Raw genomic sequence first — 45135 nt, 5'->3', positions numbered from 1 at the left:
CGAAGGAGCGTACCGAACCTATCCGTGGATTGCCGCCGATGCGACGCTCAAGGCTGGACGCGGAACGCATGCGGAGTTGATTGTTGGGAAGGTTGGTGCTAATCCCATTGATCAAACTCTTTATACACTCATCAAACCCGGTGACATTCTTTATACCTTGAATGATGAAAACGAAGGTCGGCACATCGCGATTGTGCAAGACGTGAAGCGGAATGTGGATGGGTCTGTAGGCCCAGGGGATATTCGGTTGATTGAGGCGTATTACAAGGGAACGATTGCATTTGTAAGCGATCCAAATTCCGAAGGTTCTTCACAGACGCTTGCTAACTACGAAAATGACACCTGGCGGATCGTTCGGCTGAAGACAACGGGGGTAAATTAATGAAAAGGGTCTTTTCGGGTGTTGTTCTGTTTTTCATGGTAGTAAGCCAGATTCTTGCGATTGATCCGGTGCGGTTTGAAGTGTTGATACGCATTCCAAACGGATCAGGATCAGGGCAGCTTCAATACAGTAGTTTTGAGGGAATGGGTCCAAATCCGTCAACGCCCAGAGGGTTTCTGGAACTGAACGGTGTATTCTATGTTGCCGACTATTGGGCGGGTCGATTGATGCATTTTACAATTCCTGGACCAGTCTGGGGAACACTTGAAGAAGGTGTTTCAGTAGGTGAGCAATTGCTTACCAATGGGAAAATGTTACTTATGCTGGAGACTGGCGGCAATTTTCGACTCTATGGTTTGGACAATTACGATGTGTTGAGTCTGGGGAACTTTCGGACTGGCTATTTCACGACTGACTATTCGACTTACTATCGGAGCATGATTTTTGCGGGAGATTTGATCCTTTCCCAGTTTCCCGATTCTGGCGGTCGTCCTCAATACCACAGTTTCTACACTGGTAAAAATTTCGCTGGTCGGTTCGAATATCGAAACCCCGATCAGACGATCCGATTCCTGAAAGAAGACTATGATGGCACTGAAGAGTTTACCGTCGATGAGGATGGCTACATATTCTGGAACGGAAGGCTTGTGGCTCCGTATGGGGACAGTTTTTCGCTGTATCATTGGAATACACGCAGTCCAGCAGAAATATGGCAAAAAAGAGCTGACCAAGGATCGTTTATTGGCTGGGATGCTGATGATAATTCATATTGGAATTATTCTAACTCAATCGTTGTATTAACATCCGGGGGTGAATTAGTTTCCGAAATGTTGGCAGAAAATGTAGCTGAAACCGCACGGTCCCAATTCACCGTAACCCCTGAAGGGACCCTGTATGTCCTATCCTACAATCGGGATCGGGACGAATTCGAACTGATGAAACTTGATCGCTTCTGGTAGCTCGTTACTGGCTGCCAGCGATTTATCCCGACTGCAACCACCCCGCAGAATGCCCCCGCTTAACTTGTGAGCGCTTTAGGCGCGAATCAAGTTCAAGCGGCTATTCTGCGATTTCCAAATCTTCGAGTACAGCCCGCCGAACCCAAGCCCAGCCCTCCGCCATCGTGGCTGCGGGCTTAAACCGAAAATGCGGTATACGCAGCCGGCATCCGTGCCGGCGGTGCGTTCGGGCTTTCCGGCCCTCACCGTATACCGTATTTTCGGTTCACTTGGGATGCGGCGGGCCACGGAGTAGCGACCCGATGGAGCGGTTTGCGCAGTAATCTCGGATGTATGGGCAAGCAGGTTGTGTAGTGGCAAGCCGCCGGGAAAGGTCTGCCCGGCAGCCAAGTATCATGGTACCGGGCGGGATCCCATGGGGCGGTATTGCCCTGCATGGGGTGTCCGCAGGGGATGGGTCACATCCCGCATTCTTATTCCGAGAAGGCTCTCATGGGCCAAACTGGAGCTGTTACGGTTTTTTGTGGATTTACCTCACCGTTGAACTTATCAAAACGAACCGCATCCCCCAGAGTCTGGCTGAATTGGGATGAAGCCCAGTAGTAATCGCTGGATCCCCCCAGGTTTAGGGAACTCCTGTACGTGTATAGGAGCTGTAGTTCCTGATAGGATGGTAGGAACCAATCCGAAAAGCCACCGGTGCTATGGTTATCCGCCGCCTTGGCCGCATAGCTTGAAAGGCCTGCTTTGTCATCATCCTGGGTTTCTATGATAATGGTGGTGTTGGCCTGTCCCGAGCCGATACCGTCGTCCAGCCCACTGGTACTGATTTGTGCACCCCAGGGATATTCGTCATCCAGAGCAGCCGGGGCGGCTTCCAAATAATCGAAGTCATAGTCGTTCGATGTATCAACAAATACTATTATTCCGCCAGCCGGTCCGGTATCGCCGGCGCTGTAGGTATTTGGAGCAGAGCCGCCAAGGCCGAGAATGTCGCAGCCTGTCAGCCCGATTACTATACATGCCGTTACGATACCAAAACCTAGTTTCCGTCTGATCATTACTACCTCCAAAGAAATTATTAAGAACTAATCCTAAGATCGATGGTTAGGAAAATCAAACTAAATAAGTCAGGTTATTGCGTAAACAGCCTATTCCTATGGAGATGTAGCACATCCCAGCGGGGATGGAGCCGCTGCATCTAGAGAGGAAAGCATGCCGGGTAAGGGGTTGTACGGGCAGTGGAATCCCCTTAAAAAGTTGACTATTTTTATGATAAAACGGATCTTGTAGTAAGATTCGTCGAGTGCGCAGAATTGCGGCAGCCTGTTTTCTGGAAACACTATCCGGATAGATACGGAACGACCCCGGTGTATTCGGGATGCTTATCATTTAGTTGCGCATTTTGGAAGAACGTTATGAGGCAGGCTCATGCTGGCCCAGGCTTCCCGTCAATTTGGGGAGGGTAACATACCTGAGCGGATGCGCTGCCGGGAGGAACCTATGAAACAGAACGAAGTGGCGCCCCTTGCAGTGGGGGGGATACACCATATTACGGCGATTGCCGGAGATCCCCAGGAGAATTTGGATTTTTATGTGGGGGTTATGGGGCTGCGGTTGGTTAAGCGGTCGATCAATCAGGACGTGCCTGATACCTACCACTTCTTTTTTGCCGACGGCGGGGGGAACCCTGGTACGGATCTGACTTTTTTTCCGTGGCCCTCCATGGCTCCTCGACGGGAGGGGGCGTCGGTTTGGGGGGAGGTCAGTTTTGTTGTGCCCCCGGGGAGTCTGGAGTGGTGGACGAATCACCTTACCCGCTCCCGAGTGAGGGTTGATGAGATCCAGGAGCGGTTCGGTGAGAAGGTGCTACCCTTCCGGGATCCCCATGGCTTGAACCTTTCTCTGACGGAGACCGAGACCTATCCGGATTTTGTCTTTGATTCCTGGGGTGAATCACCGGTGCCCGGGGAGCACCAGATTCGGGCTCTTGGGTCGGTTTCCCTGACGGTGCGGGATGAAGAGGCTTCCCGGGAGTTTTTATCCCGGGCCCTAGGGTTCCGCTCCCTGGGCCGCCAGGGTAACCGGCACCGGCTCGGGGTGGGCGAGGCCGCGGGTGGCCAGCGTATCGATCTGGTTCTGGATCCCCAAGCCCCCCGGGGAACCTGGGGGACCGGGGCGGTACACCATGTGGCCTTCAGGGTTCCTGATGATCAAACCGAGCTCTTGGTAGAGCAGCAGATTCACCGGGCCGGAGGACAGAGTTCCGGAGTCATCGACCGGTTCTGGTTCAAATCCGTGTATGTACGGGAACCCTCAGGTGCCTTATGCGAGGTCGCCACCGATGGGCCGGGCTTCGGGGTGGATGAGGACATGGAGCATCTGGGAGAAACGCTGATTCTTCCCCCCTGGTATGAGGATCAACGTGGGGCTATAGAGCAGGCCTTGCCCGCCATAGACCTTGAGCAGGCTCGAACAGCCGGCAGCCGCACATAATCAGGAGGTTCCTATGAGGGATGAAGTCACCCAAGAGTCCCGGGAACTAGCAGGGTTCACCTATGTCATCCGCGAACCCGGGACCGGAATTGCAGGTCAGCGAGAATCCCCGGGGCAAAATCCCCCGTATTCCCCGCGGGAAGCCCGAGCCGGCAACGCCCGAACCAGCGAGGTCGGAAGTAACGAGGACCGATCAAGAAATGCCCGTACCAACGAAGCCCGAGCCGGCACGAACCGGAAGCCCCCGGCCCTGGTTCTGCTTCATGGTACCGGAGGAGATGAGTACGATCTCCTGGATTTAGGGGGCTTCGTTGCTCCCGGGAGCACCCTGGTGAGTCCCCGGGGACGAGCCCCCGAGGGGGCTTTGAACCGCTGGTTCGCCCGGCATGCCGAGGGGGTACTGGACCAGGAGGATATTCGGCGCCGGGCAGGGGAGTTGGCTGATTTCCTGGTACAACTGAGAGAGGTGCACGGTATTGAACCGGGCTCTTTGTTCGCCCTGGGGTTTTCCAACGGGGCGAATATGGCAGCGGCCATGCTGCTCCTATACCCGGGGTTGTTGGCCGGGGCGGTGCTGCTGCGGCCCATGCTTCCCCTGGAACCGGAGACCCGTCCCGATCTGGGGGGCAAGCCGGTCTACATTGCCGCGGGTACCCGGGACACCATGATCCCTCCCGAATCTACCAGGAGCCTTATTGCCCGGTTGGAAGAAGCCGGTGCCGATCTTCAGGTCCGGTGGGCTGAGGCCGGCCACCGGTTCTCTATGACAGAGGTGGGTCAGGCCGGTGCCTGGTTTCGGAGCCTAGGGGCCGGTGAGTAAGGGTGCTTGGTGCGTAAAGGCGTGTAACGTCGCATCCCGGAGACACCTAGTCCCGGGGTAAGATCCGGGTTAACAGGCGCTGGATGGTCTGAAGCCTGTCCTGGTCCTGACGGATGCGTTGGGTAAAAAAATCTCGGCGGGATTCAAGCTCCCTGCTGAATTCCGGGCAAAGCCGGCCCTGGGCCTCCAGGGTCTCCCGGGCCCGGCGGATCTGATCCAGGGAAAATCCCAGGTCCTTCGCCTGCCGGATGAACCGTATCTCGTCAATGATGGCATGGGTATAGTTGCGGAATCCCGATGTATTGCGCGGCGGCGGGCTTATGAGCCCCTCCCGTTCATAGTACCGGAGGGTGTCCCGGCTAACCCCTGTCTGCTGTTCTACCTCTGAAACCTTCACATTTTTTTCCTTTCGGGCTTGCCTGTGGAGTTACTCCATAGTGTAGCGTTTTTCTTAGGGTGATTTATAGTGCGCAAACAGTTGTACCGTTGCATCCCGGCGACACCACCAAAGGGTAGGTTTCTCGGTTGCGGCGCTGTATCCGGTGTAGGTTACAACCGTTTGCACACAAAGAGAGTAATTCTACCCTAAGGAGGACGTATGACTATTCATCAGATCCGTAATGCCACCCTGGTTATCCAGGGGGGTGATCAGCATATTCTCGTAGATCCCATGCTCGCATCCCCGGGGACCCTTCCCCGGTTCCTCTATGGGAAGGATTCCCAGGGCCGGGGAACCGGGATTCCCCGGAAGAACCCCCTGGTGCCCGTGCCTGGGGCGTTTGAATCCCTTAAACCCCGGATCAGCGCAGCCCTGATAACCCATTGCCGCAAAGGACATGTGGATCATTTGGACTCCCGGGGAACCGCCTTTCTGCGTGCCGGGAACCTGCCGGTGTACTGCTCCCCCCGGGACGCAGGTTTTCTGGCAAAGAGGGGGCTGGACTGCCGGATGGTGGGTCCCAAGACCATGGAGGACCAGGCCTGGTTCGGAGGGCGGATCCGGACGGTACCCGCCCTGCATGCCCGGGGCTTCATGAGATTCCTCATGGAGCACGGTGTGGGGTATTTTATCTCCATGCCAGGGGAACCGAGTCTGTATCTCATGGGAGATTCGGTGTTAACCCCCCGGATCCGGGATTTTATCAGAGAGGTTCAGCCCGATATCATCGTGGCGGCAACGGGGGTGGCGCGTTTTGATGTCGGATCCCCGGTGCTCATGGATGAGCAGGAGATTGTAGACCTGGTGCGGATTTCCCGGGGAACGGTGGTGGCAAATCACATGGACGCCATCGATCACTGCAGGCTGAGCCGTTCGGGACTGCGGCGGCTCCTGGAAGACCAGGGGCTGGAGCAGCGGGTAAGGATTCCCGAGGACGGAGAGGCTCTGGCGTTCTGACGGACCGGGACGTCGTATGGCATGAAATGCCGCCTGCCCTGAGGTTTGTACGATTTTCCAACAAAAACTTTGACAAGTAGAAAGTTGCTTGATACAACTAAGTAAGGGGCTCTGATGTTTCCCGGGAACGGTTCCTCCCAGGCGGGGCTCCCAAGGAGATTTTCATGAGTACAATTCAGTCACCGGTTCGTTTGGGCCTCTTGGGCTGCGGCATAGCCGCCAGGGATCTGCACTGGCCGGCAATCAAGGCGTTAAAAGACGAGTTCCGAGTTACCCGGGTCTGTAATCACACCCCCGGGAAGGCCGAGTCCATGGCGGCTCTGCTTGAGTCCGAATACGGCAGCCCCGTGGGGGTGCATACCGATACCCGGGAGTTCGTCAATCAGCGGGATGTTGATGTGGTGGTGGTCATGCTGCCCGTAGAGCGGAACGAAGAGGCCGCCGGTTTGGTGCTTGGAGCGGGGAAACACCTGTTTTTGGAAAAGCCCCTGGCCCACACCCTGGACTCGGCCCGGAACATCTTAGAACTGGCGGGGAACCATCCCGGGCAGGTCGCCATGGTCGCGGAGAATTTCCGCTACCGCCGGGTGTACCGCGAGCTGGCAGCCTTGGTGGAGAGCGGTGTCATTGGAACCCCCTTCCATGTGGAATGGCGGGCCTGGCAGAAAATCATCATCAAAGAAAATAAATACGCCCAAACCAGCTGGCGCATCAATCATCAGTACGAGGGCGGTTTTGTGACCGATGCAGGGGTGCATAATATTGCCGCTCTGCGGGATGTTTTTGGTGATTTAGATGTCCGCGGCGCGGTGACCACCCGGGTTAACCCGGCCATCGGTCGGACTGACGGTCTGTCGGCCCTGTTTACCTCCCGGGGGCGGGGCGGAATTCCGCCCCTTTCGGGGTACCTGCATATGGCCTTCAGTGCCGGGGGCGAGAACCGGAATGAGCTCCGGGTTTTGGGAGACGGGGGTTCGGTGCTTGTGAAAGACGGCGTTCTCCATCACAACGGACAGATCTTCGATTACAGCGACGGCGGGGGGTATGAGGATGAGTACCGGGCCCTGTATCGTGCCCTCCAGGGGAGGTCCGACGGCGCTACCAGTCTTGAGCGGGCCTACGGCGATCTGGAAACCATGCTCCGGGCCGTAACGGGGTCGGTGTTGCCCTAGGGGGTCCCCGGACTCCGGTGCTAACGACCCTTCTTGTAGCGTGGCCCCCTTCAATGGGGGCTATACCTAGCGTTCTTTACATTCTTTTGCGCACCAACACCAGGTTCCGTTTTTCTTGTAGAGTGCGCAAAAGGTTGTACCATTGCACCCCGGCGACACCACCCCTGGGTGGAATTATCGGTGGCTCCGCTATATGTGGTGTCGTTTACAACCATTTGCGCACTACGTTTTTCTTGTGGTTATAAACCGGTTCGCAACAGTGGACCGGGAAATGTAAGGAGGTAGAACGATGATTCAATCGGCAACACGGTCCCCCCGGGGGATCGGTCTGGGATTGGTTCTGGTACTGGCGGTGCTTCTGGGGGGATGCGCCACCGCGGCTGGGGGAGGAGAGGGCTCTTCGGGGGTGCAGATAGCCGGCGCCCAGGAGGCTCCCTTCGGGCAGCTCCAGATAATCGGGACCCAGCTTAGCGGCCAGGACGGCCAGGCGGTACAACTCAAGGGCATGAGTACCATGGGCCTGCAGTGGTATGGCGGGGTTGTAAATCCCCATGCCTTTGACGCCCTGGTCTACGACTGGCAAAGCAACGTGCTCAGGCTTGCCCTGTACGTGGGAGAGGGCGGATACAGCGAACATCCCGAGCTCAAGGATCTGGTCCGCCAGGGGATAGAATTGGCGATCCAGCGGGGCGTGTACATCATTGTAGACTGGCATGTTCTGACCCCGGGCAATCCCAACGATCCCATATATGCCGGGGCTGAGGATTTCTTCGATGAAATCTCCCGGGACTACGGGGCTTACCCCCATGTCATCTACGAGATCATGAACGAACCCAACGGCGATCTGAGCTGGTCCGAGGATCTCAAACCCTATGCTGAAAAGATGGTAGATGTCATCCGGGCGAACGATCCGGATAATATCATCCTTATCGGTTCGGGAACCTGGAGCCAGGATGTGGATATTGCTGCAGCCGATCCGGTTGAGGGTGAAAATCTGATGTATGCCATCCATTTTTACTCTGGAACCCACGGCCAGGAGCTCCGAGATAAGGTTGATAAGGCCCTGGAACTGGGCGCTCCGGTATTCAGCTCCGAGTGGGGTACAAGTCAGGCCAGCGGCACCGGCGGACCCTACATAACCAAGGCCCAGGAATGGCTGGACTTCTTCGATCAGCGGGGAATCAGCTGGGTTAACTGGTCCCTGGCAAATAAAAACGAAACCAGTGCGGCCTTTAAAGCCCTGATTCAGGTGTACGACGAGGAACAAGGCGAATCGGTAATCCTCCAGGAGGAGACTCCCTTGGTACCCGAGGCCGTCCATCCCGACGGCTACCGCTACTGGCCGGAGGATCAGCTCTCGGTGAGCGGAGCCTTTGTCCGGTCCCGGATCCGGGGAGAAGAACCCCCGGTCTATCGCCAGGCGATCCATTCCTGGGACTTCGAATCCGGTGAGCTGGAGGGCTGGCACATTGCCGAAGACAGTCCGGTAAAACCGGAGCTGGGAGTTCTGAACGCCGGGGAAGCCCAAGGCGCAGGGTACCAGTACGCCTGGAGTACCCAGGCCGTGTCGGATGCCTGGTCAACAGCGCCGCGGCTGCGCATCGGCGATACAAACAAGATCATCGACCAGGGAGATTCCGTTGGTGTCCGGCTGCTCCTGGAGAAGGGCAAGACCGTCCAGGCACCACTGGAGCTGAACGTAATCATGCAGTATCCCCCGTCATGGTGGACCCAGCTCCCTGCGGTAAAGATCAATTACGGAGAGGGAGAAGACCTGGGTAACGGCTACCTGGCCTACCAGATTGACGTACCCTATTCCGCTGAAGAAGGAACGGAACTGAAGCATCTCCAGCTCATCCTCGTCGGCACCGGCAGCGGCTACGAAGGCCGGGTGATCGTTGATTCCGTAGCTGTTCAGACCACCTCCACCGGAGACGGCGGCGTGGCCCTGGCAAAAACTCAGGGCGGTGGAGAGTCTGCTCCGGCCCAGGAACCTCCGGCGCCCCTGGGCGAATTCTCCGGCCTGCCCTGGACCTTCGACGACCAGACCCGCCAAGGCTGGACGGTAACCGAGGATAGTCCCGCCCAGGTAATCCCCCGGATCTACCCCGCTGAAACACCTGCCCTGGGATACTCATACGCCTGGTCCATTCCTGGCCCCGAGGATCCCTGGAACGCCGCCCCGCGGATCAGTTCCTCCTGGGTGAATCTCCCTGCAGCCGAGTATTCCAGCCTGAGTCTGGACATCTACATCGAAGATCAGGACGCCCAGGGAACCCTCCAGGTTCAACCGGTCATTCAATCGCCCCAACACGGCTACTGGTTCCAGCTGAGTCCCCAAATCCTGGATGATCAGACCTGGACCCCCGCCGGCCAGGGGCTGCGAAAGTACAGCCTGACCTTCGACCTGACGGCCAATACCGGGGCAAGCTTCGCTCCGGATGCCGTAATGCGGAACCTCATTCTGATTACCATCGGATTGGAGAGCGACTACCGCGGCAAGGTGCTCTACGACAATGTGACCTTTCGCTAACAGCCTTTGAGGGGATTCTGGGGTGATTTTCATGCCCCGCCCACCCAAAGGCCTCGGCCTAACCAGGCCCCCGGCCCCGGGATCCAACCCCGGGGCCGTTTTTATGCAAAATCCAATCCCCGGATATTGTGAATACCCCCCTAGTGCTATACCATACCCCCCATGGCGTCATTACTCGAGTACATCCGCGAAGACCGCCGGCGCAGCAGCGCTGCCCTCATGCTGGCAATCCTTACCGTAAACAGTCTGCTGTTATTCTTTTTGAACATCCCCTACCTGGGGATCAGCGGCTTCCCCGCCTTTGCCCTCCTGGGAATAAGCCTCTTCTTTCCCTGGATGGTAGTCCTGGGTAAGTACCGGGGAGTTACCATCCTGATAAACACCCTCCTAACCCTGGCCATTATCGCCTACTACCTGCTCCATGGATCGATAGCCGTGGGGCTGGGCGAACAGCTGGGAGGATTCCGGTTCACCCTGATCTCCATCCAATTGTATCTGGCAATGATTCTTCTCCTGGCCATCAAATGGCATACCAGCCGGCCGAAGACCCTCGAATCCCTGGGAATGATCGCCGAAGACGAGTATGTAAAATCCCTGAAACACCCCATCGCCCGGTTCGGAGCCCGAGCCTTTTCCTGGCTTGATGCTCTCCTGGACGCCGGGGTTATGGTGATTTTTATCAATATTTTCATCTTCCAGCTTTACATGGTTCCTACTGAATCCATGGTGCCCACCTTCTTGGTCAATGACCGGCCCTTCGTCATTAAAATTACCGAGGGGCCGAAACTTCCGGTCACTAATTTCGGTCTGCCCCGACTGCGTCAGCCGAAACGGGGGGATATCGTCGTCGTCCGGAACCCCCGGTACGACCAGAGCCCCGCCGCAGAGGCGAAAAAGCTCCTCAGCGATGTGGTCTACATGCTGACCTTTACCGGGGTGCTCATCGATAAATACGATGACTCAGGCCAGATTAAATCCGACCCCCTGGTAAAACGCCTCATCGGGGTACCCGGGGAGAGCCTGGAAATGGCAAACCAGGTGGTGTACCGCAAGGTTCCAGGGGGGCAGTGGCAGCCCCTGGAGAACTTCAATGCCCAGGACCTGCCGGATCTCTATGAGTTACCCGAGGATGTCCAGGAGCGGATTCAGGATTTCCCCATGGATGCCCAGACCCGCCGGCTCTTAACCCGCCTGGACCAGAGACTCGAAGGACTGTGGGTCGATGAGGAATACCAAGCCCAGCTTCGGGAAACCTACCTGTTAGCCGACCGGATCCGTACCCTGGCGGAACGGATCCAGAATCTGCGGATACACCATGGCTTCGCCGAACAGGTGGCTCCCGTCGCCCGTACCATTGTGCAGGCCGGACCCGGGTACTTCAGCGATCTGAATGTATTCTCCCAGGATTTAGACATCGCCATGGCCATGGCTTCGGACAGCGGGGCCCTGGATACCTTCCTGCAGTTCCTTGAACAGCCCAGTACCTACGCCGGGGACTCCCGGTTTTACCGTACCTCCCGGGCGTTGAATCTTCTGATCAAAACCGATCTGGCCCGGCTGCTTTCGGCAAACCTGGCTGCCCTGACCGGAGAAAACGAGGTAAGCAGCCTGCGTAGGGAGGTCATCGCCAGTCTCAACGAGTACCTGCGATACCTGTCCTATTTCTACCTGCGGAACTTCCCCCCCTTCCCCGGGGAACAGGAGGTGCTGGCTCAGGGACAATACTTCTACATGGGTGATAACCGCCTCAACTCCATAGACGCCCGGCACGGTACCTACCACGACGCACCCGTGGATGAATTCGATCCCTACTCCATGACCTACACCACCCTTATTGGACCGCGGTCGGTTCCCACGGAAAACCTGGTGGGTTGGTCGGGGTTCCGGGTGTTCCCCTTCGACCGGTTCGGCGTCATCAAAGCGCCCTAGACCCGGATGCCCTGGATTAGTGTCCGGGAATCCACGTCCTCGGCTTCCTTTTTCCGGTCCTGGAAGGGCAAGCCGAGGGATACCCCGGAACTTAATCAAACCCGCGGCAGCTTGTTCGGGCACTACTAACTGAAAGGATGAATCAGCTATGGCATATTTTGACCTACCCCTAGACGAACTTCGGGTGTACAAACCCAGCATTCCCAAACCCGGCAATTTTGACAGCTTCTGGAAGAATACCATCGCCGAATCCCGGTCCCTTGCCCGGGATCCCCAATTCGAACCCCAGGAGTGGGGCTTCCCCCTCCTGGATGTATACGACGTGTCCTTCTCCGGCTTCGCCGGCCAGAGCATCAAGGCCTGGTACATCCGGCCGAAGAACCGGGAGAACCTGCCGGTGGTGGTGAGTTACGTGGGCTACGGGGGCGGGCGCTCCCTGCCGGTGGACCATCTGCGCTATCCCGCAGCCGGCTACGGGGTCTTTGTGATGGATACCCGTGGACAAGGGTCGGTGTGGAGCCAGGGCGACACCCCCGATCTTGACGGCGGGAGCGGGAGTCCTCAAATTCCCGGATTTATGACCCGGGGCATTCTGAACCCGGCTGACTACTACTACCGCCGGGTATTCACCGATGCGCTGCTGGCTCTGGAAGCCGCCGCCCGGGCTCCTGGGGCGGATTCCCGGCGTCTTGTGGTAGGAGGAGGAAGCCAGGGCGGGGGAATCGCCATCGCTGCCGCGGGCCTCGCCGCCCTCTGCGGGCTGCCGCGAGATGTTGACCAGCCCCGGGGAGCTATGCCGGATGTACCCTTTCTCTGTAATTTCCAGCGTGCTGTGGGGCTGGTGGATACCGATCCCTACGGGGAGATCCGGCGGTTCTGCGTTACCCACCGCAACCGGATTGACCAGGCCTTTGAAACCCTGTCGTATTTCGATGGACTGCATTTCGCCGCCCAGGCAGCCGTGCCGGCCCTCTTTTCCGTCGGTCTCATGGATACCATCTGTCCTCCCTCCACGGTGTTCGCTGCCTTCAATACATGGGCCGGGTCGAAGCAGATGGTCGAGTATCCCTACAACGACCATGAAGGTGGCGGCAGCCATCACTTCAGTGCCCAGTTGCAATTTCTCAGTTCTGTGGTAGGGTGATTCTAACGTCCCTGCAAGGTGCTCTTCTTGGAGAATACCTGTCCCGGGCCGTCGCACCATCGCTGCCGCTGTAAGGGGTTGTTCCAGCACCGGCCGGTGGAACCCGAGGTTCAGGGAACGCTCAGTTTGCCGGCACCATGTGCGGGACCAATGTAAGTAAATCATTTCCACGAAATGAGTTACTTTTTCCTCATTCTTACCCATGCCAATTGCAGATGAATTTTGTAATAGGCTCATCGGTATTACCGATTTTCTACTTGACCAAGGGGCGCCACCGGAAATATTGTTGCCTTCCCGAGGCTGGGTGTTTCCCCTTCGGTACACTAATGACTGGGAGGGTTGGATGCATAGTACCGACCTCGACATTTCTGATTACTACGATTCACAAACCTTCAGCCGCATAAAGGCCTATGCGGATACCCTGGAGACCCCCTGCCTCGTGGTGGATACTTCTACAGTACTCCGCCAATTAGATGACCTCATGGCAGGGTTTCCCTATGCCAAGGTGTATTATGCGGTAAAGGCGAATCCTGCCCCGGAGATTCTCACCCTGCTCCGGGACCGGGGCTGCAACTTCGATATTGCATCCCGGTACGAGTTGGACAAGGTTCTGGCCCTGGGGGTCTCTCCCGATCGGATCAGCTTCGGGAATACCATTAAAAAGGCCAAGGATATCCGCTACTTCTACGAGCAGGGAATCCGTATGTTCGCCACCGATAGCGAGGCGGATCTGCGGAACCTGGCTCAAGCGGCTCCGGGCTCCAAGGTATACGTACGGATTCTTACCGAGGGAATAGCCACCGCCGACTGGCCCCTCTCCCGGAAATTCGGCTGCCAGAGCGATATGGCCATGGATCTGGTCATTCTGGCCCGGGACCTCGGCCTGGATCCCTACGGAATCAGCTTTCATGTGGGCAGCCAGCAGCGGGATATCGGCGCCTGGGACGCTGCCATTGGTAAGGTAGCCTACATCTTTGAGCGCCTCCGGGATGAGGACGGCATCAATCTGAGAATGATCAACATGGGAGGCGGCTTTCCTGCGAACTACATCACCAAGACGAATGAACTCTCAACCTATGCATCAGAGATTACCCGGTTTCTCCGGGAGGATTTTGGTGATGATCTGCCGGAGATTATCCTCGAACCCGGGCGTTCCCTTATCTCCAATGCCGGGGTTCTGGTTAGTGAAGTGGTTCTCATCAGCCGCAAGGGCCGTACCGCCCTTAACCGCTGGGTGTACACCGATATCGGCAAGTTCGGCGGACTCATTGAGACCATGGATGAGGCTATTAAGTTTCCCATCTACACCGATAAGACTGGGGAGACCGAGGAGGTGATCCTCGCCGGCCCTACCTGCGACAGTGCTGATATACTCTATGAAAACTATAAATACAGCCTCCCCCTTAATCTTGCAGCCGGTGACCGGTTGTACTGGCTCTCCGCAGGGGCCTACACCACCACCTACAGTGCCATAGAGTTTAACGGATTTCCGCCCTTGAAAGCCTACTACCTCTAGGGTATGGCTGCTCCGTCGCGGCACGGTCCCGTTCCCGTCACGGGAAATACCCAGAACCCGGAGATTGTCCTAACCGCCGTCAATGCGGGCTACATTCATGCCTCCCTGGGACTTCGCAGCCTCTATGCGAACCTGGGTGATTTGCGTGGCCGAAGCTGCATCGCCGAGGGTACCCGGCGGCTGGGTATTCCCGAATTAGCTCGGTTTATCGCAGGGTTGAATCCCAGCATTGTGGGGGTGTCGGTAAGCATCTGGAATCACCGGGAGAGCCGGGAGCTCCTGGAACGCCTGGCACAGGATCTGCCCCAGGCGTGGCTTGTGGTGGGCGGCCCCGAGGCGAGTTACCTTCCCGATGACCATCCCCTGTTTACCCGGGCCCATGTGCTGGTTCGGGGAGAGGGGGAGGAGGTGTTTCCCCGGCTCTGCCGGGAGCTCCTTGGGATACCCGGACCTCATGGTTCGCCAGATCCGGGACTGGTGTCGGGATCGGAATCCGTTCCCCGACGGACCGGGCATCTGAGGGTTATCCAGGCCCGGCAGCCCGATCCGGCTCACCTGGAGCTTCCCTACGGGTTTTTGGAGGATCGGGACCTTTCTAACCGGCTCATGTATATCGAAACCAGCCGGGGCTGCCCGTTTTCCTGCGAGTTTTGCCTCTCGAGTGTCCAGGGCAGGGTCCGAGAGTTTCCCTTGAAACCGGTGTTAGATCAGGTTACCCGCTTATATGAGCGGGGCGGCCGGTATTTTAAGGTGATCGACCGCACCTTTAATCTGGATCTGGACCGGGCACGCCGGACCCTGACGTTTTTCAGGGAGCTCTTCCTCGGTAATCCCCGGGAGGGGGCCTACGTGCAGTTTGAGGTGGTCCCTGATCGGCTGCCCCAGGAACTCCGGGAGCCCATCGCAGCCTTTCCCCCCGGTACCCTTCGTCTGGAGGTCGGTATTCAGACCCTGAATAATGCGGTAGCTGCCCGGATTAACCGGAAACAGGATCAGCCCCGGACCCTGGATAATCTGGCCTTCCTATCCGAGCAAACCGGTGCGGTGATCCATGCAGATTTGATTATCGGGTTACCCGGGGAGGATCTGGAAAGTTTCGCCAGGGGATTCGACCGCCTCTGGCAGCTCCAGCCCGGAGAGATCCAACTGGGGGTACTAAAGGCCCTGCCGGGTACGACCCTGCACCGTCATGACGGCCCCTGGGGAATGGTCTTTAACCCCGATCCGCCCTATGAGATTATGCAGACAGGGGCCATGAACCGGGATACAATGGATAAAATGAAGGTTGCTGCGAAATTCTGGGAATTAGTGGTCAACCGGGGGCGGTACCCCGAAGAGGTCGGGCGTTTGAATCCCCCTAAAGAAGGAGCCTTTTACCGGTTTCTGGCTCTAAGCGAGTATCTATACAACCGGTTGGGCCGCACCTGGGGCATTGATGCATCGGAGCTCCGGGCATTACTGGCAACATACCCCGGGTGATGGGGACGGAGGGCAGGAAAGGAGAGAGCCTATGATGTTGGAAGGAAAGAATGTTTTGGTAACCGGAGCAAGTCGAGGGATCGGCCGGGCAGTGGTGCAGGTGATGGCCGAGGGTGGCGCCAATCTAATCCTGTGGTCCCGAAGCGGCGGCGAGCTAACGGTTCTGGCCGAGGATTTACAGGTTCGCTTGGGCTGCCGGGTCTGGACCAAACAGGTGGATATGCAGCGCCACGACCAGGTTAAGGAGGCATCCCGGGAGGTCGGCGAAATCCTATCTGCCGAGGGTCTGTCCCTGGATATTCTGGTGAACAATGCAGGACTTGCCAGGGGTCTGGATGCGGTTCATGAGGGCGATGTGGATGACTGGGATCAGATGATTGATACCAATCTCAAGGGGCTCTTATGGGCCACCCGGTATCTGGTGCCCTTCATGCTGGCCGATTCACCTGCGCCCCTCGTCATCGCCCTGGGGAGTACGGCGGGTATGGCTGCCTACGCCAAGGGCGGGGTGTACTGCGCCACAAAGGCCGGGGTGCGGATGGTCCAGGATGGGCTTCGCATCGATACGGTGAATACCCGTTTGCGGGTGTGTACCATTCAGCCTGGGCTGGTGGAGACCGATTTCTCCAAGGTCCGGTTCCATGGGGATGAGGCCCGGGCCAAAAAGGTGTATGAGCAGCTCGTGCCCCTTTCGCCCGGAGATGTGGCCGACGCGGTCCTCTACGTGGCAACCCGGCCGGAACACGTCCAGATTTCGGAACTGACGATTATGCCCGCGTGTCAGGCATCGGGGTCGGTGGTGCATCGGGGGGTTCTGGAGTAGCGGTCGACCCGGAGACGGCCGGCGGGTCTTGACGGTTGCCGGGGTGGTCGGGCGTCCGGTGCGGTTTACAAACGCTTGCGCACTAAGGAAAGAACTGCGAAAACTGCTGGCACTGGCATTACAGGGCCAAAGGCTCGGGTATCGGCGGAACCCTCGGCAGTATCTCCCCATTCTTGCTGCCTACTCCATCCCGAAGCAGGTCCCCGCTGCCTTGGCGGAGCGGATGGCTAACTCCTCTACGGGGACGTACTTTGTCTTTCCGGCTGTTTCGGCCAGGGGAATGGCGGTAATGTCCTGGCCCTGGAGGGCCACCATCTTACCGTAATCACCCCGGGCCAGGAGTTCGGCTCCCTTGGTGCCGAACTGGGTTGCCAGTACCCGGTCGTAGGGAACCGGGGATCCTCCCCTCTGGAGGTACCCGAGAATACTGACTCGGGCCTCCACCCCCTCTCGCTCGTTGAGGGCCGCAGCCAGCTGAACACCGGAGCTCAGGCCCTGGGCTCTGAGTTTTTTTACATCTTTTTTAGAAAGATCCTTCTGATCCCGGCTTCGTGCGCCCTCGGCGATGGCGATCACCGAGAATCCGCCGGGTTTTGAGAGTCTGCGGTTTATGTGGTTCCGGATGATATCGATGTCGTAGAATAGTTCCGGTATGAGGATGACATCTGCGCCGCCGGCAATACCGGAGTAGAGGGTGAGCCAGCCTGCCTCGTTACCCATGATCTCCGCAATGAGGACCCGACGGTGGCTCTGGGCGGTGGTGTGCAGCCGGTCTACAGCATCGGTTGCCACATCCAGGGCGCTGTGAAACCCGAAGGTCATATCGGTTCCCACTACATCATTGTCGATGGTTTTGGGAAGGCCGATAACATTCAGTCCCTGTTCGGCGAGCCAATGGGCACGTTTCTGGCTGCCGTTTCCCCCCAATACGACCAGGCAGTCCAGATTCCATTTCCGGTAGTTGTCGATCATCATATCGACCTTCACGGGGTCTTTGAAGGGACGCTCTCTGCTGGTTCCCAGGATTGTACCCCCCTTATGAATGATACCCGAGAAGTCCCTGGGCTGGAGCAGTCTGCCACGGCCTTCCACCAAACCACGGTACCCCTCTTCAATCCCGATAATTTCCATACCGTATTCCAGGTGGGCGGCTTTGCAGATACCCCGGATCGCGGGGTTCAATCCCGGGCAATCCCCTCCGGCGGTGAGGATGCCGAACCTCTTGGTAACTGATTCTGCCATGGCTGGTGCTCCTTTGCTTAGGCTTCAGGGGTAGTGTAGCATAGCTGAGTGAACCAAGACACAAAGTCTTGTAATCCCCGGGAACATTCTAAAACCGGGTAGTCTTCCAGGGTTTCTGAGGCCCGTCCCTCGTTAATTGCCCTGAAAAAGGCAATAAAATTATCGATCAAATCTTGAGGGGTAGATTGGGTGGCCATGAAGTCCCGGGCGGCTTGGTACCCCAGGTTGGTCCAGGTGAGGTGGGGTTTATTCAGGGCGGCTGCCAGGGCCTGGCCGATTTCCTCGAAGCTGTAGACCTGGGGATGGTAGACTGAGTAAATTTCCGGAGTGCCCGGAGTGCCCGGGGAAGCCGGGTAAGCCGGGTAAGCCGGGTAAGCCGGGGAAGCAGGGGAAGCCGGGGTACTCTGAGCTTCCGGTGATTTCTGAGTGCCCGGGGTGCCCGGGGGATCCGCCGGGGAGTTTTCTTGGAGCAATGCGGCGGCATGAGCCCCGATATCCCGGGTGTCGGCAAAGTACAGCCTGGTTTGGGCCTCCAAGGGGTAGCCCCCTAAAAAGTTCCGTTCCATCACACCCTGGACATTGGATCTGAAGTTCTGCCAGAAGTAACCGGGCCGGAGAATACGGACCCGCTGTGCGCAGCCGGCGAGATTCTGTTCTGCCTGAAATAGGCCCTCCAGGACTCCGGAATTCCTGGGCAGGTGGGCTCCGAAACTACTCAGCTGAACCACCTGATCCAGGTTCTGCTTCCTGGCGGCCCAGGCGAAGTTCTTGGAGTAGGAATCCCGGAATGCAAACAGGCTGCCGTCTTTCAGACCCACAGGGCACATGAAGTAGGCAGATCTGGCGCCGTCCAGGGCTGCCAGGAAGTCCTCGGGTTTTTCTGGGTTCCAAATACATACTTCCACCGAACCCGGGGCACCATCCCTTGGGGTAGCTGCAGCCGGGGTTTCCCTCTTCGGTGAGCCCTCCCCGGGGGGGTGTTCCACCGGGGAGGTTAGGCTTTGTTGCAAGGCCTGGGCCTTCCCGGCGTCGCGGCTTACGATTCGTATTGAATGGCCTGCCCGGCTCAGATGCCTGGCGACCTCTGAGCCGGTATTGCCCGTGGCTCCGAAAATGCTAATCATGGTATTCCTCCTGTGTCCCGTCTAAGGACTCAGCGATAGTTTGTAGTGTTTGTTCTAGGGTGTTCCATTCCTGGTCAGACAGCGGGTTCCGGAGTTTTTCTATCCATTGCCTGGCGATAGTCTCCACAACCCCTCGGGTTCGTATTCCCTGCTCTGTAAGGGTGATGTTCCAGGCCCGTCGGTCGGTGTGTGAGCGGGATCGGGAGATGAAGCCGGCGGATTCCAAGGCCTGAACCGCGCGGGTGACATTTCCCCTGTCCACCCGGAGCCGTTTCGCCAACTCCTCCTGTACAATGGTTTCTCCAGGCATCAGAGATAGGAGGTAGGCCTGTTGTCCCGGTCCGATGCCGAGGCCTTTGAGGCGGTGGTAGAAGAAGCTCTGGGCCGCCCGGTTGATGACGGAAATGTACAGTCCGAACCGGCCTTCAGCAATGTCCTTCACGTAATACCTCCCAGGATGTGCTTGTGGTCCTGGATAAAATCCTCCAGGCTGCGCGGCGCGCGATCAAGAAGCTCTCGGGTGGTGGCGGTCGTAATATTACCCCTGCCGCTCCTGACTACCGAGTATAGGGCATACATAACGAATATCATAGCAAGCTTCCGCCGTTTTTTGAGATGGTAGAATAGGAACTCCAGGGGATTCGGATGGGTAAAGGTAACAGGCACGCCCAGGCCCGCAGTGAGATGGTCCGCAATCTCCCCGTAGGAATAGCTGGTATCTCCCGTGACGTTGTACCCCTGACCGATATGCCGGGGATGGCTGAACAGCCGGGCAACGAGTTCTCCGATGTCCCGGGCATCAATAAAACTCGTTTTACCCGTACCTGCGGGGACGAAAATCCGTCTCTCATCCCGGATCTCCGGCAGGTGGGTGGTAGTCAGATTCTGCATAAAAAAACTGGGTCTCACAAAGGTGTAGGGAATCCCCAATTTCTGGATGTATTGTTCCACGGTATGGTGGGGAACGAAGGGATTATTCTCAGCACCCTGGACGGACAGGAAAATCACTTGGGAAATAGCCCGGGACTGGATACACCGGATGAAGGGATACATATCACGCGTAATATTCGAGATGTGGGGCGGTCGCATGAGGAATACCCGGTCAACCCCCTCGAGGCAGGCCTCCCAGGTGCTGGCATCGGTAAAATCGAATCGCCGGTAGATGAGATTCTCCTGATCCGGGGAAGGACCGCTCCTGCCGTGGGCGGCAATAACCGTCTCACCACGCTTTTGAAGGTGGGCTACAACCTCCCTGCCGACGGTACCCGTGGCACCGGTTACTAACACTCGTCCGTTCATAGTACCCTCGTTGTTTGCGGCCTTCCCTGGGGATGTTATTACCCGGGAGGCCGGTAGTCTAAATTATTGCGTACGCAACAAAATAGTATATCGGGATGATGCTGTCAAGGGATGATGTGGTCCAAGCCCGGCTGAGGGTACCCGTTTCAAGGTCAAACGGGCCCGAGGGCCGAGGGCGTGCGGTTCGGGTCAGCCGTCTTCCGGGGTAAAAACCTGGGGAAGCCGGGCAAAGCGGGTCCAGCTATCCCAGGTTGCTCCAGCCTCGGGGGGTATGAGGTCGTCCATGAGGATCATGACCCATCCGTGGAGATTGGCGAAGAGGCTGACGGCCAGGCTCCGGGGATCCGCCCTCTGGGGTTCGAGCTGGGCGGCCATCCGGAGAACCACGGAAAAGGCCCGCTGGGCGTTGAGTTTGCATCGTTCGGAATGCAGGCTGTTTCCCAAGCGGGAAAACATCAACCGGTAGAGTTCCGGTTGCCCCTGGGCAAAGTGGCCGTAGGCGGTGTAGAGCCCCTCCAGCAAGCTGTTGGCGTTCTCTCCGGAAAGCCGGCGTTCCTGTTCTTCCAGCATATCGGCGAAGCGCTGGTAGCCCTCGGCAGCCAGGGCGGTAAGCAGATCGTGCTTGGTCTTAAAGTGGCGGTAGGGGGCGGTTTTTGAGACCCCAATCTGATCCGCCAAGCCGCGGAGGCTCAAGGAGTCCAAGCCGTGTTCTTCAAGTTGCTCCAGACCCCGGTTGATGAGGGCTTCGCCGAGATTGCCATGGTGGTAGGGCTGATTCATGGTCTGATTGTATCAGAAGATGTTGACGCTGCCTACATTGAGGGGTATACTTCAGTAAAGTTGGCAGTGCCAACATTAATGAGTGGACGGGAGCGATGTGCCGGGGAGGGTGACGGCAGGGGCTGCCGGAGGAAGAGACGTTGGAATCACCCTAAACAAAGGAGTAAATGAAATGGAACTTCATACAATATTCGGTACGGGACCCTTGGGACTGTTTACAGCCCGGGCGTTGTTGGAAGACGGCAAGAGGGTGCGGGTGGTGAACCGGACCGGGACTTTGGACGCCCCTCGGGCTCTGGTTATGGCTCCTTGGACGGCTGCAGATGTGGAGGTTGTCCAGGGGGATGCCCTGGATCCCGGGCAGGTTCGGGCTGCCGCTCAGGGGGCGAGCCATATCTACCACTGTGCAAACCCGTTGTATCACCAATGGGCGGAACTGCTCCCCCCCATGCAGACCAATGTAATTGCCGCAGCCCTGGAGCAGAAGGCTGTCCTTGGGCTGACGGAGAACCTATACATGTATGCCCGGGGTGTTTCGCCCATCACCCTCCAGACCCCGGTGGATCCCCCGACCCGAAAGGGCCGGATACGTCAGGAGCTGCATGAGCAGCTGCTCCGGGCCCAGGCCGAAGACGGGCTGGTGTGGACGAGTATCAGGGGATCGGATTACTACGGTCCCGGGGCTACCGGCCAGAGCGTGTTTGGCACCGATTATTTTCTGAATCCCCTGATTCAGTCTAAGCGGGTTTCCCTCATGGGCGACCCCGATGCCCTGCATAGCTACACCTATGCCGGAGATTTCGGGCGGGCCCTGGTTTTAGCAGTCCGGTCGCCCAGGGCCCACGGGAAGGCCTGGATTGTGGCTCATCGGGAGAAGACCACCACCAGGGATGTAGCCCTGGAGTTTCGGAAGCAGGCCGGGAGCCGGTCTACCATTGGTAGGCTTCCCACAGGGATGCTGAGGTTGTTGGGGCTTGTAAATCCCCAGGTCCGGGAGCTCCTGGAGATGATGTACCAGAAGCAGGAGGCGTACCTGGTGTCCGGGGAGGATTTCGAAAGGGAGTTCGGGTTTGTTCCCGTGAGTCTGCAGGAAGGGGTAGCTAGTACCCTGGAGTGGTACCGGATGTGGCGGGCCCAGCGGGGCGATTAACCTGCTACCCAGTGCGCACTGGGAAATGGATAATTAATAGACGAAAGAACAATTCCCGGGGTAGAATTGAGGGCAGGCTTTTAGGGTGTACGCGATCAGACGGATTCTGGCGCCGGGGGTTCTATTCCCGGGTAGAACCTCTACTCCCGGGGTAAAAATGAACGGGCTCCGCGCCGGTCCTGCTAAACCGGTTTGCTTCAGAGCATTTTTGTGCAGCAACGAGTACCCGAGTGCACAAAAAGTTGCACCGGTTCCACCCTCTGACGCTACCCCGGCGTCTGATATCGGAAGGTGATGCTGGAGCGTTACCCCGCTGCTCCAAACCAGGCGCGGCCAAGGATCGAAGGAGGATCCATTGAAATACCAGTTCAGCTTTTACAACCCCGCAGATTATCCCGAGCTCAAGGAATTAGTCCTGGCTTCCTACCGTTGGGATCCGGCACCGAGCTTCGGCCTCAGCCGCCTGGAGTTCTCCGCCGGGCTGCATCCGGGCTTTACCGGCCACCGCCACGCCTGGGAACAGAGTATCGGCCTCTACCGCCACAATGGGGCTATTGTGGCCGCAATTTGTAACGAGGGGGTTCACAGCGGAGAGACCTTCTTTTTCTTCGATTCTCCCCAGAGGGCAGAGGATGCTGAGTTGGTCCAGGAGATGATACGGTTCGCCAAGACCTACGGAGCCGGGGTAAAGTCCGATGGCCGCACGAGGTATGTGGATTTGCATATCCCCCCCTGGAACTGGACCCTGGCGGACATGGCGAATTCGACCGGGTTTTCAAAAAACGATTGGGGCTGCCGCTCTTTGGTTCTGCCCTTCGATGTTATTCCGCCATCGGATCTTCAAAAACCGCCCCAGCTACCTCCCGGCTACAGCTTTGCCGACGGCAGGAACACCACGGCGGCTGATCTTGCTCTGGTTCACCGTCATTCCTTCGGGTATCAGGGTGATTCACATGCCTGTAAGTTCGGAGGACAGGCCTTTGAGGACCTGCGGCGGATGGCCCATTACCGACCCGATCTAGATATCTGCATCCTTGATGAGTACCGCCGTCCGGTTGCCATGGCAACAATTTGGTACGATTCCCGGCTTCCCTATTGCGAGCTGGAACCCATGGGGGTTACCTGGTGGAACCGCCGCCGAGGACTTGGCTCGGCCCTCATCCGGGAGGCGTCCCGGCGGGTACTGGCTCTTGATCCCCGGTGCCGGGGAATGCTCGGGGGTGATCAGGCATTTTACAGCAGCCTGGGGTTCGCCTGTGCCCAGGAAACGCCCACCTACCATTGGGAGCTGGAGGTCATCATTTCATGGGAAGCCGAATCCCTAAACCAAGACTACGCCAGCCGGATCTGATGGCGTAAGTAGTGCGTAAACGGTTGTAAACGACACTATATGGCAGGACAACCTATAAGTCCGCCTATGGATGGTGTCGCCGGGGTGCAACGGTACAACCTTTCGCGCACAATCGATGGCTTATCGGGGCTCTCCGCCCTTGCCGCGCTTACGCCGGTACATCCGGAAATCTGCGGCCTCAAGAAGTTCGGATATCTGCTCACCGTCCCGGGGAAACCTACTGGCGCCAAAACTGGTGGACAGTCCCAGTTCGAGGTCTTGCCAGATAACCGGCGGCTCAAGAACCCTCCGAAGGTCCCCAAGTACCGCCATCATATCACGGGGCGAACCCAGGGGGCTTAGGAGGAAGGCGAACTCATCACCCCCCAGCCGAGCGAGGGTATCGGATTTACTCAGCACGCTCTGACAGCGGTGGGCAAACTCCCGGATCAGTGCATCTCCTGCCAAGTGGCCGTGGGTATCGTTCACCTGCTTGAGGCCATCCATATCTGCAATAATGATCCCAAAATCGCGGTGTTTCCCCTTGGGTTTTGTCTGATTTAGGGTGATTTCACGGCGCAGCCGGTCCATGAACTCTGAGCGGTTAAACACCCCGGTCAGATAATCGTGGGTCGCCTTGTACAGTAGATCCTGGTGATCCTGGGAGGTGGCAAAATGGATGATTGAACCGACCATCTCGGAGATGAGGGTGAGTACCTCCACATCCGAATCTGAAAAACGGTGGGGCCTAGCCGAATAGGCTTTGAGTACCCCCACGGGCTTACTGCCGTGCAGCAGGGGAATGAGGATCATGGACCGTAATCCCACCAGGCGGCACGCCTCCCGGTCTACCCGGGGATCGACCTCCGAATCCTGACAGATCGCCGGCACCCCTTCGTCCATAGTGCGCCCCGAAAGACTGCCTATCCGGGGAATTCGTAGCCCCAGGGAGCGGTTAGCGGTGCCTGCGACGGCCCGGTAAATCATGCTGGTATCATCAGCCAGTTCAATGACAGCCCCCTCGGCGTTCACCAGGCCCAGGACGCCCTGTACCGCTGTATCCATAACCTCGGTCAGATCGAAGCCCCGGCGGACTATGGCGCTTTGAAGGTGGATAATATCTAATAGGGTCTGTTCGGAATGCACGGAACCTCCTTCTGTAAGTGTAGTAGTAGATCGGTCAGGAAAGCCATAGGCAGGATGCGAAACAGGGTTGCGGGCCGGGAAGAATCCCGTACCGCAGGGGGTTGCGCTCCTTCCCAAGAATTACCGGAGACTCGTAAATAACCGTCGGGTTTTCGGCAAATAAAAAGCGTCCGGCATTATGCCGGACGCTGGGAAAGCCATCATCGGTACCTGATCTTAGTCGTACAGGTAAATCTCGAAGGGAAGATCTCCCGTCGGGGTGGTGGTTCTCCGGATGGTCAGGTAGTAGATCCCGGCATCCAAGTTTGTTGCTTCGGTAGTGGAATACTTAGGAATCGTACTGTCCTTCTCGTAGCTGTAAGGACTGGTATAGGGTGCAATCTCGTAATCCAGACCGTGGGTATCGCCGTCGTAGGCTATATTCACGCTGCCTGTTTCGGTCATGGCAAAAACGTAGGTGGTCCGGTCGTTCCACCCCAGGGTTATGTCATTGGTGGTTGAGTCGGAGGAGTAAACGGAGACTGGATACTCATCCGAGGGGCAGACATACACCTTGGCGGTGGCGGTCTTTCCTCCGTCAGCCGTGGTAACAGTAATATTCGCGATGCCTGCTGCCTTTGCAACGGGTTTTCCGCCTTCGATGGCTACCACACTGGTCTTGTCGCTGGTATAGGTGACGTCACGGTTTGAGGCGGTAATGGGATTTACGATAACATTCAGCCTGACGGTGTCCCCGATTTCCGCCACAACGTAGGGATCTGCATAAACAGCGTCAACGGAAACCTCAGTCACCTGAACAGTTACCTCTCCGCTGTCGGATTCCTTTCCCTCGGTGGTAGTTAATCGGGCTTTTACCTTGAAGCTTCCTGCTTCATCGAACTTCACAGACCACTGGGAAATATCGAACTCGCCTTCAACTTCCCGGGTTGCTAACACGGTTTCATCGGCGAGAATTTCCAGGGTTCCCGCGCCGTCGCCGGAAATACTGCCCCGGACGTTAAAGGCCTGGCTCTTTCCTAAGCCCACTTTAACCGTTACTCCGTAGGTGTATCCGTCTGCCTCGAATTTATTGATTACCGGCTCGGGGCCGAAGAGTCCGTCGCAGCCAACCAGGCTGACCAGGGACAATATAACCAATCCAATAATAACAGTTAATTTGAATCGTTTCATAGAATCTCCTTATAGCGTTTTTTTCAGGATAGGCCGGCCAATCTTAAGGTAACCTTAAAATTCTTGTTTTTTTTGTATCAATCCATGGGGCTGGTCTTTACCTGATTTCCGACCGTGGGTCTCTTGGAATCTCCCGGACAGGCGTAGTACAGTTGCCCGGTGAATACTGATTTTGATTGCATTGTTATCGGCGGGGGGCCTGCGGGCATGATGGCAGCTGCCCGGGCCGGGGAGCTGGGAGGCCGGGTGCTCTTGCTGGAGAAAAACCGCAGTCTCGGACGCAAGCTGCTGCTCACCGGGGGCGGACGGTGTAATGTCACCAACCTTCAACCCGATCTGCATTCTCTGGTGGGGAGTTACGGCCGGCAGGGACGGCGGCTGTACTCGGTTTTTGCAGGCTTCGGTCCCCAGGATATGCTCGGCTTTTTAAGGGATTCGAACGTGCCGACCAAGGTGGAAGCTGAGGGGCGGGCCTTTCCGGCAGACGACCGTGCGGATTCGGTGCTGAATGCCCTGGTAGAATACATGAAACGCAGCGGCGTGCAGGTTATGACCTCCACCCCTGTTCAGGGATTACAGCCTCCCGCCAAGGGTTCCGGTCTGGTGGTACAGTGCTCCGGGGAGCGGCAGTTTTACGCCCCCTGGGTTGTTCTTGCTACCGGGGGATTCGCCCGCCCTGAAACCGGATCCACCGGGGATGCCATCCCATGGCTGGAGCATCTGGGGCACCGTATCCATCATCCCGAACCTATTCTCGTGCCGGTAACCACCCGGGAGTCCTGGACCGCAGATCTCATGGGCATATCCTTTCCGGATGCGGGGCTTACGGTGCGGGGGCCCGACGGCAGGGGGCTGCATACCGCCAGAGGCAAGCTGCTGTTTACGCATTTCGGGCTTTCCGGGCCGCTTATTCTCAACGCCAGTGCCGAGATAAAGGAATTAGCGGCTCAGGTCCGCGAGGCCGCGCCGCTCCCAAAATCTCTCAAAGCAGGAGGCCGGGAAGCAGTCGAATCACCCCAGAATGGAAAAACCCTGTATCTAGAACTGGATCTCCTGCCCGGTGAGGATTGGAGCCGGACCGACGCCACCCTTCGGCAGGGGTGTGAGCAGGGTGGAAAGCGGCTGGTGGCCACGGTCATGGCAGAGCTGCTGCCGCCCAAGGTGGCGAACAGGGTTTGTCTGCAGGCCGGGCTGCCCAAGGATCGGCGGTGTAGCGAGCTTTCCCGGGAGGAGCGTCGCCGTCTGGCCCAGGGGTGTCATGGTCTTCGATTGACCTACCGAGGACATTTGGGCGCCGATAAGGCTATTGTGTCCCGGGGCGGGGTCGATCTGGAGCAGGTGGATTTTAAAACCATGGAGAGCAGCGTGGTGCCGGGATTGTTGCTTGCCGGGGATATTCTGGATTTCGACCGGCCCAGCGGGGGATTCAGCCTGCAGATCTGCTGGTCCACGGGATGGCGGGCCGGGGAGCGGGCAGCTGGGATGGCCTGAAGCATCCCGAAGAGTCGACGGCGGTGACGGATGGAGGGGCTGGAGGAGGAGTGTCTTGGGGTTTGAATCCATTGGACAGCCGGTCCGACCGGGCATATACTGGCTCGGGGAGGAGTCTATGAACCACCAGCACTACACAATTACCGCCAAGGACGGGGCTACCATCCATGGAACCATGTGGGCTCCCCTGGAGCAGCCAAAGGCTTTGGTGCAGATAAGCCACGGTATGGCGGAACACTCCGCCCGTTACGAGGATTTTGCCCGGTTCCTGGTGGATCACGGCTATGCTGTCTTTGCCCATGACCACCGCGGTCACGGCCGAACCGCCCAGACGGAGAAGGATTTGGGATTCTTCGCCCCACGCCAGGGATGGTCTTTGGTGGTGGATGATATGCTGAGGGTAACCAGGGATGCTCAAAGCCGCTACCCCGGGGTTCCCTTGATTCTATTCGGCCATTCCATGGGTTCATTCATAGCCAGGACCTACATCATGGACTACGCTCACCATCTGGCGGGCTGTATTCTCTCCGGAACCGCAGGCAATCCGGGGGTTGGCGGCTGGGTGGGCCGAAGGATTGCCTCTGCAGAAATCCGCCGCAAGGGACCCCGGCATATCAGTACCCTCATGGATCGTCTGAGCTTCGGAAGCTACAACAAGCCCTTTGAGCCGGCACGGACCAAGTTTGATTGGCTTACCCGGGATTCCGGACAGGTGGACCGCTACATCAATGATCCCCGTTGCGGCTTTGTCTGCACATCCCAGTTTTTCTCTGACCTCCTGGGAGGGCTCAGCCTGGTGAACTCCCGGCAGTTTTTCGATTCTGTGCCCAAGAATCTGCCCCTGTACTTCATCGCCGGAAGGATGGATCCCGTGGGCGCCCGGGGGAAGGGGGTTCTCCAAGTGGCTTCCCGGCTGCGTGCCCGGGGAGTCCATGATGTTGAGGTGACCCTCTACGATCAGGCCCGCCACGAGGTGCTCAACGAGACCAACAATCAAGAGGTGTATGCGGATGTGCTTCTCTGGCTGGAAAAACACCTGACCGGCCCGGGAGCTGATTAATGGCTCCAGATGAACAGGAAGGGCCGTTATTCATCTATCGACCGGCATATCCTGTTTCTCAATTCGTTCAGAGCATCTGGACCTATGATGGCTATAACCCCCCGCACGCTTCCGAGCGGATTCTTTCGAATACGTACTCCGAGATTAATATAGACTATTCTGAAAATCCCTATGAGGTTCGGTATCAAGGTCAGAAAAGGTTCACGAACATGTCTCCCGGCATGGTAAGCGGCCTGAACAGCCGTCCCTTCTCCATCAATACAGCCCGCAGCTCAAAACTCTTGACAGTAGTATTCTGGCCTGGGGCCCTATATACCCTTTTTCGGATACCGGCTGATCATTTTACTGACAGGCATACCCCGATGTCCGATGTTTCAGTCCATGGTTTCGATGTTCTGCAAGAGAAGATCAGTTGTGGGAGAACGGCATTTGATAAGATGCGGATTGTCGAACTGTTTCTCCTCGGAGCAATACGGAAGATTGAGTACACCAATGAGATGATCTTTCATGCACTCAAGGAAATTCATAAGGGTCAATCCATCGGTAGTATTGTTGAACATCTACCTATCAGCCATCCGGCTTTTATTTCCCGGTTTAAAACAGTGGTCGGAGTGGCCCCAAAGCTTTATGCCCGGCTATTTAGATTTACCAAAACCATTGAGGGTCTGGGGGCTGCCGGCAGTACCCGCTTTGTGGGTATGGATGGGGTGGATTACTTTGATCAGGCCCACTTTATCAAGGAGTTTACCCAGTTTTCCGGGATTTTGCCCTCCGCCTACTCAGCCCAGGATCCAAGGCATGGTTTTAATCTGCCTGAGCTGTAGGTTCCAGAGGGTATTCGGATATTACGGAATGATTAGATAGTGCGCAAAAGGTTGTAAAGATTCCCTAGACCGGAACACCGGGGATATTGTACCATCCGGTGTTATTCGGGGCTCCGTAAATCAGCCAGGTTAAATTTTTTACAATACATCCCCAGGATTCCCGGTCATAGTACTCCTAAAACAAAGGAGTATGCCATGAGGAAACTTGATTACTATATTGCGGTGTCGGTGGATAATTTCATAGCAAAGCCGGATGGTTCGGTTGACGGTTTTTTAGGAGAGGGAGATCATATTCAGCCCTACATTGATTCCCTGAGAAACTATGATACCGTGCTGATGGGCCGGTCCACCTATGAATTCGCGTATCAATTCGGCCTGAGGAAGGGCCAGCCGGTGCCCATGTACGGGCATATGAAACAATATGTCATATCAAGCACCATAGGAGCCTTCGATCACCCTCAAATCGAGGTGGTGTCCCAGGATGTAAGTACCTTCCTAGCCAACCTGAAGGATCAAGAGGGGTTAGACATCTACCTCTGCGGAGGCGGTACGCTGGCAGCCTATCTCTTAGAACACGGCCTCATAGACCGCCTGATACTGAAGAGGAACCCCGTCTTATTTGGAGATGGGATCCCGCTGTTCCACACCCTGGGCAAAGAACAGCCTGCGAACCTTGAAAACTGTACCGTCTACGGTTCCGGGGTGATCTTCGAGTATTATTCAGTGACCTAGGATGAGACGGATCTATGGATGGTCCATGACGTTTACAGGTACTGCCTAGGAAGGTCCCGGGGTTCCCCAATTGCTTTTGCGCACTACAGATACCTTTAGAGAAAATAAAAATACCGGAAAGTTAAGGAAGTTTTAAGGTTCAGTGAATCACCATGAAACCAGAACGTTTCTTGGAGGTTACAATGAGAATTCTTAAAACTTTGGGACAAGGGGCTGTGACAGTACTCCTTGTACTGGCGATGGTGGGATGCGGACTCTTCGGTTCGGATCCCGATCCTATTACCGGTGTTAAGGCGGTAGCGAACAGTGTTGATTTTATTACCGTCTCCTGGGATGCCATGGAAGATGCCGATGAATACACGGTGTTTGTCTCCGAATCGGCAAGCGAGAGCGGTAGAGAGAGTATTGGATCTACCAGCGGTACTACCATGGTGTACAGCGAGGGCACTCCGGGTACAACCTACTACTTCCATGTAGAGTATAAGCTGACCGGGGAGAGCTACTACGCCGATGTTCCTTCCTTTGAGTTTGCATCAGCGGTGTTCCCCGAGCCGTCACCCGGAATCGATTCTGTTTCCATCAGTTTACCCGATGGACTTCCCACATCAACCGCATGGAACGGTGTCGAGGTAACCTGGGATCTGAAGGGGGATGCAACAGCGGTATCGAAGTTCCAGGTCTCTCTGAAATATGAAGGTCAGAGCGAGTTCGTCAAGTTCAATGCCGGGGGAACCTTCGGTGACGGACCCATTGACGAAACCTATACCTACCTGGCGAAAAATGATGATGGTTCCTTTACCCTGACCTATAATCTCGGTCTCACCTATGTGGATGACAACGGGGTAACCTATAACAAGGATGGCCGGACAACTTCCATCAAGGTGGAGGCTCTGGATGCCGCCGGAACCGTACTGAACTCTGTTACCGAAACCAAAACCATGGAGCTCTTCGATAGGATTCGAGCCCTGGGACACTCCCGATCAGGTGATACCCTGACCCTTGCCTTTACGGCTCCGAGCCTGGCCTAATGGTTTAAAATCACTTCGGATAACTCCAACGAAGCCTTGGAGTATCGCAGGTCCGACCTGAGTACCGCGACCATGGCTGAAATCGGAAACCCGAGTACAACCTACGAGAATATCTATAAGATTTCATTCACCCTGACCGATTGGCCCTCGGGCTGGAGCACCTTCACCGTAACCCCGGGGAAGACCAGCAGTACCTACGACTCGAATGCCAGCGGCATACGGCAGGTATTCTGGTAGGAAGCCTGGGTATAACTCAAACAAGACCCGGTCCTGGGGGGGCAGCTATACAGCGCCCCTCACGGGGCCGGTTTTTTTTGAATAGTGCGCAAAAGGTTGTAAGAAATCCCCCATTCACCACTATATCTGTGAGGTGTGTCCGAGAATTACGCTACACCTAGGGTAGGTTATAAGCTTTTGCACACTATAAAACCAACGGATGGAACCCAGGAATTCTGGTCTAGGGGATCTCTGCCGCTGCCGAATCCACCTCCACATGCAGCCAGCGGCGGCGCAGATAGCCCGCTACCATGAGCAGGGCGTGGCTGAGCTGGTAGAGCCCGAAACTGAGCCAGGCCAGGTGTATCTGTCCGGGGAAGAAATGCCGGGCCAGCAGGGTTGCACCGAGGATGAACACCAGGTTGGTCGTGGCTTCGCTGAAGAGCACCCAACGGCCGTACCCGTTGGCGGTGAAGATCATCTCGAAGGTATAGCCGATGGATTCGGCGAAGTAAAATCCGGAGAAGAACAGCACGGCCTGGGTGATGGCCGCCTGGGTTGCTGGATCATTGGTGAAAAACTTGGCAATGAATCCCCGGCAGAGAAGGGCCAGGCCTGCCACCCCCAGGGCGATGAGGGTACCCAGCAGCCCGGCCTGCCGGCCGAGATGGGCTGCCTCGGCCTTATCGTTCCGGCCCAAGGCGTTACCCACCAGGATGGAGGCTGACCGGGCGAAGCCGCCGATGACGGTTTTGTTCAGGCGCATGAAGGAAAAGAGGGAATGGGTGGCGGCCAGATAGACCGTGGAGTAGTCCTCGATGATGGTCTGGTAAACCATGAAAATCCCCAGGGCGATGATATTTTGGATTCCCGGGGGAAGGGCGACGGCGATGATATCCCGCTGGAGTTTGGGGGTCAGATGCCGGAATGTGAAGAGCCGGTAACTGCGGTTGTAGCCCCGGCGCATGAGAATCACCCCCAAAAACACCATACTCACCAGGTTGGCAAGGACGGTTCCCAGGGCAGCCCCGCGGATGCCCATGGCCGGAAGCCCAAGATTGCCGAAGATGAAGATCCAGTTCAGGAGAATGTTCAGGGTATTGCTGAGGATGCCCGAGTACATGACGTACCGGGTACGGTTAATGGCGCTGAAGAACCCCTGAAGCACGAAAAACAGCCCCGAGGGCAGGAGCGAAAGGCGCATAATAGCGATGTACTGGAGGGTGAGTTCCAGAATACGGGGATCGCGGATCAGGGGGGTAAGGATGGGCCGGGCGGAGAAGCTTACCACCAGGGCCAGGGCAGCCGAATACAGGGCGGTGATGATGCCGTTGTCCAGGGCTTCCCCGGTGTGGTGCTGGCTGCCGGGGTTTTGAAGGTCCTGGCGGCCGAACCGCCGGGCCGTAATGGCCTGAACCCCCGAAGAGAGGGGCCAAAGAAAGGTGTTCAGAATCCAGGTGAATAACCCGGCGATCCCCACTGCACCCAGCTCCAGGCTGCCTTGACCGTAGTGGCCGAGCATGGCGCTGTCGGCGATTTGGTGCATGTAGAAGGTCAGCTGGCCGAAGAGCAGGGGAAGTCCTAAACGGAATATTCGTTTCATCCGCCAGAGTATACCCGGCGGCGACCCCAGAGTATACCCGGGGCGGGTGCCCGTTCCGGGGGCTCGGGAGGTTTCATCCACGACACTTGCCGCCTAGAGACCCTGGTTTTTTGGATCCCGACAGGTTTATACGGACATTCAGGCTCACTCAGTTCCATCCAGAGGGTCCGGCTGCCCCCGGAATGCTCTCACTCCTCCGGGGCGGCATCGTCCAGGATAATGTCCACGTCCAGCCGGTGGATGCCGGGAGCGATTTCATACTCGGGCAGCACATCCGGCCCGCAGGTGGCGGTTCCTAATCCCCGGTGGGCCGCATCCAGAATCAGGTGGACCGGTGCGTCCGGTCCCAGGGCAGGGAGATCCCAGGTATGCCGCGCCTCGGTGAGGTCCCTCAGGGAAAACAAGCTGATGTTTGCCGAGAAACCTTCCTGGGAATTTTCGGAATTCTGGGGTGATTCCCATGCCCGGGAAACCAGAATCCTCCTGCCCGACCCCGAACGGGCCGGAGTTTCCCCCTCTGCCCTTCCGGCGGAACCGAAAGAACCGCCGGGTCCGGAAGAACCGACAGAACCGGTCGAATCCAGGGAACCGCCGGGTCGGGTAGGCCCGAAAGAACCGGCGGGATCAGCGGAGCCCAGGGAACCGGCGGGTCCGGAAGAACCGAAAGAACCGGTCGAACCCAGGGAACCGCCGGGTCCGGCGGAAGACGGCGTCCCGGGCCCGGTACTCAGTTCCAGCCAGCGCAGGTCTTGGAGGTGGCCGTGTTCCTGGGGAACAATGTAGGGTTGGTACATGTCCTGGACCGAGCTGCGGTAAACCCCCAAGAGGGTGGATTGCCGACGGTCCGGGTAGCCCTCGCCAGGGCCGCGACCGTACCAGGTGGCATGGCGAAATTCCGGGGATAGGAGGAGGTGTATTCCCAGGCGTGGCAGCCGGGGCCGGTCCGGGGGAACGGTAAACACAGCATGCAGCCGGAATCCCCGGGACAACGGTTGGGTTGTCAACACCACGTCCACCCCGGCGACGGTGGTTTGGTAGTTCCAAGGGCCGGAACCCAGGTGCTCGGGGGAGGGCTCCTGGGGCGGAGCGGATTCTGCCAGGGCGGTATCTAGGCCCCAGGCCAGCCAGTCCGCCAGGGCTGCGGGTTGACCGTCAGGAATGGCCTTAAAGGTATCGTTCTCCGTGGGAGCCCGCCAGATAACCGGGCAGGGCAGTCCCAGCAGGGGCCAGACCGGCGGTAAGGTGGTGCCGGGGGCGTCCGGGCTGTTTACACCGGGGGCTCCGGCGGGGATGCGGCTTGGAGCATCCCCGGGAGGGGCGGAATACCGGGCATCCCCGGAGTCAGATATGTTCCGGTTCTCCTGGGATTCCAGCCCCTGCCAGCGGCCGTGGCTGGTTTGATTCTGGGCGATGACATGGCCCCGGGGGGCCCATTCCTCATCCTGGAGGGTGACAATCCGGGCGGTCACCACCAGTTCTCCCCGGATGCCCGGAGACCCCGGGGCCAGGGTTTCTTTCAGGGCCAGGGCAAGGGGCTGGGGGAGGTCGGGGCATACCGCCAGGCTCTGCCCCGGGGTAAGGGAGGGAAGGGGCTGGAGGCTGGTTCCCAGAGGGGTTGCATCCAACAGGGCGCTGAGTTCGAGGCCGAGGTTTTTCGTCGGGACAAAATCGTATCGGCTGGTAATCCGGCATTCCAGGGGCGCGGGGGAGGCCTGAGGGCGGTGGATGATCTGGATGTCCAGGGGCTGGAAGCATGACTTGATTTCATCCATGGCGGGATGGGGGGTGCCGTCGGGCCAGACAATCCCGTTCAGGCAGAAGCTCAGGTCGTTGGGGCTGTCGCCGAAATCTCCCCCGTAGGCGTAGTGGCGGGTAGGCGACCTGCCTTGCTCGGAGGCTTCGGTCCCGAGGGAGGGGTGGCCGGGCTTGTAGGCGGCCACCCCCAGGATGGTACGCCCCGGGCCGTCCACCTCGATGCCCTGGTCGATCCAGTCCCATATGAATCCCCCCTGAAGACCGGGATAGGCCTTCACGGCCTTCCAGTAGTCTGCGAAGCTGCCATTGGAATTGCCCATAGCGTGGCTGAACTCGCACATAATCAAGGGGCGGTGTTCTCCCTGGGGGGGATGTTGGGCCCATTGGATGATTTCGGCGATGGTGGGGTACATGGGGCAGATAATCTCCGTTACATCCCTGCCCCGGGAAAAGTCAAAGGGACCCTGTCCCCATTCTTGGCGGACTGATCCCTCGTACTGGATGGGCCGGCTCGGGTCGTAGGAGCGGATCCAGGCGGCCATAGCCCGGTGATGGGGGCCGTCGCCGCTCTCGTTGCCCAGGCTCCAGAGGATGATGCTGGGGTGATTCTTATCCCGCTGGACCATCCGGACGGCCCTGTCAAGGAAGGCGGCTGCCCAGTCCGGTTCACGGCAGAGCTGGTCATAGTAGTGGTGGGATTCTATGTTCGCCTCGTCCACCAGGTAGATGCCGTAGCGGTCGCAGAGTTCGTACCATTCCTCGGTATTGGGATAGTGGCTGGTACGGACGGCATTGAAGTTGTTCTGCTTCAATAAGCGGATGTCTCGAATCATATCCTCCCGGGGCACGGTTTTACCCAGCCGGGGGTGGTGTTCATGGCGGTTTACCCCCTTCATGAGTACCGCTTTGCCGTTGATCAGAAGCTGCCGGTCCCGGACCCGCACCGACCGGAACCCCGTGTTCAGGGCGGTGCACTCCACCACCCGGCCCCGGGGATCCAGAAGGCTCAGGGTGACGAGGTAGCGGTTGGGCTGCTCGCTGCTCCAGGGTTCAATACCATCCATGGGAACGACGGCCCTGATCTGGTGGCCTGATGCCCGGTATTCCCCTGAGATGAGCCGGGTGAGCAAGGGCATCATGGCGGGTTCTTCGGGGTCACGGACCGTGTATACCGGATTTCGGGATATCTGGGCTACCAGCTTCCAGCCGGGTTCAAGGCTCCGGGCCTCGGGGCCGCCCGGCCAGGGATCCAGGGAGCTTTGGGGCCTCTGCTCCAGCTCAGGTCTGGAGGCGGCGGCGCTTCCCTGAAGGCTTACCTGCAGGGTGAGTAACCCTGTGGCCTGATCGGCGTTAAAATCCCCTGAAACAAACACATCCTGAAGGTAGACCCGGTCCGTGGAGTACAGGTACACGCTCCGGTGAATCCCTCCCATCCACCACTGGTCCTGGTCTTCGATGAAGCTGCCGTCGCTCCAGCGCAGCACCAGTATCTCCAGGCTGTGGTCGCCGGGTTGGGCATCGGGAAGTTCAAACTCGGCAGCCAGCCGACTGTCCTTGGTCATGCCGATGAAGCTCCCGTTGAGGTACACGTAGGCGCAGCTCTCGGCTGCTCCCAGCCGCAGAACCACCCGGCGGCCCCGCCAGTTCTCGGGAATGCTAACCCGCTTGTGGTACAACCCTGTGGGATTGTGATCCGGCACCCGGGGCGGTTTATGGGGGAAGGGCATAATGACATTGGTGTACCAGGGGTGGTCCCAGCCCTGCATGGTCCAGACCCCCGGTACCTGGATCTTGCCCTGGGGATTACGGAGATCGGGAGTGCCAATGGCGGCGAAGGCCGATTCAGCCTGGGAGAAAAACCGGAAGTCCCAGACGCCGTCGAGACATTGGACCCAGGGGGTCATGGGGCTCTCTCCTCCCCGGCCAAGACGCTCGTCCCAGGATGCGTTCAAGCCTTTCAGGGCGGAGGCTGTGTCCGGATAGGGCAGTAGGGCCGGTCGAGAGGGCAGGATGTTAGCGCTGGTTTGCCTGGGATCCATCCAGGAGGGGATTTCGTGGGTTTTCATAATCCTATTTTACCACCGAAACATCATCCGGGTATGGGCAAGATTGATCTGTCTATTGTCAAAACTGATACATCCGACCTATCCTATGGCTATGCAGGACCATACTATCCCCCCAGAACTGGATATTCACCGGCCGGTGTTCCGAACCATGGGCGATCTTGCAAGCCCGGGACTGTTGGGCTGCGGTTTCATGCAGAAGACCCCGGCTGATAGCTCTCTGGGGGTTCGGTTTCCCCATTTCGGGGTGGTGTACCTCCTCAGGGGGCGGGGCAGCTATCGGAGTGGCATCTCTGGCTCGGAAGAACTTGAACCGGGGAGCCTCTTTTTCCGGGTTCCCGGGGAGCTGCATTCCACGGAGGTGTATGGTTCCGAGGAACCCGGTCATTCCTGGCTGGAGTGTTTTGTTGCTTTTGGCACACCCATGTACCAGGGATTACGGGCCTTGGATCTTCTGCCCGGGGATTCCCGGGTGCAGTACCCCGGGTTGGATCTACCCCTGGCCCGGAGGTGGCTTGCGGCGGCAGATCACCTGGAGAAGGCTCCCCCGGGAGACCTGGGATTTTGCCTCCTGGAGTGCCAAAATCTGGTATTTACCCTGCTGCGCCGGGGGATTACCGGCCAATCCTCCGGTCCGGCAGGGCCGGAGCGGCGATACGCCCGGGAAACCCTGGACCACCACCTGCGCCTGGCGGAGCAGGCCGCCGAGGCCCTGGCCGACCCGGTTACGGCCGTGCTGGGCCTGGAGGAGATAGCCTCGGAGCTGGGGGTTAGCTACAGTCTGCTGCGGCGGATCTTTCCCCGGTACATGGGAATGTCCATGTCCCAGTACCGGATCCGTCAGCGGGTGGACCGGGCCAGGGGGCTGTTGATGGACAGTACCTGGAGCCTCAAGGAGATTGCCAGGCATCTCGGGTATCCGGATGCCATGACCTTCTCCCGGCAGTTCCGTCTTGTGGCAGGCCTCACACCGGCCCAGTTCCGCCGGACCAGGTAGCCTGGGATTGAAGACTCATGCAGGGCGCACTCTCAGATCCTCGCATACCCTTCCCGGGGGGAATCCATGGGCAAAATCCACGACTGGCCTATCGGGCTGAGGGAGTGTACAATACCTAGATGGATCAACTACTGAATATTCCCCGGGAATATCTGGTTACCGGGTTAATCATTATCGTATCAGGAGCCGTCAGCCTTCTCCTGTTGCGGTTCATCCCCCGCAGTCTGCCAGGCGCCCCGGACAAGCAGGCCCGGGGGGTTACCGCCAGCCGGCTCCTCGACCGTCTGGTAACCGGACTACTCGTCTTTCTTGTCATGTGGAAATTGTCTCCCCTGCTCACTAGTCTTGGTACCGTCCTCCAAGAACCCCTGGCCCTGTTGTACCTGCCCGGGGGGACAGTGGGAACCATCCTCGGACTCGGCGGTGCCGGACTGTGGTTTGCCTGGAGCATCTGGGGGGCAAAGAAAACGGATGATGAACAACGTCCCCGGGATATCCGGGCTTTGGGGATTTTTCTTGGCGTGTTTCTTCTGGGGGGATTACCAACCATGCGCATCCTGGAGCTGGCCGAACAGGGCCTATTCAGCTCCCGGGAACAGGGAACCGGCAGTCGGGTAGGGGAAGAAGCCTATGATTTCAGTTTACCGGTCCTTGAGAATTTCTCGCCCCAGGCCCTGAGGGGTGAGCCCCGGGAATCAGGCCTCGGCGATACCCCGGTCATATCCGCCGCTCCGGATACCATCGAACCCCTGGGGGGGCAGATTATGGTATCAGCCTTACGGGGCAAGCCGGTGGTGCTCAATTTCTGGGCGACCTGGTGTCCCCCCTGCCGGGCGGAGTTCCCCGAACTTGTGAAACTCCAAGAAGAATACGGCGATAGGGTTCATATCCTGGGGGTTAATCTTACCTCCAGCGAGGCAAGTGTTGCGGGGGTCCAGGAGTTTGTGGACCGGTTCTCTCCGGCCTTTACCCACGGGCTGGACACCTCAGGTTCGGTACAGGCCCGGTACGGGGTACGCACCGTTCCCACAACCCTGATCATCGACCAGACCGGAATCATCACCTACCGCCGCAGCGGGGCCGTCTCCCGGAACCTGTTGGCCTCCCGGCTGGATTCCCTTCTGGAGGCGGAACCCCAGTCTCTGCCGGCACCCTGACTAGAGCCCCTGAAACTGCAGCCAGGCTGCGGTCCATTCCAGGACTGAAATGATTCCTAGGAGATTGAGTATCCCCGGAACGGCGAAGGCGAGTCCGAGGGCAGCCATGAGGACTGCTCTTCTTCGCCTGGGTAATTTTCGGGGACCCGCGGCCCTGCTCCCAGCCCAAAGCAACCAGCCGCCCAGCCCAAGCCAGACCAGCGCCCCCACCACCCCGGAAGCTCCGGGATGCTGTTCGGCCCACCGACCGAGCTCCAATCCGGCTCCAACAATCCATCCGGTCAACAAGGCAAACCTCCCGGTGGCAATCAACACCCCCAGGGCAATCAGGACCATGCCGCTCACCCGTTGGATACCCCCCAAACGGCGGCGCAACCCGGCGATCAACCCGGATAAGCCCGGGGTACCAGCACCGGCCGCAAAGAGCAGGAAGGGCAGTCCCAACCCGAGGGAATAAAAACTCAAGAGCACCAGTCCCTGCTGCCAATCCCCCGAGGAGCCGGCCACCACGAGAATCGACGCCAGCATCGGACCGATACAGGGTGTCCAGCCCGCCCCGAAGGCCGCCCCCATGGGAATAGCCATAAAAAACCGCCCCGCCGCCCGGCCGGGATTCTGAACCGCGGCCCCAGCGTCCTGGTTGCCCTTCCCCGGAACCCGGGAGCGGCGGAAGGACATCCCCGGGCGGAACTCCCGGTACAGCCCCCGGAAAAACCCGAAGGCATAATGCAGCCCCATGGCGATCACCACCATGCCCGCCCCCAGGGACAACAGGGGCCCGGCCACCGGGCCGGACGCCAACCCTGCCCCGAGGCCCAGCAGCACAAACACCCCCGAGAAACCCAGCACAAAGCCCAGGGTAATCACCAAACTCTGAGCCCGGATCCCCCATCCGGTTCCAGGGGCCTCCCGGACCGGGGAACCGGCGCCATCAGCGGTACCGGCCCCATCATTCCTCCCGCTACCGGTTCTACCCTCCCCGGGCCCCCGGGCAACCCAGGCCCCGAGCATAGACAGGTAACTTGGAATGAGGGGCAGCACACAGGGACTCACAAAGCTGACCAGACCCGCCGCGAAGGCCAGAGAACCGTTACATCCCCGTTCACTGCATACTCCGGAGAACACTAATGGAGGAAAAAACCAGGTATGCGTCAAACTGCCTACCCGGAGCGGCCCGGAGTTCATCAAAACTGTAGGCAACCCCCATGGATTCCTGGAACAGGGGATCGTCCAGGGGTATAAAGATGTTCCCGCCCTCGCCCCGACGGGGAAGCTCCCATAACAGCCGCGTCAGGTTATTCTCCTTACGCTGCCAGGGCGGGGTAATGCCCACGGATTCGGTATCGTAGAACCGGTTCCGCCGCTCCCCGGTAAAGCCGAAGACCGCCAGGGAAAACAGCGCATCAGGATTCTGGTCGTACCGCTCATCCAGGACGGTACCCAGGCGCCGCCGGATCGTTCCCATAAACACCTGCCGCTGGGCATGGAACATCCCGGTATTAACCACCACCTTGCCCGTTCCGGCATCCAGCTGCTCTTCCACCAGGCGGATAATCAGAGCCTCCCGGGCGCTATCCTTCATGGAATCCCGCAATCCGATACTCTGCTCTTCGATCTCCACCATGCGAGTCAGGCGCTCCATCCAAGGGTCGGATAGTTCCAGGGTGTAGAGTGATTCCAATGCCCTGCGGTACCCGGTACTGCCGGGATCCAGGAGCAGGATTTCTCCGGCATACCGTTTCAGCTCCGGATGATCCAGCTCCCGGCTCATGGCGAGCAGGGACTGCTGAAAACTATCCGACCAGTGGTTCATATCGAAGCAGAACACCCCGATTTGATCCTCTCGCGCCAGGGGGGCGTTAAAATCCCGCAGGCCCTCGATCCAGAAGGAATCCAGGGGCGCGAGGCCCTGGGGATAATCATCCCGACTGCCCCGTACATAATCATCCAAAATCCAACCGAAGGCCTGCATGGATTCCACCCCGAGTTGCCGGTATCCTGCCCGTTGCAGCTCGGGAAACAGGGCCACCAGCATCTCCTGGTGTTCTTGGACGTAGTGGGTTTCGCCCAGAAGGGTAACCTGGGCCCGGGATATCCGGTTCACCAGCCCCGGGGGCAGACCTCCTTGCTCAAATACCTGGGCCGCATCTTCGATTACCGTCTGTAGCTCCTTCCGGTCCGGACCGGAGGCGCAGCCGGCAGCAATTACTACCATGAGAGCAGCGGTGATGAGGGTTCGTACTGTGGGTTTCTGGGATTTCATGCCACCATAGATACCGCTTTTTCCCTCCCAAGGCAAGATAGGCTACCAACCCCGGGGCTATCCATTTATACTTGGGTATGATTGTATTGCTCATCCCGGGATTCCTCCTGGCTCTGCTCATTGTCTTCATGATCATCCGCACCCTCATTCTCCGGGCCTCGGGTCCGGACCTACCGCCGGGCCGGCCGGCGGATCTTCCCGGTGATCTGCGCCCGGGGTACGCCCAGCGCTTCTCCCGGGCCATAGCCCTGCCCACGGTAACCCCGCCCGAAGGCGGCGGTTTTCCGGAGATGGAACGGGCCCTTCTGGATTTTCAAGCCATGGTTCAGGAGCAGTTCCCCCATCTGGCGGCTCTGGGTACCTTCACCAGTCTGGGGCCCTTCGGCTGGTATATCCGGATACCTCGGGACGCTGCTTCGGGTCGGCAGGCAGTCGAATCACCCCAACACCGAGACAAAGACGGGAACCGCGACCCGGCACCCCTTCCCATGCTCCTCCTCGCCCACTACGATGTGGTTCCGGTAGAGGCTGAGTTTTGGGACGACGAGCCCTTTTCCGGACGCATCGCCCAGGGCTTTGTTCATGGCCGGGGAACCCTGGATACGAAAAACACCCTCATGGCGATTTTGGAAGCAGGGGATTACCTGGTGTCCCGGGGTACCGCCTTCGACCGGGATGTGTATCTCGCCTTCGGTGGTGATGAGGAGCGTAACGGCACAAGGGGGGCCAGGCAGCTGGCCGAGCATTTCCGCAGCCGGGGCTTGAGGTTTTCCCTGGTGAGCGATGAGGGGTTGGTAGTGGCCCGGGAGGGAATCCCCGGGGTCAAAACCCCGGTGGTGCTTCTCGGTACCGAAGAAAAAGGGTACACGAATCTCGAGCTTTGGGCGGATCAGCCCCCGGGGCATAGCTCCCGGCCGCCCCGGTTTCAAGCCGCCGCCCGGTTGGGCCGCGCCCTCTCCCGGCTGGAATCCCATACCTTTCCCTACGAATTATCCGCCTCGGTACGGGCTTTTTTTGAGGGCCTGGTGCCCCTGGTTCCCTTCTCCCTGGGGCTCATATTTGCCAACCTGCGGATTACCAAGCCCCTGTTCGTGTTGGCCATGAGGAACAACCCCGAAGCTGTAAGTATGGTCCGGACCACCCTGGCAATGACGGTTCTGCAGGGCAGCCCTGCAGAAAACGTGCTGCCCTCCCGGGTCAGGGCTGTGGTAAATCTGCGTCTCCTGCCGGGATGGACACCCCAGGAGGCCCTGGAGCAGGTTCGCCGGCGGGTCCGTGGCCTGGGGGTTCAGGTTGATTTTCAGCCCGGGGTCCTCCACAGTTCGCCGGTTACCCAGGGGCAGGGGGAAGCCCGGGAGTACGAGCGGGTTGCCCGGGCCGCCCGAGCAGCCTTTCCCGGCAGACCGGTGCTGCCCAGCTTGGTAACTGCTCAGACCGACTCCCGGCACTATGCCGATCTCACCGACACTGTCGTCCGCTTTGCCCCCATGGAGCTGGGTAAGGCTGAGCTGAATCTTATCCACGGCCATAACGAGCGTATATCCCTGGAAAATTACGAGGCGGGGATTCGGTTTTATCTGGAACTACTCCAGAGCGCCCAGAGCCACAGCAACCCCCCTGCCGGCGGGGCTGCCCCCGCTGCCCCCGGGGCTGATTCTTGATGACCCCACCGCATCCAGTGTAGGGTACCGTGCTGGACACATGAGGGAACACCTATACAGTAGGGAGGTAGGGGATTGATGGAGAGGGAAAGCAGCCTGAAGATCGGACTCAAATCGTTGCTGGTGTCTGCGGGCATCATTCTGGTGCTCATGGTTATCTCGGGGATCCTAACGGTCGTTCTGCCCAGCGGGGAGTTCGACCGGGTGGTGGAACAGGGCCGGACCCTGGTGGTGCCCGGATCCTTTGAAGCCATGGAAAAGCCCGACTACCCGGTCTGGCGCTGGTTCACCGCCCCCTTTGAGATTTTCTTTTTTGAGGGTAATATCGCCCTGATTACCATCATCCTGTTTATTATCTTCGTAAGCGGAGCCATTACCATTCTGGAGGTAGCCGGGGTCATGGAGGACCTGATCCGCCGGCTGGTTGCACGCTTTCAGAAGAATAAGTATACCCTTATTTCGGTACTCATCTTTTTGTTCATGGCCGTGGCAAGCTTCATGGGGATCTACGAGGGAATGGTACCCATGATTATCTTCATTGTACCCCTCTCCCTATCCCTGGGCTGGGACAGCCTGACCGGATTGGGAATGAGTTTGCTGCCCATGGCCTTCGGATTTGCAGCAGCAGTCACAAACCCCTTCACCATCGCCGTCGCCCAGAAAATTGCCGATCTGCCCTTGTTTTCCGGGGTTTGGCTGCGGATCATCTTCTTTATTGTAGTGTACGGAATCTGCCTCTGGTTCGTCCGCCGCCATGCCCGGCGGGTTGAGGCGGATCCGACCAGTTCACCCAGCTTTACCAAAGACCAGGAGCTTCGGGCCCGGTTGGGTATTACCCTGGCCGGGGTTTCCTCGGGAGCATCCCCCCTCGGTCAGGCTGGAGCCGGCGGAGGAGATGCCAGTATCCCGGGCAGCCCAACCCCGTCGGGGCAGGGTGATGTGCCCCTGGGTGGCGTCACGGCGTCGCCGGCAGCAGACACCGGGATCGCCGGTGCCGGGTCGGCCCCCAATCCGGCCCGGGATGGCATCAATGCGCTGCCAGTAACGGAGGCCGGGATGGACGGAGCCGGGGCTGTTGAGGGATCGGCTGCCAGGGGCCATGCCCGGGCTCTGAACTGGTTCGCCTCCTGCGTCGGCCTGGCGGTTCTCTTGGTTTTGGTTTCCGGTCAGATTCCCGCCCTGAGCGATCTGGCCTTTCCGGTGATGGGACTGCTCTTCCTGGTCGGCGGTATCGGCGGGGGGCTGTTTGCGGGCATGGGGCCGGGAAGAATGGTTGGGGTGTTTTTCCGCGGGGTTGTAAATATGCTGCCGGGAGTACTGCTTATCATGATGGCCTATTCGGTGAAGCATATCATTGTGGAGGGCATGATTATGGACACCATCCTCCATATGGCGGTTCAGACAATTAGTAGGACTCCGGCTCTAGCCTCAGCGTTTCTCATTTATCTGGTTACCCTGGGGATGAACTTCTTCATTGGGTCGGCAAGTGCCAAGGCCTTCCTGATGATGCCCATCCTGGTTCCCCTGGCTGAGCTGGTAGGGATTACCCGGCAAACCGCCGTTTTGGCCTTTGATTTCGGCGACGGATTTTCTAATATGCTCTTCCCGACCAATGCCCTGCTTCTCATAGCCCTGGGATTCACCGTGGTATCCTACCCTATGTGGCTGCGGTGGACCCTCAAGCTTCAGGGAATCATGTTGCTGGTTACTAGCCTCTTTTTAGCAGCGGCGGTGGTTATCGGTTTCGGGCCATTCTGATCCCGGGTTTGGGTGATCCGGTAGGCCCGAGGTAACCCCCGGGCCGGTGACAGCCCAGGGGTAGTAAAATCACCCTTGGATAGGAAAATAGAGCTGGGTTTGCAGTTCTTCCGGCGGGGTATCCTCCGGAGAGTTGAGGTAGCTCTCGTACATCCAGGGGCTCAAGGTGATGTTTCTCTGTGCGGCGAATTCGCTTACCTTGGTATAGGTTTTTTCCAACTCGCCGTAAGGGCCCAGGTGAATCGTGGTCACAACCCGGCCGGCGGGAATTACCGAGGGCCGAATATCCCCTTCGCCTTCGCTTCCCGGGGCCGCAGGGAACCCGATTTCGATGTCCAGGGCATCCATGTCCATATTGCGGTACAGTACGTAGGGGGCCCCGGTCATTGGGATGCCCTTGGCTCCCATGAATGCGCCGATCTGGGCGTAGGTCTTGCCGATGGCTTCGGGCAGGCCGGAGGCAGGAACGGTCAGGTTCACTGCCAGGGTTTTGGTTTCTGGTACGTCTTTGATTTCCATTGGTACTCTCCTTGTCTTGGCTTTTAGGTGAGTGTACGCCATGAACTACGACAGCTGTATGTCATACATAGTGCGCAAAACCCTGTAACTTTTTACAAACCTCCCCCCACCCTTGAAG

38 protein-coding genes are annotated in these 45135 nt (G+C 58.3%); 24 read left to right on the top strand and 14 right to left on the bottom strand.

Annotated features, from left to right (window positions below):
* On the top strand, positions 1 to 382 hold a 382-nt coding region (locus tag DC28_RS16545), incomplete at its 5' end, for a hypothetical protein (protein WP_037548881.1).
* Entirely contained in the window at positions 382 to 1341 is a 960-nt protein-coding gene (locus tag DC28_RS11745; protein WP_037548878.1) for a hypothetical protein, read from the top strand. The genes DC28_RS16545 and DC28_RS11745, both read left to right, overlap by 1 nt.
* Positions 1342 to 1814: 473 nt before the next feature.
* Here DC28_RS11745 and DC28_RS11740 read toward each other — a convergent pair whose 3' ends face one another.
* Complete coding sequence (locus DC28_RS11740; protein ID WP_037548876.1) at positions 1815 to 2402, bottom strand: DUF1566 domain-containing protein; 588 nt, start codon at positions 2400 to 2402, stop codon at positions 1815 to 1817.
* Positions 2403 to 2844: 442 nt separating this feature from the next.
* Here DC28_RS11740 and DC28_RS11735 point away from each other — a divergent pair, with 442 nt between their 5' ends.
* Together DC28_RS11735 and DC28_RS11730 are read left to right on the top strand one after the other, a co-directional pair.
* The gene (locus tag DC28_RS11735; RefSeq protein ID WP_037549061.1) at positions 2845 to 3837 is read left to right on the top strand and encodes a ring-cleaving dioxygenase; all 993 of its coding nucleotides are present in this window, start codon (positions 2845 to 2847) and stop codon (positions 3835 to 3837) included.
* A 13-nt stretch (positions 3838 to 3850) separates the two neighbouring features.
* Complete coding sequence (locus DC28_RS11730; protein ID WP_081942163.1) at positions 3851 to 4657, top strand: alpha/beta hydrolase; 807 nt, start codon at positions 3851 to 3853, stop codon at positions 4655 to 4657.
* Positions 4658 to 4703: 46 nt separating this feature from the next.
* Here the strand turns inward: DC28_RS11730 and DC28_RS15750 are convergent, their stop codons facing one another.
* Positions 4704 to 5054, bottom strand: a complete 351-nt coding sequence (locus tag DC28_RS15750; protein ID WP_052078825.1) for a MerR family transcriptional regulator — start codon at positions 5052 to 5054, stop codon at positions 4704 to 4706.
* Positions 5055 to 5255: 201 nt separating this feature from the next.
* Here DC28_RS15750 and DC28_RS11720 point away from each other — a divergent pair, with 201 nt between their 5' ends.
* From DC28_RS11720 to DC28_RS11685, 8 genes are all read left to right on the top strand, one after another.
* The gene (locus tag DC28_RS11720) at positions 5256 to 6053 is read left to right on the top strand and encodes an MBL fold metallo-hydrolase (RefSeq protein WP_037548874.1); all 798 of its coding nucleotides are present in this window, start codon (positions 5256 to 5258) and stop codon (positions 6051 to 6053) included.
* Positions 6054 to 6217: 164 nt separating this feature from the next.
* On the top strand, positions 6218 to 7225 hold the full coding sequence (locus tag DC28_RS11715; RefSeq protein WP_037548871.1) for a Gfo/Idh/MocA family protein: 1008 nt from the start codon (positions 6218 to 6220) through the stop codon (positions 7223 to 7225).
* A 289-nt stretch (positions 7226 to 7514) separates the two neighbouring features.
* On the top strand, positions 7515 to 9758 hold the full coding sequence (locus DC28_RS15745; protein ID WP_052078824.1) for a cellulase family glycosylhydrolase: 2244 nt from the start codon (positions 7515 to 7517) through the stop codon (positions 9756 to 9758).
* Positions 9759 to 9920: 162 nt separating this feature from the next.
* A complete protein-coding gene (gene lepB / locus DC28_RS11705; RefSeq protein WP_037548868.1) occupies positions 9921 to 11687 on the top strand; it encodes a signal peptidase I in 1767 nt (588 codons plus the stop codon).
* Positions 11688 to 11835: 148 nt separating this feature from the next.
* Entirely contained in the window at positions 11836 to 12831 is a 996-nt protein-coding gene (locus tag DC28_RS11700) for an acetylxylan esterase (RefSeq protein ID WP_037548866.1), read from the top strand.
* A 343-nt stretch (positions 12832 to 13174) separates the two neighbouring features.
* Positions 13175 to 14347 (top strand): type III PLP-dependent enzyme, encoded by a 1173-nt coding sequence (locus DC28_RS11695; RefSeq protein WP_037549051.1) that lies wholly within the window; start codon positions 13175 to 13177, stop codon positions 14345 to 14347.
* A 3-nt stretch (positions 14348 to 14350) separates the two neighbouring features.
* The gene (locus DC28_RS11690; RefSeq protein ID WP_052078823.1) at positions 14351 to 15826 is read left to right on the top strand and encodes a B12-binding domain-containing radical SAM protein; all 1476 of its coding nucleotides are present in this window, start codon (positions 14351 to 14353) and stop codon (positions 15824 to 15826) included.
* 31 nt (positions 15827 to 15857) lie between these two features.
* Positions 15858 to 16649, top strand: coding sequence for an SDR family NAD(P)-dependent oxidoreductase (locus tag DC28_RS11685; protein ID WP_202962973.1), 792 nt, complete (start codon positions 15858 to 15860; stop codon positions 16647 to 16649).
* 180 nt (positions 16650 to 16829) lie between these two features.
* Here the strand turns inward: DC28_RS11685 and DC28_RS11680 are convergent, their stop codons facing one another.
* From DC28_RS11680 to DC28_RS15740, 5 genes are all read right to left on the bottom strand, one after another.
* Positions 16830 to 17891, bottom strand: coding sequence for a 6-phosphofructokinase (locus DC28_RS11680; protein WP_037548863.1), 1062 nt, complete (start codon positions 17889 to 17891; stop codon positions 16830 to 16832).
* A 17-nt stretch (positions 17892 to 17908) separates the two neighbouring features.
* Positions 17909 to 19015: an SDR family oxidoreductase gene (locus DC28_RS11675; protein ID WP_037548860.1), complete on the bottom strand. Its 1107-nt coding sequence runs from the start codon at positions 19013 to 19015 to the stop codon at positions 17909 to 17911.
* Complete coding sequence (locus DC28_RS11670; RefSeq protein ID WP_037548858.1) at positions 19008 to 19457, bottom strand: MarR family winged helix-turn-helix transcriptional regulator; 450 nt, start codon at positions 19455 to 19457, stop codon at positions 19008 to 19010. The genes DC28_RS11675 and DC28_RS11670 overlap by 8 nt, the downstream gene beginning before the upstream one ends.
* Entirely contained in the window at positions 19454 to 20314 is an 861-nt protein-coding gene (locus DC28_RS11665) for an NmrA family NAD(P)-binding protein (protein ID WP_037548856.1), read from the bottom strand. The genes DC28_RS11670 and DC28_RS11665 overlap by 4 nt, the downstream gene beginning before the upstream one ends.
* A 189-nt stretch (positions 20315 to 20503) precedes the next feature.
* On the bottom strand, positions 20504 to 21094 hold the full coding sequence (locus DC28_RS15740) for a TetR/AcrR family transcriptional regulator (protein WP_052078822.1): 591 nt from the start codon (positions 21092 to 21094) through the stop codon (positions 20504 to 20506).
* Positions 21095 to 21266: 172 nt separating this feature from the next.
* Here DC28_RS15740 and DC28_RS11655 point away from each other — a divergent pair, with 172 nt between their 5' ends.
* Both DC28_RS11655 and DC28_RS11650 read left to right on the top strand, forming a co-directional pair.
* Positions 21267 to 22244: an NAD-dependent epimerase/dehydratase family protein gene (locus DC28_RS11655; protein WP_037548854.1), complete on the top strand. Its 978-nt coding sequence runs from the start codon at positions 21267 to 21269 to the stop codon at positions 22242 to 22244.
* A 355-nt stretch (positions 22245 to 22599) separates the two neighbouring features.
* Entirely contained in the window at positions 22600 to 23595 is a 996-nt protein-coding gene (locus DC28_RS11650; RefSeq protein WP_052078821.1) for a GNAT family N-acetyltransferase, read from the top strand.
* Between the two features lie 120 nt (positions 23596 to 23715).
* Here DC28_RS11650 and DC28_RS11645 read toward each other — a convergent pair whose 3' ends face one another.
* Both DC28_RS11645 and DC28_RS11640 read right to left on the bottom strand, forming a co-directional pair.
* Entirely contained in the window at positions 23716 to 24720 is a 1005-nt protein-coding gene (locus DC28_RS11645) for a GGDEF domain-containing protein (protein WP_037548853.1), read from the bottom strand.
* A gap of 216 nt (positions 24721 to 24936) precedes the next feature.
* A complete protein-coding gene (locus tag DC28_RS11640; protein WP_037548851.1) occupies positions 24937 to 25890 on the bottom strand; it encodes an Ig-like domain-containing protein in 954 nt (317 codons plus the stop codon).
* A gap of 159 nt (positions 25891 to 26049) precedes the next feature.
* Between DC28_RS11640 and DC28_RS11635 the strand changes: the two genes are divergently transcribed.
* From DC28_RS11635 to DC28_RS16455, 6 genes are all read left to right on the top strand, one after another.
* Complete coding sequence (locus DC28_RS11635) at positions 26050 to 27381, top strand: BaiN/RdsA family NAD(P)/FAD-dependent oxidoreductase (protein ID WP_156104671.1); 1332 nt, start codon at positions 26050 to 26052, stop codon at positions 27379 to 27381.
* Positions 27382 to 27499: 118 nt separating this feature from the next.
* Complete coding sequence (locus DC28_RS11630; RefSeq protein WP_037549040.1) at positions 27500 to 28441, top strand: alpha/beta fold hydrolase; 942 nt, start codon at positions 27500 to 27502, stop codon at positions 28439 to 28441.
* On the top strand, positions 28441 to 29265 hold the full coding sequence (locus DC28_RS11625) for a DUF6597 domain-containing transcriptional factor (RefSeq protein ID WP_037548846.1): 825 nt from the start codon (positions 28441 to 28443) through the stop codon (positions 29263 to 29265). Before DC28_RS11630 ends, DC28_RS11625 begins: the two co-directional genes overlap by 1 nt.
* A gap of 195 nt (positions 29266 to 29460) precedes the next feature.
* Positions 29461 to 29997 (top strand): dihydrofolate reductase family protein, encoded by a 537-nt coding sequence (locus DC28_RS11620; RefSeq protein WP_037548844.1) that lies wholly within the window; start codon positions 29461 to 29463, stop codon positions 29995 to 29997.
* Between the two features lie 182 nt (positions 29998 to 30179).
* Positions 30180 to 31025, top strand: a complete 846-nt coding sequence (locus tag DC28_RS11615) for a hypothetical protein (RefSeq protein ID WP_037548842.1) — start codon at positions 30180 to 30182, stop codon at positions 31023 to 31025.
* A 72-nt stretch (positions 31026 to 31097) separates the two neighbouring features.
* Positions 31098 to 31262 (top strand): hypothetical protein, encoded by a 165-nt coding sequence (locus tag DC28_RS16455; RefSeq protein ID WP_156104670.1) that lies wholly within the window; start codon positions 31098 to 31100, stop codon positions 31260 to 31262.
* 220 nt (positions 31263 to 31482) lie between these two features.
* Here the strand turns inward: DC28_RS16455 and DC28_RS11610 are convergent, their stop codons facing one another.
* Positions 31483 to 32844: an MATE family efflux transporter gene (locus DC28_RS11610; RefSeq protein WP_156104669.1), complete on the bottom strand. Its 1362-nt coding sequence runs from the start codon at positions 32842 to 32844 to the stop codon at positions 31483 to 31485.
* A 188-nt stretch (positions 32845 to 33032) separates the two neighbouring features.
* Entirely contained in the window at positions 33033 to 36665 is a 3633-nt protein-coding gene (locus DC28_RS16860; RefSeq protein WP_081942162.1) for a glycoside hydrolase family 2 TIM barrel-domain containing protein, read from the bottom strand.
* 91 nt (positions 36666 to 36756) lie between these two features.
* Here DC28_RS16860 and DC28_RS15735 point away from each other — a divergent pair, with 91 nt between their 5' ends.
* Both DC28_RS15735 and DC28_RS15730 read left to right on the top strand, forming a co-directional pair.
* Positions 36757 to 37659 (top strand): helix-turn-helix transcriptional regulator, encoded by a 903-nt coding sequence (locus DC28_RS15735; RefSeq protein WP_162180233.1) that lies wholly within the window; start codon positions 36757 to 36759, stop codon positions 37657 to 37659.
* Between the two features lie 119 nt (positions 37660 to 37778).
* Positions 37779 to 38816, top strand: a complete 1038-nt coding sequence (locus DC28_RS15730) for a TlpA disulfide reductase family protein (protein WP_052078819.1) — start codon at positions 37779 to 37781, stop codon at positions 38814 to 38816.
* Here the strand turns inward: DC28_RS15730 and DC28_RS11590 are convergent, their stop codons facing one another.
* Positions 38817 to 39941: a cytochrome c biogenesis CcdA family protein gene (locus DC28_RS11590; protein ID WP_037548836.1), complete on the bottom strand. Its 1125-nt coding sequence runs from the start codon at positions 39939 to 39941 to the stop codon at positions 38817 to 38819.
* Positions 39919 to 41079, bottom strand: a complete 1161-nt coding sequence (locus tag DC28_RS11585) for a TraB/GumN family protein (protein ID WP_037548834.1) — start codon at positions 41077 to 41079, stop codon at positions 39919 to 39921. Before DC28_RS11585 ends, DC28_RS11590 begins: the two co-directional genes overlap by 23 nt.
* Before the next feature lie 77 nt (positions 41080 to 41156).
* On the opposite strand from DC28_RS11585, the gene DC28_RS11580 reads away from it, so the two are divergent.
* Both DC28_RS11580 and DC28_RS11575 read left to right on the top strand, forming a co-directional pair.
* Complete coding sequence (locus tag DC28_RS11580) at positions 41157 to 42740, top strand: M20/M25/M40 family metallo-hydrolase (RefSeq protein ID WP_052078818.1); 1584 nt, start codon at positions 41157 to 41159, stop codon at positions 42738 to 42740.
* A gap of 78 nt (positions 42741 to 42818) precedes the next feature.
* On the top strand, positions 42819 to 44498 hold the full coding sequence (locus tag DC28_RS11575) for a YfcC family protein (RefSeq protein ID WP_037548832.1): 1680 nt from the start codon (positions 42819 to 42821) through the stop codon (positions 44496 to 44498).
* A 69-nt stretch (positions 44499 to 44567) separates the two neighbouring features.
* Here DC28_RS11575 and DC28_RS11570 read toward each other — a convergent pair whose 3' ends face one another.
* Positions 44568 to 45017, bottom strand: a complete 450-nt coding sequence (locus tag DC28_RS11570; protein WP_037548830.1) for a GyrI-like domain-containing protein — start codon at positions 45015 to 45017, stop codon at positions 44568 to 44570.
* Between the last annotated feature and the right edge of the window lie 118 nt (positions 45018 to 45135).

The sequence above is a fragment of the Spirochaeta lutea genome (assembly GCF_000758165.1).
GTDB classification, from domain to species: Bacteria; Spirochaetota; Spirochaetia; order DSM-27196; family Salinispiraceae; genus Spirochaeta_D; species Spirochaeta_D lutea.
This window is presented reverse-complemented; position numbering and strand designations above follow the sequence as displayed.

Excerpts from the sequence above, each read along its gene's own strand:
- DC28_RS11745 (WP_037548878.1), top strand. The coding sequence starts at position 382 with ATGAAAAGGGTCTTTTCGGGTGTTGTTCTGTTTTTCATGGTAGTAAGC.
- DC28_RS11740 (WP_037548876.1), bottom strand. The coding sequence starts at position 2,402 with ATGATCAGACGGAAACTAGGTTTTGGTATCGTAACGGCATGTATAGTA.
- DC28_RS11735 (WP_037549061.1), top strand. The coding sequence starts at position 2,845 with ATGAAACAGAACGAAGTGGCGCCCCTTGCAGTGGGGGGGATACACCAT.
- DC28_RS11730 (WP_081942163.1), top strand. The coding sequence starts at position 3,851 with ATGAGGGATGAAGTCACCCAAGAGTCCCGGGAACTAGCAGGGTTCACC.
- DC28_RS11720 (WP_037548874.1), top strand. The coding sequence starts at position 5,256 with ATGACTATTCATCAGATCCGTAATGCCACCCTGGTTATCCAGGGGGGT.
- DC28_RS11715 (WP_037548871.1), top strand. The coding sequence starts at position 6,218 with ATGAGTACAATTCAGTCACCGGTTCGTTTGGGCCTCTTGGGCTGCGGC.
- DC28_RS15745 (WP_052078824.1), top strand. The coding sequence starts at position 7,515 with ATGATTCAATCGGCAACACGGTCCCCCCGGGGGATCGGTCTGGGATTG.
- lepB (WP_037548868.1), top strand. The coding sequence starts at position 9,921 with ATGGCGTCATTACTCGAGTACATCCGCGAAGACCGCCGGCGCAGCAGC.
- DC28_RS11700 (WP_037548866.1), top strand. The coding sequence starts at position 11,836 with ATGGCATATTTTGACCTACCCCTAGACGAACTTCGGGTGTACAAACCC.
- DC28_RS11695 (WP_037549051.1), top strand. The coding sequence starts at position 13,175 with ATGCATAGTACCGACCTCGACATTTCTGATTACTACGATTCACAAACC.
- DC28_RS11690 (WP_052078823.1), top strand. The coding sequence starts at position 14,351 with ATGGCTGCTCCGTCGCGGCACGGTCCCGTTCCCGTCACGGGAAATACC.
- DC28_RS11685 (WP_202962973.1), top strand. The coding sequence starts at position 15,858 with ATGATGTTGGAAGGAAAGAATGTTTTGGTAACCGGAGCAAGTCGAGGG.
- DC28_RS11680 (WP_037548863.1), bottom strand. The coding sequence starts at position 17,891 with ATGGCAGAATCAGTTACCAAGAGGTTCGGCATCCTCACCGCCGGAGGG.
- DC28_RS11675 (WP_037548860.1), bottom strand. The coding sequence starts at position 19,015 with ATGATTAGCATTTTCGGAGCCACGGGCAATACCGGCTCAGAGGTCGCC.
- DC28_RS11665 (WP_037548856.1), bottom strand. The coding sequence starts at position 20,314 with ATGAACGGACGAGTGTTAGTAACCGGTGCCACGGGTACCGTCGGCAGG.
- DC28_RS15740 (WP_052078822.1), bottom strand. The coding sequence starts at position 21,094 with ATGAATCAGCCCTACCACCATGGCAATCTCGGCGAAGCCCTCATCAAC.
- DC28_RS11655 (WP_037548854.1), top strand. The coding sequence starts at position 21,267 with ATGGAACTTCATACAATATTCGGTACGGGACCCTTGGGACTGTTTACA.
- DC28_RS11640 (WP_037548851.1), bottom strand. The coding sequence starts at position 25,890 with ATGAAACGATTCAAATTAACTGTTATTATTGGATTGGTTATATTGTCC.
- DC28_RS11630 (WP_037549040.1), top strand. The coding sequence starts at position 27,500 with ATGAACCACCAGCACTACACAATTACCGCCAAGGACGGGGCTACCATC.
- DC28_RS11625 (WP_037548846.1), top strand. The coding sequence starts at position 28,441 with ATGGCTCCAGATGAACAGGAAGGGCCGTTATTCATCTATCGACCGGCA.
- DC28_RS11620 (WP_037548844.1), top strand. The coding sequence starts at position 29,461 with ATGAGGAAACTTGATTACTATATTGCGGTGTCGGTGGATAATTTCATA.
- DC28_RS11615 (WP_037548842.1), top strand. The coding sequence starts at position 30,180 with ATGAGAATTCTTAAAACTTTGGGACAAGGGGCTGTGACAGTACTCCTT.
- DC28_RS16455 (WP_156104670.1), top strand. The coding sequence starts at position 31,098 with ATGGCTGAAATCGGAAACCCGAGTACAACCTACGAGAATATCTATAAG.
- DC28_RS11610 (WP_156104669.1), bottom strand. The coding sequence starts at position 32,844 with ATGAAACGAATATTCCGTTTAGGACTTCCCCTGCTCTTCGGCCAGCTG.
- DC28_RS16860 (WP_081942162.1), bottom strand. The coding sequence starts at position 36,665 with ATGAAAACCCACGAAATCCCCTCCTGGATGGATCCCAGGCAAACCAGC.
- DC28_RS15735 (WP_162180233.1), top strand. The coding sequence starts at position 36,757 with ATGCAGGACCATACTATCCCCCCAGAACTGGATATTCACCGGCCGGTG.
- DC28_RS15730 (WP_052078819.1), top strand. The coding sequence starts at position 37,779 with ATGGATCAACTACTGAATATTCCCCGGGAATATCTGGTTACCGGGTTA.
- DC28_RS11585 (WP_037548834.1), bottom strand. The coding sequence starts at position 41,079 with ATGAAATCCCAGAAACCCACAGTACGAACCCTCATCACCGCTGCTCTC.
- DC28_RS11580 (WP_052078818.1), top strand. The coding sequence starts at position 41,157 with ATGATTGTATTGCTCATCCCGGGATTCCTCCTGGCTCTGCTCATTGTC.
- DC28_RS11575 (WP_037548832.1), top strand. The coding sequence starts at position 42,819 with ATGGAGAGGGAAAGCAGCCTGAAGATCGGACTCAAATCGTTGCTGGTG.
- DC28_RS11570 (WP_037548830.1), bottom strand. The coding sequence starts at position 45,017 with ATGGAAATCAAAGACGTACCAGAAACCAAAACCCTGGCAGTGAACCTG.